General features: G+C 75.2%; 44 protein-coding genes, 1 rRNA gene and 2 pseudogenes. 27 read left to right on the top strand and 20 right to left on the bottom strand.

Translation table 11 applies throughout. The features are described from left to right. Positions 1–261 (bottom strand): annotated as a pseudogene (locus FVA95_RS15210) (IS30 family transposase); the annotation flags it as partial. Between the two features lie 197 nt (positions 262–458). On the opposite strand from FVA95_RS15210, the gene FVA95_RS15205 reads away from it, so the two are divergent. The 9 genes and pseudogenes from FVA95_RS15205 to FVA95_RS15170 all read left to right on the top strand — a co-directional run bounded on the left by FVA95_RS15205 (position 459) and on the right by FVA95_RS15170 (position 8,178). Further along, positions 459–977, top strand: a complete 519-nt coding sequence (locus tag FVA95_RS15205) for an MSMEG_0572/Sll0783 family nitrogen starvation response protein (protein WP_060712873.1) — start codon at positions 459–461, stop codon at positions 975–977. Between the two features lie 187 nt (positions 978–1,164). Beyond that, the gene (locus tag FVA95_RS15200) at positions 1,165–2,349 is read left to right on the top strand and encodes an MSMEG_0568 family radical SAM protein (RefSeq protein WP_149664817.1); all 1,185 of its coding nucleotides are present in this window, start codon (positions 1,165–1,167) and stop codon (positions 2,347–2,349) included. Between the two features lie 2 nt (positions 2,350–2,351). Beyond that, a complete protein-coding gene (locus FVA95_RS15195; protein ID WP_240051508.1) occupies positions 2,352–3,878 on the top strand; it encodes an MSMEG_0567/sll0787 family protein in 1,527 nt (508 codons plus the stop codon). After that, positions 3,875–4,741, top strand: coding sequence for a carbon-nitrogen hydrolase family protein (locus FVA95_RS15190; protein ID WP_149664816.1), 867 nt, complete (start codon positions 3,875–3,877; stop codon positions 4,739–4,741). The genes FVA95_RS15195 and FVA95_RS15190 overlap by 4 nt, the downstream gene beginning before the upstream one ends. Position 4,742: 1 nt before the next feature. Continuing rightward, positions 4,743–5,576, top strand: a complete 834-nt coding sequence (locus tag FVA95_RS15185) for a carbon-nitrogen hydrolase family protein (protein ID WP_149664815.1) — start codon at positions 4,743–4,745, stop codon at positions 5,574–5,576. Between the two features lie 3 nt (positions 5,577–5,579). Then, positions 5,580–6,035, top strand: a pseudogene (locus tag FVA95_RS32940) (glycosyltransferase); the annotation flags it as partial. Positions 6,036–6,213: 178 nt separating this feature from the next. Continuing rightward, a complete protein-coding gene (locus FVA95_RS32935) occupies positions 6,214–6,681 on the top strand; it encodes a glycosyltransferase (RefSeq protein WP_240051507.1) in 468 nt (155 codons plus the stop codon). Positions 6,682–6,746: 65 nt separating this feature from the next. Further along, positions 6,747–6,929: a hypothetical protein gene (locus FVA95_RS15175; protein ID WP_149664814.1), complete on the top strand. Its 183-nt coding sequence runs from the start codon at positions 6,747–6,749 to the stop codon at positions 6,927–6,929. A gap of 343 nt (positions 6,930–7,272) precedes the next feature. Next, complete coding sequence (locus tag FVA95_RS15170; RefSeq protein WP_149664813.1) at positions 7,273–8,178, top strand: hypothetical protein; 906 nt, start codon at positions 7,273–7,275, stop codon at positions 8,176–8,178. A gap of 226 nt (positions 8,179–8,404) precedes the next feature. Here the strand turns inward: FVA95_RS15170 and FVA95_RS15165 are convergent, their stop codons facing one another. From FVA95_RS15165 to FVA95_RS15145, 5 genes are all read right to left on the bottom strand, one after another. Further along, the gene (locus FVA95_RS15165) at positions 8,405–9,619 is read right to left on the bottom strand and encodes a CdaR family transcriptional regulator (RefSeq protein WP_149664812.1); all 1,215 of its coding nucleotides are present in this window, start codon (positions 9,617–9,619) and stop codon (positions 8,405–8,407) included. Positions 9,620–9,690: 71 nt separating this feature from the next. Beyond that, positions 9,691–9,882: a ferredoxin gene (locus FVA95_RS15160; protein WP_020622593.1), complete on the bottom strand. Its 192-nt coding sequence runs from the start codon at positions 9,880–9,882 to the stop codon at positions 9,691–9,693. After that, positions 9,882–11,300 carry a fatty acid desaturase gene (locus FVA95_RS15155; protein WP_149664811.1) on the bottom strand — a complete coding sequence of 473 codons (1,419 nt, stop codon included), beginning with the start codon at positions 11,298–11,300 and terminating at the stop codon, positions 9,882–9,884. Before FVA95_RS15155 ends, FVA95_RS15160 begins: the two co-directional genes overlap by 1 nt. A 131-nt stretch (positions 11,301–11,431) precedes the next feature. Continuing rightward, positions 11,432–12,205, bottom strand: coding sequence for an ABC transporter permease (locus tag FVA95_RS15150; protein ID WP_240051506.1), 774 nt, complete (start codon positions 12,203–12,205; stop codon positions 11,432–11,434). Further along, a complete protein-coding gene (locus tag FVA95_RS15145; protein ID WP_043277435.1) occupies positions 12,202–13,143 on the bottom strand; it encodes an ABC transporter ATP-binding protein in 942 nt (313 codons plus the stop codon). The genes FVA95_RS15150 and FVA95_RS15145 overlap by 4 nt, the downstream gene beginning before the upstream one ends. Before the next feature lie 113 nt (positions 13,144–13,256). Between FVA95_RS15145 and FVA95_RS15140 the strand changes: the two genes are divergently transcribed. From FVA95_RS15140 to FVA95_RS15120, 5 genes are all read left to right on the top strand, one after another. Beyond that, positions 13,257–14,381, top strand: coding sequence for a sensor histidine kinase (locus FVA95_RS15140; RefSeq protein ID WP_149664810.1), 1,125 nt, complete (start codon positions 13,257–13,259; stop codon positions 14,379–14,381). Further along, positions 14,378–15,082: a response regulator transcription factor gene (locus FVA95_RS15135; RefSeq protein WP_240051505.1), complete on the top strand. Its 705-nt coding sequence runs from the start codon at positions 14,378–14,380 to the stop codon at positions 15,080–15,082. The genes FVA95_RS15140 and FVA95_RS15135 overlap by 4 nt, the downstream gene beginning before the upstream one ends. A 228-nt stretch (positions 15,083–15,310) precedes the next feature. Further along, positions 15,311–15,511 (top strand): three-helix bundle dimerization domain-containing protein, encoded by a 201-nt coding sequence (locus FVA95_RS15130; protein ID WP_149664809.1) that lies wholly within the window; start codon positions 15,311–15,313, stop codon positions 15,509–15,511. 48 nt (positions 15,512–15,559) lie between these two features. Beyond that, entirely contained in the window at positions 15,560–15,796 is a 237-nt protein-coding gene (locus tag FVA95_RS15125; protein ID WP_149664808.1) for a hypothetical protein, read from the top strand. A 163-nt stretch (positions 15,797–15,959) separates the two neighbouring features. Then, positions 15,960–17,249, top strand: coding sequence for an aromatic acid/H+ symport family MFS transporter (locus FVA95_RS15120; protein ID WP_240051504.1), 1,290 nt, complete (start codon positions 15,960–15,962; stop codon positions 17,247–17,249). 82 nt (positions 17,250–17,331) lie between these two features. On the opposite strand, the gene FVA95_RS15115 is transcribed toward FVA95_RS15120, so the two are convergent. Further along, complete coding sequence (locus FVA95_RS15115) at positions 17,332–18,561, bottom strand: kynureninase (protein WP_149664807.1); 1,230 nt, start codon at positions 18,559–18,561, stop codon at positions 17,332–17,334. Positions 18,562–18,647: 86 nt separating this feature from the next. Continuing rightward, entirely contained in the window at positions 18,648–19,034 is a 387-nt protein-coding gene (locus FVA95_RS15110) for a DUF5313 family protein (protein WP_149664806.1), read from the bottom strand. 47 nt (positions 19,035–19,081) lie between these two features. Between FVA95_RS15110 and FVA95_RS15105 the strand changes: the two genes are divergently transcribed. Continuing rightward, entirely contained in the window at positions 19,082–19,531 is a 450-nt protein-coding gene (locus tag FVA95_RS15105) for a MarR family winged helix-turn-helix transcriptional regulator (protein WP_149664805.1), read from the top strand. 51 nt (positions 19,532–19,582) lie between these two features. Then, the gene (locus tag FVA95_RS15100; RefSeq protein WP_240051509.1) at positions 19,583–20,098 is read left to right on the top strand and encodes an isochorismatase family protein; all 516 of its coding nucleotides are present in this window, start codon (positions 19,583–19,585) and stop codon (positions 20,096–20,098) included. Between the two features lie 6 nt (positions 20,099–20,104). Here FVA95_RS15100 and FVA95_RS15095 read toward each other — a convergent pair whose 3' ends face one another. Further along, complete coding sequence (locus FVA95_RS15095; RefSeq protein WP_240051503.1) at positions 20,105–22,282, bottom strand: transglycosylase domain-containing protein; 2,178 nt, start codon at positions 22,280–22,282, stop codon at positions 20,105–20,107. Between the two features lie 64 nt (positions 22,283–22,346). After that, complete coding sequence (locus tag FVA95_RS15090; protein ID WP_149664819.1) at positions 22,347–25,805, bottom strand: indolepyruvate ferredoxin oxidoreductase family protein; 3,459 nt, start codon at positions 25,803–25,805, stop codon at positions 22,347–22,349. A gap of 154 nt (positions 25,806–25,959) precedes the next feature. Here FVA95_RS15090 and FVA95_RS15085 point away from each other — a divergent pair, with 154 nt between their 5' ends. Further along, complete coding sequence (locus tag FVA95_RS15085; protein ID WP_149664803.1) at positions 25,960–26,403, top strand: Lrp/AsnC family transcriptional regulator; 444 nt, start codon at positions 25,960–25,962, stop codon at positions 26,401–26,403. A gap of 87 nt (positions 26,404–26,490) precedes the next feature. After that, positions 26,491–27,666, top strand: coding sequence for a glycosyltransferase (locus FVA95_RS15080; RefSeq protein ID WP_240051502.1), 1,176 nt, complete (start codon positions 26,491–26,493; stop codon positions 27,664–27,666). Positions 27,667–27,676: 10 nt separating this feature from the next. Here the strand turns inward: FVA95_RS15080 and FVA95_RS15075 are convergent, their stop codons facing one another. From FVA95_RS15075 to FVA95_RS15055, 5 genes are all read right to left on the bottom strand, one after another. Further along, positions 27,677–28,192, bottom strand: a complete 516-nt coding sequence (locus FVA95_RS15075) for a hypothetical protein (RefSeq protein WP_075307501.1) — start codon at positions 28,190–28,192, stop codon at positions 27,677–27,679. Positions 28,193–28,377: 185 nt separating this feature from the next. Then, positions 28,378–28,779, bottom strand: coding sequence for a zf-HC2 domain-containing protein (locus tag FVA95_RS15070; protein ID WP_161992315.1), 402 nt, complete (start codon positions 28,777–28,779; stop codon positions 28,378–28,380). Between the two features lie 617 nt (positions 28,780–29,396). After that, positions 29,397–29,513: ribosomal RNA gene (gene rrf, locus FVA95_RS15065) — 5S ribosomal RNA — on the bottom strand. Between the two features lie 139 nt (positions 29,514–29,652). Next, positions 29,653–29,883, bottom strand: coding sequence for a hypothetical protein (locus FVA95_RS31720; protein ID WP_304627182.1), 231 nt, complete (start codon positions 29,881–29,883; stop codon positions 29,653–29,655). A gap of 79 nt (positions 29,884–29,962) precedes the next feature. Continuing rightward, positions 29,963–31,087 carry a ferredoxin reductase gene (locus tag FVA95_RS15055; protein ID WP_240051500.1) on the bottom strand — a complete coding sequence of 375 codons (1,125 nt, stop codon included), beginning with the start codon at positions 31,085–31,087 and terminating at the stop codon, positions 29,963–29,965. A 173-nt stretch (positions 31,088–31,260) separates the two neighbouring features. Between FVA95_RS15055 and FVA95_RS15050 the strand changes: the two genes are divergently transcribed. The 6 genes from FVA95_RS15050 to FVA95_RS15025 all read left to right on the top strand — a co-directional run bounded on the left by FVA95_RS15050 (position 31,261) and on the right by FVA95_RS15025 (position 38,379). Beyond that, positions 31,261–32,046, top strand: coding sequence for a MerR family transcriptional regulator (locus FVA95_RS15050; protein WP_161992314.1), 786 nt, complete (start codon positions 31,261–31,263; stop codon positions 32,044–32,046). 21 nt (positions 32,047–32,067) lie between these two features. Then, entirely contained in the window at positions 32,068–33,831 is a 1,764-nt protein-coding gene (locus FVA95_RS15045) for an FAD-dependent monooxygenase (RefSeq protein ID WP_149664798.1), read from the top strand. Beyond that, positions 33,828–35,714: a maleylacetate reductase and hydroxyquinol 1,2-dioxygenase domain-containing protein gene (locus FVA95_RS15040; RefSeq protein ID WP_149664797.1), complete on the top strand. Its 1,887-nt coding sequence runs from the start codon at positions 33,828–33,830 to the stop codon at positions 35,712–35,714. Before FVA95_RS15045 ends, FVA95_RS15040 begins: the two co-directional genes overlap by 4 nt. Before the next feature lie 86 nt (positions 35,715–35,800). Further along, entirely contained in the window at positions 35,801–36,034 is a 234-nt protein-coding gene (locus FVA95_RS15035; protein ID WP_226351697.1) for a hypothetical protein, read from the top strand. Between the two features lie 33 nt (positions 36,035–36,067). Further along, the gene (gene glmS / locus FVA95_RS15030; RefSeq protein WP_149664796.1) at positions 36,068–37,888 is read left to right on the top strand and encodes a glutamine--fructose-6-phosphate transaminase (isomerizing); all 1,821 of its coding nucleotides are present in this window, start codon (positions 36,068–36,070) and stop codon (positions 37,886–37,888) included. Positions 37,889–37,929: 41 nt separating this feature from the next. Further along, positions 37,930–38,379, top strand: a complete 450-nt coding sequence (locus tag FVA95_RS15025) for an MOSC domain-containing protein (protein WP_193564356.1) — start codon at positions 37,930–37,932, stop codon at positions 38,377–38,379. Here FVA95_RS15025 and FVA95_RS15020 read toward each other — a convergent pair. Both FVA95_RS15020 and FVA95_RS15015 read right to left on the bottom strand, forming a co-directional pair. Continuing rightward, positions 38,335–39,759 (bottom strand): DHA2 family efflux MFS transporter permease subunit, encoded by a 1,425-nt coding sequence (locus FVA95_RS15020; protein WP_149664795.1) that lies wholly within the window; start codon positions 39,757–39,759, stop codon positions 38,335–38,337. The two genes, FVA95_RS15025 and FVA95_RS15020, sit on opposite strands and share 45 nt — an antisense overlap. Then, entirely contained in the window at positions 39,756–40,421 is a 666-nt protein-coding gene (locus FVA95_RS15015; RefSeq protein WP_240051499.1) for a TetR/AcrR family transcriptional regulator, read from the bottom strand. The genes FVA95_RS15020 and FVA95_RS15015 overlap by 4 nt, the downstream gene beginning before the upstream one ends. A 127-nt stretch (positions 40,422–40,548) precedes the next feature. Between FVA95_RS15015 and FVA95_RS15010 the strand changes: the two genes are divergently transcribed. After that, positions 40,549–42,366: an NAD(P)/FAD-dependent oxidoreductase gene (locus tag FVA95_RS15010; protein WP_149664794.1), complete on the top strand. Its 1,818-nt coding sequence runs from the start codon at positions 40,549–40,551 to the stop codon at positions 42,364–42,366. Beyond that, positions 42,363–43,967: a hypothetical protein gene (locus FVA95_RS15005; protein ID WP_149664793.1), complete on the top strand. Its 1,605-nt coding sequence runs from the start codon at positions 42,363–42,365 to the stop codon at positions 43,965–43,967. Before FVA95_RS15010 ends, FVA95_RS15005 begins: the two co-directional genes overlap by 4 nt. On the opposite strand, the gene FVA95_RS15000 is transcribed toward FVA95_RS15005, so the two are convergent. Beyond that, entirely contained in the window at positions 43,943–44,572 is a 630-nt protein-coding gene (locus FVA95_RS15000; RefSeq protein ID WP_060711301.1) for a TetR/AcrR family transcriptional regulator, read from the bottom strand. The two genes, FVA95_RS15005 and FVA95_RS15000, sit on opposite strands and share 25 nt — an antisense overlap. Positions 44,573–44,639: 67 nt before the next feature. Beyond that, on the bottom strand, positions 44,640–44,915 hold the full coding sequence (locus FVA95_RS14995) for a hypothetical protein (protein WP_149664792.1): 276 nt from the start codon (positions 44,913–44,915) through the stop codon (positions 44,640–44,642). A gap of 185 nt (positions 44,916–45,100) precedes the next feature. On the opposite strand from FVA95_RS14995, the gene FVA95_RS14990 reads away from it, so the two are divergent. After that, positions 45,101–47,263, top strand: a complete 2,163-nt coding sequence (locus FVA95_RS14990; RefSeq protein ID WP_149664791.1) for a WD40 repeat domain-containing protein — start codon at positions 45,101–45,103, stop codon at positions 47,261–47,263. A 438-nt stretch (positions 47,264–47,701) separates the two neighbouring features. On the opposite strand, the gene FVA95_RS32930 is transcribed toward FVA95_RS14990, so the two are convergent. After that, the gene (locus FVA95_RS32930; RefSeq protein WP_149664790.1) at positions 47,702–48,139 is read right to left on the bottom strand and encodes a GNAT family N-acetyltransferase; all 438 of its coding nucleotides are present in this window, start codon (positions 48,137–48,139) and stop codon (positions 47,702–47,704) included. Positions 48,140–48,256: the final 117 nt, after the last annotated feature.

Raw genomic sequence — 48,256 nt, 5'->3', positions numbered from 1 at the left:
CAGGTAGCGGCCGGTGGGCTCGGCCAGCGAGATCGGTGGCATGCCGCCAGCGTGGCGAAACCAGCGGGCCCCGACCGGCACGGACACGCCAACCTTCAGTGCTGCCTCGGCTGAGGTGATGCCCGTCGCGATCAGACGCCAGAATTGCCGCTGCACCGCCCACGAGGGCTCAGGCCGCCCGGGCGAGCGCATCGGGGGCCGCAACGCCCGATCCGCGCGCCACTGGCGTCGGGCCTCTTCGGGAACCCCGCTCGTCTTCACGCCCCAGTCTTTCGTCGCCACTGCCGAACACCTCCACGATCAGAGGTGTTGCGACGACCAGTTGAATTCGCCCAGAACACTGGTGTCGTAGTGATCGCCGGAAACGGTGGGACCCGATTCCATCGTATTCTCCCTCTCCGGCGCTCCCACGCACACGTTTCCCGGCGTGGATCCGTCACACCACGAGGAGCATCCCCATGACCAGCGCCGAGCTGTCCGACGTCGAGAAGAAGAGCCTCGAGGAGATTCCGCACCCCTCGCTGCCCGAGGGTTCGAGCATCTACGGCGGGACCAAGGTCTTCCCCGACCTCCAGGCCGAGGACGGCGAGACCTACTTCACCCTGGTGCACGGCATCGCGCACGAGTCCTCGGTCAGCTTCGTGGCCGTGCTGCAGGCGACCCGTGCACTGCGCAAGGGCTTCGAGTCGGCCATGTACTTCTACGGCCCCGGCTCGCTGAACTGCCTGGCCACCCGCGGTTTCCCGACCACCGGCACGTCCGCGTTCCCCGGCGAGCACAACATCAACGACCAGCTCAAGACGTTCATGAGCGAGGGCGGCAAGGTCTACTGCTGCCGCTTCGGGCTGTCGCTGCACGGTGCCCGCGAGGAGGACCTGATCGAGGGCGTCATCCCGACGCACCCGCTCGACGTCCAGGACGCCCTCATCTACTACGCCCGCAAGGGCGCGATCATCAACTCGACCTACCAGCTCTGAGGAGACGGCGGGACGCCGTCGCGTACCGGATCCCGCACCGAGATGCAGCACAGGGCGCCCCGTCGCCCGCCACGCCCGCCGTGGGCTGCATCTCGGTGCGGCCGGGCGCACCGGTCGCCCCCGCCGTACCCGGCCCGTCGCATCCGGCCCGTTGCACCCGGCCGTCGCATCCACGGAGGTCCGCCGCATGTCCGCACCGTCCCGTACCGAGCCCGGTCTGCGGGCCCGCGCCGAGCTCGCCGTCCGCGGCGTGGGGCTCGACCCCGACACCGGCTCCGACACCGACACCGGTGCTGACACCGGCGCCGGGCCGGACCGCCCCTCCGGCGTGACCGACCTCGGCTCGGTCATCCCGCTGCGCCGCCCCGGCGGAGCCGGACCGTCCGCGGACGGGCACGTGCTCGTCGACGGGCTGGCGACCACCGTCCCGATCGTCGCCGACTCCCCGTACCGGCTGCGGGACGGACGGCTGCTGCGCCGCGAGCCCGGCGGCGGCGTGACCGACATGGGCGTCGCCGTCGACACCGTCGCCCGGCCGGCGTTCTACGACCTCACCACCGCCGACGGCGTGTCCTACGAGAAGATCGCCCGCCTGCACGGCAACGACGTGCTCGCCTCGACGGTGGTGCAGACCTGCGTGCGCTACGGCGAGGCCGACCGCTGCCGGTTCTGCGCGATCGAGCAGTCCCTGGCCTCCGGCGCGACGACGGCGGTGAAGACCCCCGACCAGCTCGCCGAGGTCGCCGAGGCCGCGGTCCGCCTGGACGGGGTGCGCCAGATGGTGCTGACCACCGGCACCTCGAACGGCCGCGACCGCGGCGCCCGACACCTGCTGCGCTGCGTGCGCGCGATCCGGGAGCGCGTCCCCGCCCTGCCGATCCAGGTCCAGTGCGAGCCGCCCGCCCCCGACGACCTCGGCGTGGTCGCCGAGCTGGCCGCCGCGGGCGCCGACGCGATCGGCATCCACGTCGAGTCCCTCGACGACGGCGTCCGCCGCCGCTGGATGCCCGGCAAGGCCACGGTCCCGCTGTCCCAGTACTGGGCGGCCTGGGACGAGGCCGTGCGGGTGTTCGGCCCGAACTCGGTGTCGACCTACCTGATCGTCGGTCTCGGTGAGGACCCCGACGAGCTCGTCGCCGGCGCCGCGGAGCTGGTCGCGGCCGGGGTGTACCCGTTCGTCGTCCCCTACCGGCCGCTGCCCGGCACCCTCGCGTTCGCCGACGGGGTGCCCGCACCCGACCCGGACCTGCTCGCCGACGTCACCGACCGGGTCGCCGCGGTGCTCCGCGCCGCCGGGATGCGCGGCGCCGACCAGGCCGCGGGCTGTGCGGCCTGCGGGGCGTGCAGCGCCCTGTCGGCGGCGGGGGGCTGAGCGTGAGCACCACCGACCCGCGCCCCCGCTTCGTGACCGGGGCGCCCCGTCACCTGACCCCGGCACCGCGCTGGATCGCCGACGAGCTGCTCGGCGGCCGCCCGACCCACGCGGGCGGTCCGCCCGCGGTCACGATCCGTGAGGCCCGTGCCGACGATGCACGCGACCCCGGCGTCACCGCGTACCGGGCGCTGCGCCGCGCGGTGTTCTGCGTCGAACAGGGCCTGTTCCCCGACCGACCCACCGCCGACCTCGACGACCACGACGCCGACGGCCGCGTCGTCGTCCTGCTCGCCCACGACGCCGACGGGACCCTGCTCGGCGGGGTACGCCTCGGCCCGGCCAGGGCGACCCACCCCGACATCGGGTGGTGGACCGGCAGCAGGCTGGTGGTGGCCCCCGCCGCACGCCGTCGCGCCGGTGTCCGCGTCGGCGCCGCGCTGGTCCGCGCCGCGTGCGCGCGCGCCGAGGCCGCGGGTGTCCTGCGCTTCGACGCCGACGTGCAGGCCGCGGGCGCGGTCCTGTTCGAGCGGCTCGGCTGGACCCGGGTGCGCGACAGCGTGGTCGCCGGGGCCCCGCACGTCACGATGCGGTGGCCGGTGACCCGCGTCCAGGATCTCGTCGTCGCCACCAAGGCCCCGCTGGGGGCGCTGCTCGGCGGGCTCGGCCCGGCCGGGTTCGTCGGCGACGACGGCGCCCCCGTCCCGGGCAGCGACCTGATCGCCTGCTGCGACGCGATCGTGCCCGCCATGGTCGAGCGCGACCCGGAATGGGCGGGCTGGGCCGGGGTGCTGGTCAACGTCAACGACCTCGCGGCGATGGGCGCCGCCCCGGTCGGGCTGCTCGACGCCGTCGGCGCCCGGGACGCCTCCTTCGCCCACCGCGTGCTGAGCGGCGTGCGCGACGCGGCCACCGCCTACGGCGTCCCGCTGCTCGGCGGGCACACCCAGCTCGACGTGCCCGCGTCGCTGTCGCTGACCGCGCTCGGGCGCACCGACCGGCCCGTCCCCGCCGGTGGCGGGCGTGCCGGGCACCGGGTGCGGCTCACCACCGACCTCGGCGGCGGCTGGCGACCCGGCTACGCCGGACGCCAGTGGGACTCGACGACCTCGCGCACCCGCGCCGAGCTCGCCGCGACCGTCGGCGCCATCGGCCCCGACGCACCGCACCGCCCGGCCGCCGCGAAGGACGTGTCGATGGCCGGGCTCGCCGGGACCCTCGGCATGCTCGCCGAGGCCTCCGGGGTCGGCGTCGTGCTCGACGTCGCCGCCGTCCCCCGCCCCGACGGTGCCACCGCCGGCGACTGGTTCACCTGCTTCCCCGGGTTCGGTCTGCTCACCGCCGACGATCCCGGCGCCCCCGCCCCCGACGCCGGTCCCGCGGTCTCCGCCGAGTGCGGCGAGCTCGTCCCCGGTGCCGGGGTCCGGCTGCGCTGGCCGGACGGCGAGGAGACCGAGGCCGTCGCCGCGGGTGTCACCGGCATGGGCCGCGCCGGCACCCCCGCCCCCCACCCTGAGGAGACCCGATGACGCCCACGACCTTCGGCGCCGCCGCGCAGGGCTTCGTCCGTGACCTCGACGAGGACTTCGACCGGATCGCCGCCACGATCGCCCGCGCCCGCGCCGCCGGGGTGCAGGTGCTCGCGCTGCCCGAGGCGGCGATGGGCGGCTACCTGTCGTCGCTGCACGACGTGCCCGGCACCCCGGCCGACCGGCCCCCGCAGCTGGACCCGGACGGGCCGGAGATCCGGCGGCTGGCCTCGCTGGCCGGGGACATGGTCGTCGCGGCCGGGTACTGCGAGATCGGGGACGACGCGTCCGGCGGGCTGCCCTACAACTCCTGCGTCGCCGTCACCGGTGACGGGGTGCTCGGCCGGCACCGCAAGGTGCACCAGCCGATCAACGAGAACTCCAGCTACGCCGCCGGTGACCGGTTCGCCGCGTTCGACACGCCGTACGGCCGCACCGGCATGATGATCTGCTACGACAAGGCGTTCCCGGAGGCGGCCCGCGCATTGGCCGACGACGGCGCCCGGACCGTGCTGTGCCTGTCGGCGTGGCCGACGTCGCGGACGAACCGGGCCCCGGTGCTCGCCGACGACCGGTGGGCCCGCCGCTTCGACCTGCACGACCGCTCCCGGGCGCTGGAGAACCAGATCGTCTGGGTCTCGGCGAACCAGGCCGGTACCTTCGGCGACATGCAGCTGGTGGCGAGCGCGAAGATCGTCGACCCGGGAGGCGAGGTGCTGGCGACGACCGGCAGCGAGGCCGGTCTGGCCGTCGCGACCGTCGACGTCGACCAGGCCGTGGACGCCGCCCGCCGCGTGATGGGGCACCTGCGTGACCGCCGTCCGGCGGCCTACGGACCGGGTCCGGTCCGCGCGGGGGTGTGAGGTGCGTGTCGCCGCGGCGGGCGCGAACTTCACCCGGGACGTCGCGTTCGACCTGGAGCGGATCGGCGTGATCGTCGCGCACGCCCGGGAGCAGGGCGTGAGCGTGCTGGTGCTGCCCGACGGTGCGCTCGGCGGCTACGTGCACGACCTGCGCAGCCCCGACCCGGCCGACGACGCGGTGCTGCCGCCCGAGCTCGACCCGGACGGCCCCGAGGTGCGCGCGGTCGCCGCGCTCGCCAGGGAGATGGTGGTGTGCGTCGGGTTCTGCGAGGCCGGACCCGAGCCGGGGGTCCGCTGGAACTCCGCGGTCTGCCTGACCGGCGACGGCGTGCTCGGCAGGCACCGGAAGGTGCACCAGCCCGCGGGTGTGGCCGGGCTGTTCGCCGCCGGGGACGGGTTCACCGCGTTCGACACCCCCGCCGGCCGGATGGGGATGCTGATCGACCACGACAAGACCTTCCCCGAGTCGGCCCGCTCCCTGGCGCTCGACGGCGCGCAGCTGCTGGCCTGCCTGTCGGCCTGGCCGACCTCGCTGACCAACCGGGCGCCCCGGATGGCGCAGGACCGCCAGGCCCGGCTGTTCGACCTGTACGACCAGTCCCGCGCCGCGGAGAACCAGGTGCTGCTGCTCTCGGCGAACCAGAGCGGGCGCAACGGCTCGCTGCACTTCCTGGGCCGGGCGAAGGTCGTCGGGCCGGGCGGGGACATCCTGGCCCGCACCTGGTCCAAGGGCGGGCTCGCCGTCGCCGACGTCGAACCCGCCGAGATGATCGGCTCCGCCCGCGCGGTGCTGCACCACCTCAAGGAACGCCGACCCGACCTCTACCGGGGCTGAGCGGTGCGGATCCGGCTGTCCACCTACTCCACCAAGCCGCGCGGCGGGGTCGTGCACACCCTCGCGCTGGCCGAGGCGCTCGCCGCCGCCGGGCACGACGTCGCGGTGTTCTCACTGGCCCGGGGCGGGGACGCCGGCTTCTTCCGGGCCGTCGACCCCCGCGTCGCGGTGCACCTGGTCGAGGTGCCCGAGATCGACGGCGAGACCGTCGGCGCCCGCATCCTCCGCTCGATCGACCTGCTGGCCGCCGGGTTGGCCGAGGCCCCGCCCGTGGACGTGCGGCACGCCCAGGACTGCCTGTCCGCCAACGCCGAGGGTCGCGCGCACGGCTACGGCTCGCTGCTGCGCACCGTGCACCACCTCGACGAGTTCAGCACCCCCGAGCTGGCCGCCTGCCACGAACGCGCCCTGGTCGGACCGGCGGCGCTGGTGTGCGTCTCCCGGGCCGACGCCGCCGAGGTGCGCGCCGGCTGGGGCCGGGAGGCGACCGTGATCGGCAACGGTGTCGACGCCGCCCGCTTCGCCCGGGCCGCCGACACCGGTGCCGGCTCGCCGTGGCGGGACCGGTTCGGTCGCTACGTGCTCTACGGTCGGCGGGATCGAACCGCGCAAGGGCACCGCCGACCTGGTCGAGGCGATGGCGCTGCTCGGCCCGGGGACCCGCCTGGTGATCGGCGGCGGCGAGACGCTGTTCGACTACCGCGACTACCGGTCCCGGGTGCTCGCCCGGGCCGAGGAGCTGGGCGTCGTCCCGGAGATCCTCGGCCCCGTCGACGACGACGCGCTCCCCGGTCTCATGGCCGGCGCGGCGGCGTTCGCGTTCCCGTCGGCCAAGGAGGGCTTCGGCCTGGCCGCGATGGAGGCACTGGCCGCCGGTGTCCCGCTGGTGACCCGGGACCTGCCGGTGCTGCGCGAGGTCTTCGGCGACGCGGCACGGTTCGCCCGCGACCCGGCCGGGTTCGCCGCGGCACTCACCGACGCGCTGGCCGTCCCCGACCCGCGGCGCGCGGCCGCCGGGCGTGCGCTGGCCGCCGCACACACCTGGTCGACGGCGGCGGACCGACACGCGGACCTCGACCGCGCCCGCCTCGCCACCGTGGGGTGACGGAGGACACACCGACTGCGCTAGCCTGGGGCGACCACACGACGTCGACGTCCGGGGGTACGCCGATGCCTGCTCACGAGGCACCCGCTGCGGCCATCGTCGTGCCCCTGTGCCGCGCCGCCCGCCACGGCGACGCCGCCGGGGCCCGCTGCCCGCACTGCGCCCGCCCCACCCGCGACGACCGCGACGCCGTCGTGCTGCGGCTGCCCCGGCTGCGCGGCCACGAGGTGCTCGCCGGCGAGCTCTGACCACCGGTCGCACATCGGTCGCACACCGGTCGCGCACCGCTCCGCCCACCCGCGGCGGTCCGCCTGTACCCGCGCTGATCGCCCTGTACCTGCGCTGATCCGTCGCCGCGCGGGCATCCTCGTTCGCGCGGTGATCCCCTGTTCGCGCAGTGACCCGCCGCGCGCGGTGATCCGCCGGGCGCGCGGTGATCCGCCGCGCGCGCGTGTCCGGATGCGCGCACCGAGCGGATCAGCGCGCGCACCGGGGATCACCGGTACCGGTGCTCGTCCACAATCGTGGGATTGCTCCACAGGAGGCGAACCCGTCCCGGTGTGGTGGCCGGATCCGGGCAGGGTCGGGACCGTGGACGAACCGCTGCTGCGCCGCGACCTGCTGAGACTCGGGACGACCGAGGCCGAGATCCGTACCGCCCTGCGCACCGGTCGCTGGGTCGGTCTGCGTCCGGGTGTGTACCTGGAGACCGGCGACGAGCGTCTGCGGTTCGCGTCCACACGGCACGCGACCCTGGTGGAGGCGACGTTCCCCGCCCTCGCCCCCGGGGCCGTGGTCAGCGGTCCCTCCGCCGCCGTGCGGCACGGCCTGCCGGTCTGGGGCGTCCCCCTGACCACGGTGCACGTCACCCGGGACCGCGCGTCCGGCGGGCGCGGCGGGCCACGGCTGCGCGTGCACGCCTCGCCCCTGGCCGACGGCGAGGTCGTCGACGTCGACGGCATCCCGACGACGTCGGTGGCCCGCACCGTCGTCGACGTCGCCCGCACCGCGCCGTTCGAGACCGCCGTGGCCGTCGCCGACGCGGCACTGCACCGACATCTGGTCACGCCCGACCGTCTGCGCGACGCGGTGCTCGCCGCCTGCGGACGCCACGGGATCGGCCGGGCCCGGGCCGTCGTCGCCTTCGCCGACGCCCGCGCGGACGGGCCGGGCGAGTCGCGCAGCCGCGTCCGGATGGCGCGCCTGAACGTGGCGACCCCCGTACTGCAGCACCCCGTGCTCGACGACCGCGGTCACCGGATCGGCGTCATCGACTTCTGGTGGCCGGACCACGGGGTGATCGGGGAGTTCGACGGCCTGGGCAAGTACGGGCGGTCGGTGCGTCCGGGAGAGGGCGCGGCGGACGCCGTCGTCCGGGAGAAGCGGCGCGAGGACGCCCTGCGGGCCCGACCCGAGGTGCGCACGGTCGTGCGCTGGACCTGGGACGACCTGGACGACTTCGCCGCCGTCGCGCACCACCTCCCCCGGGCAGCATGATCCGCACCCCGCGCGGTGATTCGCGGCCCGCGCGTGCCTCGACGCGCGCGCGGAGCGGATCACCGCGCGGCAAAGGGATCACCAGGCGGGCGGGGGATCGCCGGAGCAAGCGGGGGATCACCGCGGCGGGCTGCGCGGATCGGCGCGGTGCCGGTAGGCCGGCGCGGCAGCGGACCGGCGCGGCGGCGGATCGGCGGCCGGCGGCGGACCGGCGTCGGGACCCCGGTCAGTCGGGCGGGCGCAGGACCGTCGGTCCGAGTACGCGGCAGGCCAGCAGCGCCACCTCGACGTCGAGCCGGTCGTCGCCGAGGGGCCGGCCCCGCACCTCCTCGGCGCGACGCAGCCGGTACTGCACGGTGTTCTTGTGCAGGTGCAGCTCGCCCGCCGCGGCGGCGAGGCTGCCGCCGCCGCGCAGGTAGGCCGCGAGGGTGTCGCGGAGCCGGGCGTGCTGCTCGTCGTCGATCGCGAGGTCGCCGAGGATCTCGGCGACCCGGTCGGCGAGCAGGTCGGTGCCCGCGTCGAGCAGCAGCAGCGGACCGAGGTCGTCGGCGGTGGTGACCGGGAGCCGGGCGGCGGGAGCGGCGGCGGTGACCACCTCCTGCACCCGGCGGGCCCGGCGGTGCGCGCCGCGGAACCCGTCGAGGCCGCGGCCGGGACCGCCGAGCGCGACCCACACCGGGCCGGGCGGCAGGGTGACCGGGCCACCCCCGCCCTGGTACCAGGCCCAGGAGGTGACCGCGTCCGGGGCGACGACCAGCGGGGCGCGTGAGCAGCCCAGGGCGACGCCGAGGTCGACGACGGCGCGTTCCAGGGCCCGGCCGGGATCGGGGGCGTCCGGGTCGACCCAGAGCACCGCGGCCACGTGCTCCCCCGCGACCGGGTGACCGAGCGCCGCCTCGACCTCGGTGACGGTCCCGCCGCGCCCGGCGAGCACGGCGTCGACCATCGCGAGCCGGGCCGCGTCGCGGCGGCGGACCCAGCCGTCGCGTTCGGCCTGGTGGACCGCGACCATCTCCTCGGAGACCCGGTCGACGTAGCCGAAGGCGACCGCCGTGAGCGCCCCGACGGCGTCGCCGACCTCGGCGGTCCCCAGCCCGGACCCGGCGATGCGGCCGATGAGCTCCTGCTGGAACACCGACTGCCCCAGCCGGTAGGCCCGCAGGACGACCGTGACCGGAACCCCCTGCTGGGCGAGGCGGCGGGCGATCTCCCCGGCGACCGGGGGCAGTGGCACCTCGCCCGGCGGTCGGCCGGTCAGCACGACCAGCGCCCCCTCCAGCGACCCCTGCACGGTGGCGACCAGCAGCTCGCGCACGCGGGGGTCGCGGCCGAGCTCGGGCAACCCGGCGTCGATCTCGGCGAGCACCCGGGCGCCGAGCGCCTCGACGTCGTCACGGACCTCGGCCGCGAGGCGGGCGAGCAGGTCGGTCACCGTCGACACGGGACCGACCGTAGCGCGACGCCCGCCCGGCTCCGGGGATCCGGTGCGGGGCGGGCGTCGTGCGGAGGTGCTCAGCTCTCCAGGGCCAGTGCGCGGGCGGGGCAGGCGCGGACGGCGGCGTCCACGTGCGACCGCTCGGACTCGGGCGGGTGCTCGTCGCGGACGACGACCACGTCGTCCTCCCCCACCTCGAACCAGCCGTCGGCCATCGCCTCGCACATCCCGATGCCCTGGCAGGCGTCGAGGTCGGCGACGATGCGCATCAGACCTCCTCGGTGGTGAGGGCGACGAAGTCGACCTTCTCGCGGACCTCGCAGTCCGGGCAGCACCAGTCGTCGGGGATCTGCGACCACGGGGTGCCCGCCGGGAAGCCCTCGGCCTCGTTGCCCACGGCGACCTCGTAGGTGTGGCCGCAGCCGGGGCAGCGGGCGGCGGTGACGGCGTCACTCTGGGCCCGCCGGGTGACGTCGGCCGCGGTCTCCGCGGCCGGGGCCGGGTCGGCGGGCGGCGGGTACGCGCCGAGCAGCTTCTCGCGCTTGCCGGGCTGCAGGTTGGCATGGCGCAGGTCGCCGTCGTAGTGGGCCACCACCAGCGGGTCCATCAGCCGGCGGAACACCGGCGGGACGGTCGCGGCCAGCATCATCCCGGTGTAGCCGGTCGGCAGGACCGGGGCCTCCGGGAAGTCGCGCAGCGTCTGGAACCGGCGGACCGGGTTCGCGTGGTGGTCGGAGTGGCGCTGCAGGTGGTAGAGCAGCACGTTGGTGGCGATGTTGTTGGAGTTCCAGGAGTGCTCGGGCAGCACGCGCTCGTAGCGGCGGCGGTCCGGCGGGCCGACCTTCTGGCGCAGCATCCCGTAGTGCTCCATGTAGTTCACCAGCTCGAGCAGGGTGAACCCGAAGACGGCCTGGATCAGCAGGTAGGGCAGCACGCCCCAGCCGAACAGCGCGATGATCGCGCCCCAGAGGACCAGCGACATCAGCCAGGCGTTCAGCACGTCGTTGCCGATCCGGAACGGGTGCCGGTCGCGGCGGGCGTAGCGCTTGCGCTCCAGGCGCCAGGCGCTGGTCAGCGAGCCCAGGACGGTGCGCGGCCAGAAGCGGTAGAAGCTCTCGCCCATCCGGGCCGAGGCCGGGTCCTCCGGGGTGGAGACGCGCACGTGGTGGCCACGGTTGTGCTCGACGTAGAAGTGGCCGTAGAAGCTCGGGGCGAGCGCGATCTTCGCGGCCCAGCGCTCGACGTCCTCGCGCTTGTGGCCCAGCTCGTGGGCGGTGTTGATCGCGACGCCGGCGACGGTGCCGAGCGTGACCGCGAGTCCGATGTTGCCGATCACCGGGGCGCCCGCGGTGGCGATGTACCACATGCCCGCGAACAGGCCCGCGTACTGCAGCGGGAGGTAGGCGTAGGTGACCCAGCGGTAGTACCGGTCCTCCTCCAGCTCCTCCATGATCTCGTCCGGAGGGTTCGTCGGGTCCTTGCCCGCGAACAGGTCGATCACCGGGACGATCACGAGGACGACGATCGGGCCCAGCCACAGCGCCACCGACCAGCCGGTGGCCAGGTGCAGCCCGATCGCGAGGAACGGCAGCACCGGCACCAGCAGGCCGAGCAGCCAGGCGTAGCGCTTGCCGTCCTGCCAGGTGTGTTCACCGTTCACCGGTTCGGACAGTGCATAGGTCCGCATCGGGTTCCTCCTCGCGTCGGCTCTGACGGAACGTTGCGAGCAGACGTTAGGGAGATCGGTCCGCGATTCCTCGGTCGTCGGGACCGAAGATCGGCGCCCCGTTCGGTCCCGCGGACCGAACGGGGCCCTGTTCAGCGGTCCCAGCGGAACAGCCGGACCGCGCCCACCGCACCGACCAGCACCGCGACGACCAGCCCGACGACCGCCCCGGTGTCCGGCGGGACCCCGCGCCACGCCGTCCCGAGCAGCTCCGACGTCGCGCCGTAGGGCAGGGTCCGGCCGATCTCGGCGAGCGGACCGGGCAGCGTCCGCGGGTCGCCGAACATGCCGCCCAGGAGCCCGGTGGCGAAGAACAGCAGCACCCCGCCCGCGACGGCCGCGTTCGCCGTCGGCGCCAGCGCCGCGACCAGCGCCCCCACCGCGAAGAACGCCGCCGCGCCCAGGACGAGCCCGCCCAGCGCCGCCCACGGCGCGGCGGGCATCCGCGCGCCGAACACCGGCACCGCGACCGCCAGCGCGACGCCGACACCGGCCGCGACCTGCCCGACCCCGACCACCGCCTGCGCGACCAGCACCGGGGCCGCGCCCGCGGGGGTGACCCCGAGCCGGCGCAGGACCCCGCCGCGGCGGTAGGACGCGACGAAGCTCGGCACGTTCACCATGCCGACCAGTGCGAGCACCGTGGCGACCGCGATCGGGAGCCCGACGACCTCCACCACCGAACGGCCGCCGAGCACGTCCGGGGTCAGCTCAGGCACCGTCGCGCCGACCATCACCAGGATCAGCAGCGGCAGCACCAGCGGGACCACCAGTCCCGCGGTGTCCCGGGCGACCATTCTGGACTCCGCGGCGACGAGTGCCCGCCACCCGGCGAGCGGCAGCCCGGACCGGACCGGGGCGCTCACGCCGCCACCTCCCCCGCCGTCGCCGGGCGGTCGGCGCGGACCCGGTGCCCGGTCAGCGCCAGGAACGCCTCGTCGAGGCCGGGACGCTCGGCACGCAGCCCGGTGGCGACGACACCCTGCCGGACGAGCTCCGCGCCGACCGGGCCGAGCAGCTCGCCCTCGCCGGTCACGGTGACGTCGTGCCCGACCCGGCAGACCTCCGCGACGCCGGGCAGGGCGAGCAGCGCAGCCCGGTCGAAGGCGGCGTCGGTCCGGAACCGGACGCGGTCCGCGAGCCCGGCCGCCGCGACGAGCCCGGCCGGGGCGGCGTCGGCGACGACCCGGCCGGCGTCGAGCAGCAGGACCCGGTCGCAGAGCCGCTCGACCTCGTCCATCCGGTGGCTGACCAGCAGCACCGCGACCCCGTCGGCGGTGAGGTCGCGCACCAGGTCGAGCACGGTCTCCCGGGACGCCGGGTCCAGACCGGTGGTCAGCTCGTCGAGGATCACCACCCGGGGTGCCCCGACCAGCGCGAGCGCCACCGACAGGCGCTGGGCCTGGCCGCCGGAGAGCCGGTCGAACCGGGTCCCGGCCTGCGCGGACAGCCCGACCGCCTCGAGCAGCTCCACCGGGTCGCGCCCGGTGCGGTGCAGGGACCGGTGCAGGTGCACCAGCTCGGCGGCGGTGAGCATGTCGTGCAGGGCGGCCTCCTGCAGCTGCACCCCCAGGACCGCGCGGACGGCGCGCCGGTCCCGGCGCGGGTCCAGCCCGAGCACCCGCACCGTGCCGGAGTCGGGGGCGCGCAGCCCCGCGACACACTCGACGGTCGTCGTCTTGCCGGCCCCGTTGGGTCCGAGCAGCCCGACGACCGACCCCGCGGGCACCGACAGGTCGACCCCGTCGGCGGCCACCGTCTCGCCGTAGCGCTTGTGCAGCCGGTGCACCTCGATCGCATCCATGCCGGTCACGGTGGCGGCCGGACGGGGGCCGGGGTCAGTGCCGGACGTCGTGAACCCGGGCCATGACTTCCGGCACTGGGGACCCCGCCGCGCCGTGCCCTACCGTGTCCGACGTGCGCCGGATCGACCCGAACGTCGTGGCCGGACTCATCATGAGCGTGCTGTGCGGGGTCCTCGCCGTCCCGGTGGCGCTGGAGCAGGCCGCCGGGGTCGCGAGCCCCCTCGGCCCGCCGTGGCTGTGGTGGGTCGCCTACGCCGCGTTCCTCGTCGCGCTGGTGGTGGGGGGCTGGCTGGACGAGGTCGTCGGCGTGACCGCGACCCGGGCGCTGCTCGCGCTGATGGTGCTCGCCGCGGCGGCGCTGGTCCTGATCGGCGCGTCGTTCGGCTGGCTGCCGATCTTCCTCGTCGTGACCGCGGCCATCTCCACCTACCACCTGCCGGGCCGGGTCACCGCCGCGATCATCGTGGTCAACGTCGGGGTGGCCGCGGTGGCGACGCTGATCGCGGGGGAGTCGGTGCAGGTCGCGGCGGTGACCGGCGCGATCTACCTGCTGCTGCAGAGCGCCTCGGTGCTGCTCCTCGTGACGCTGCACCGCGAGGAGGCGTCGCGACGGCGGCTGGCCGCCGCGCACGCCGAGCTCGCGGCCGCGGGCGCCGCGCTCGCCGAGACCAGCCGGACACAGGAGCGGCTGCGGATCTCCCGCGAGCTGCACGACCTCGTCGGGCACCAGCTCACCGCGCTCGCCCTGGAGCTGGAGATCGCCACGCACACCGGCGCCGACCCGGGCGGGCACGTCGCGCGGGCCCGCGCGCTGGCCGGTGACCTGCTCACCGACGTCCGCACGACCGTCGGGCAGCTGCGCGGCCGCGCACCCGACCTGGCGGCCGCCCTGGAGCGGATCGCCGAGCAGCTGCCCCGCCCGGTGGTGCACGTGCACGTCGCCGACGGGGTCGCCGCCGACGAGGAGCGGACCCTCGCGGTGGTCCGCTGCGTGCAGGAGATCCTCACCAACGCCATCCGGCACGGCGACGCGGACACCGTGTGGATCGACCTGTCCCCCGTACCCGGCGGCGGCCTGCGGCTGTCCGCCCGCGACGACGGCCGCGGCCCCGCCGCCGACGTGGTCCCCGGGAACGGGCTGCGCGGCCTCGACGAACGGGCCGGGGCGTTCGGCGGGTCGGTCGACTGGGGCCCCGCCACACCGCGCGGGTTCGTCGTCACGGCGGTGCTGCCGTGACCGGGCCGACGACGCCCGGTGGCCGGCCGGTGCGTGTGGTGCTCGTCGACGACCAGACCCTGGTCCGGCACGGCATCCGCGGGCTGCTCGGCCTGGCCGACGGGGTCGAGGTCGTCGCCGAGGCCGGGGACGGCGCGGAGGGGGTGGCCGCCGTCGTCGAGCACGACCCGGACGTGCTGCTGCTGGACCTGCGCATGCCCCGTCGCGACGGGCTGTGGGCGCTGACCGAGCTGCGCTCGCGCGGGCTCGACGTGCCGGTGCTCGTCCTCACCACCTTCGACGACGACGAGCTGGTCCTGTCCGCGCTGCGCGCCGGGGCCCGCGGATACCTGCTCAAGGACGTGACCCTCGACCAGCTCGTCGGCGCGGTGCGGACCCTCGCCGACGGCGGCACCCTGATCAGCCCGGCCGTCACCGACCGGTTGCTGCGCGCGGTGCGCGACGGCCCGCCCCCGGCCGACGACGTCTCCGGCGTCGCCCCGCAGGACCTCTCGGCCCGCGAGGTCGAGGTGCTGCGGCTGCTCGCCGCCGGGCACAGCAACCGTGAGATCGCGCAGGCCCTCGTGCTGGCGGAGGGCACGGTGAAGAACCACGTGTCCAGCGTGCTGCTGAAACTGGGCACGCGGGACCGGACCCGCGCCGTGCTGCGGGCCCTGCACCACGGTCTGCTCGACCCGCCACGGGGCCGGGACGGGGTCTGACCCGACCGTCCGACGGTGACGCGGCGGCGGGTCACGATCGCGCTCCGTGGTCACCGGTGTCACCCGTTCCGACGCGATTGAGCTGTCCGTTCCCGGGTAACCCTCACTCGGCCGAGTGAGGATCGACGGAAGGCTCGTCATGACCGACACACAGAGGGACCTCCGTTCCGGACTCCGTCGGTGTCGTCGTCGGACGGGCGCCTGCCGCCGATCCGCCGGCGGCCTCCGGTGACGCAGGACCTCGCCCGGGCCACCGACGCCGTCAGCAGGCTGATCGACGAGCTCGGTCCGACCGTCAGCCGGGACGCCGTGGTCGCCGCCGTCGCGCAGGCCTGCGACGATCTGCGCGGCAGCCCGGTGGGTGCGCTGCCCGAGCTGGTCGAGCGGCTGGCCCGGGCCCGCCTGGAGCAGTCGACCGCCGGCCTCTGAGCCACCCGCCCCGGCATGGGGAGCCGGGCGTCCGGGTACCCCCGCCCGGTGAGCGACGACGAGAACGACACCGGACGCGCGAGTCCCCCGATCGACCCGGCACGTGCGCTCGACGAACTCGAGGAACGCGTGCTCGGCAAGCGGGTCGACGCCGGCGACACCGAGGCCGACCGCGAGGAGTCGTCCGAGGACACGACGTCCGAGGGCGCGGCCGAGCCGGAACCCGTCGAGGGTGCCGGCGAGCCGGACGACGCCGGAACCGGGGTGGACGCCCCCACCGACTGAGGCGATCCCGCCCCCCGGGCGCCCCTCGCGGGCCCGGCGCGGTCGTCCGGGTCCGGACGCAGCCCGACCGGACCCGGACGCACTGTGTCACGCCCCGATGGTGACGTGCGGGACACAAGCGACATACGTTGCCTTCTCGACAGTGCCGTCCGAGGAGGTACGCATGACCGACGTGTCCGACCGTTCCGCACCACCGGGTACCGGGACCCGTTCCCGCGCCCGGGTCATCGCCCTGTGCTGGACGGCGATCGTCGTCGACGGCTACGACCTCATCGTCTACGGCACCGTGCTGCCCACCCTGATCTCCGGCGAGTGGGCGCTCGACGCGGGCACCGCGGGTTGGATCGGGTCGCTGGCACTGGTCGGCATGCTCGTCGGCGCGCTGCTGGCCGGGACCGTCACCGACCGCCTCGGCCGGCGCCGGCTGATGATCATCTGCATCGCCTGGTTCTCGGTCGCGATGGCGCTGTGTGCCCTCGCGCCGTCGCCGGAGGTGTTCGGCCTGCTGCGGTTCGTCGCGGGCGTCGGGCTGGGCGGGGTGGTGCCGACCGCGATCGCGCTGACCGTCGAGTACGCCCCGGCCGGGCGGCGCAACGCGGCGAACGCCCTGATGTTCTCCGGCTACTCCGTCGGCGGCGTCGTCGCGGCGCTGTCCGGGATCGTGCTGCTGGAGCAGCTGGGCTGGCGGGCGCTGTTCTGGATCGGCGCCGGGGTCGGCGCGGTGCTGCTCGTCGTCGTCGCGGTGGCGTTGCCGGAGTCGGTGGCCTACCTGGTCGGGCGCGGTCGCCGCGCGGAGGCGGCCGCACTGGCCGCCCGCTACGGGATGCCGGTCCCCGACGACGCCCCACCCGGTGCCGGCCGCGCCGGGCTGCGTGCGCTGCTCGACCGCCACCACCTGCGCGGCACGCTGCTGTTCTGGGTCGGCACCGGGTTCGGGCTGCTGCTGGTCTACGGCCTCAACACCTGGCTCGCCCAGATCATGCGCCAGGCCGGCTACCCGCTGGGCGGGGCACTGGCGTTCCTGCTGGCGCTCAACCTCGGCGCGATCGTCGGGGCGCCGCTGCTCGGGGCGCTCGCCGACCGGGTCGGGCCACGCCCGGTGGTGACCGGGATGTTCCTCACCGCGGCGGCGTCGATCCTGCTGCTGATGAACCGCTTCCCGACGCCGGTGCTGCTCGGCCTGATCGCCGTCGCCGGGGCCTGCACGATCGGTACGACGATCATCGTGAACTCCTACACCGCCACCTTCTACCCCGAGCACCTGCGCGCCGCCGGGCTCGGCTGGTCGCTGGGGATCGGCCGGATCGGGGCCATCGCGGGTCCGCTCTACGGCGGCGTCGTGATGGCGACCGGGGCCGGGTTCGCCGCGAACTTCCTCGCCTTCGCGATCCCCGCCGTGCTGGGCGCGATCGTCATGGTGCTGGTGCCCCGGGGCGCCGCCACGCACTCGTGACGGGGTCGGGCGGGACGATGGAGCCGCGACGGGCGAGCAGCGCACGACGCCGTCCTCGACGGCGCGTGTCGTCCCTCCGCGCTCATCGCGCGACCTCCTCAGCCAGCGCGGTCATGCCCGCCGCGACCTCGGCGAACGACGTCGACAGCGGCGCGAGCCCGATCCGGATGCCGTCCGGGGCGCGGAAGTCGCCGATCACGCCGCGCTCCCAGAGCCGGGCGTTGACCTCGGCGAAGTCGGACCGGCGCAGCGTGACGTGCCCGCCGCGGCGCTCGGGGTCGCGCGGTGAGGCGACCTGCACACCGTGCCGGGCGAGCAGGGTGTCGGCCAGGTCGAGGGCGAACGTCGTCAACCGCAGCGACTTCGCCCGGACCGCGTCGATCCCGGCCTCGGCGAGCAGCTCCACGCCGCACTCCAGCGGCACCGAGGCCAGCACCGGCGGGGTACCGGACAGCAGCGCCCGCACGTCGGGCGCCGGCTCGTGGCCGGGGCCCATCGCGAACGGGGCGCGGTGGCCGAACCAGCCGGTGATCGGCTGGCGCAGCGCGCCGGTGTGCCGGGCGGCGAGGTAGCCGAACGCGGGCGCCCCCGGCCCGCCGTTCAGGTACTTGTAGCCGCAGCCGACCGCGAGGTCGGCGCCCCAGGCATCGAGCTCGACCGGGACCGAGCCGACCGAGTGCGACAGGTCCCAGAGCACCAGGGCACCGGCGTCGTGCGCGACCCGGGTGATCGCGGGGCCGTCGGCGAGGAACCCGGACCGGTAGGCGACGTGGGACAGCAGCACCAGCGCGGTGCGCGGCCCGACGGCCGCCGCGACCTGCTCCGGGGTCACCCCGGCGGCCGGGTCGGACTCGATCCAGCGCAGCGACGCGCCGCGCTCGGCGGCGATGCCCTCGACCACGTAGCGGTCGGTCGGGAAGTTGTCGGTGTCGACGACGATCTCGTCCCGGCCGTGCGCCGCGCGCTCGTCGAGGGCGGCACGGGCCAGCTTGTAGAGCAGCACCGTGGTGGAGTCGGCGACGACGACCTGCCCCGGCGCCGCCCCGAGCGCGGCGGCGCCGATCCGGTCGCCGAGGGTGCGCGGACGATCGATCCAGCCCTCGTCCCAGCCGCGGATCAGCCGGGTGCCCCAGTCCGCGCGGACGAAGCGCTCCATGCGTTCGGCGGCCGCACGCAGCGGGCGGCCCAGGGAGTTGCCGTCGAGGTAGGCGACGACGCCGTCGGCGGGCAGGAACCGCTCCCGGAGGGCGGCGAGCGGGTCCTCGGCGTCGAGGCGGGCGGCGACGGCCGCCGGGTCGGGGTGGACGGTCATGGGTGTCCCTCCGGTCGACGTGTGCCCGGGCGGCGCGGCCCCGGTGCGAGCCGCGGCTCCGGGCCCATCCTGCCGGGTTCCGGCTCCTAGCCGCGCCAGCGACGCTCGTAGCGTTCCCGCGCGGCCTCGCGGGTCCCCTCGTCGGCCTTCTCGCGCACCGCGGCGGCGTGCCCCACCGGGTACCCCGCCTTGGCGACGCGGTGCTCGGCGGACTCGTACATGTAGGCGAGCGAGTAGAAGTAGCCGAGGATCGCCCCGGCCAGCACCGACAGCGCCCGGACGTACACCGGGCCGGGGATCAGCAGGTAGAGCAGCACCCCGATCGGCAGCAGCTGCACGGTGGTGCGCACCAGGTGACGCAGCTGCCAGGTCCGGGTGGTGACGTCGTGCAGGACCCAGCCCCGGAGCCGGGAGGGCAGCCCGGCGCCGTAGGCGTAGGCCACCCACTGGACGGGGTTCGGCCGCTGATCCATTGTTGGTCCCCCAATTCTTGGTGCACCAACAATGTACGATGGGCGCCATGCCGAGCGCATCCCCGGGTGACGGCGACCTCCTCCGGCTCGACCGTCAGGTCTGTTTCGCCCTCGCCGTCGCGGCCCGCAACGTCATCGCGCTGTACCGGCCGCTGCTGGAGCCGATGGGGCTGACCCACCCGCAGTACCTGGTGCTGCTCGCGCTGTGGGAGCGGTCCCCGCGCTCGCTCGGCGACCTGGCCCGGGAGCTGGCGCTCGACCCCGGCACGCTGTCACCGCTGCTCAAGCGGCTCGAGGCCGCCGGTCTGGTCGACCGGCGCCGGGTCCCGGGTGACGAGCGGACGATGGCGGTGTCGCTCACCGACGCCGGGTGGGCGCTGCGGGCGCGGGCCGAGGCGATCCCGGCGGCGATCGTGGACCGGCTCGGGATGCCGCTGCCGGAGTTGGAGGAGCTGCGGACGGTGCTGGACCGGGTGATCGCCGCGTCGCGCGGCTGACCGGGGCGGTGGTGCGGGCCGGTCGCCGGCCGTACCGTCTCCGCCGTGCTGATGACCGCAGGCAAGGCCGTCCTGCTCCTGGTCGACCTGCAGGAGCGCCTGGTCCCCGCGATGCACGACGGCGATCGCGTCGTCGAGCGCGCCGCCCGGCTCGCCGAGGCCGCGACCCTGCTGGAGGTCCCGGTGCTGGCCACCGAGCAGGTCCCGGAGAAGCTCGGCCCGACCGTCGAGCGGCTCGCCGGCCTGCCACACCTGGTGATGCCCAAGACCCGCTTCGCCGCAGACGACGGCGTGCTGCTCCCGCCCGGCCGCACCGAGATCGTCGTCGCCGGGGTGGAGGCGCACGTCTGCGTGCTGCAGACCGTGCTGGAGCTGCGCGCCGAGGACCGCCGGGTGGTGGTCGTCGCCGACGCCGTCGGGTCCCGGTTCCCGCAGGACGAGCAGCTGGCGCTGGAGCGGGCGCGCGCGGCCGGGGCGGAGATCGTCACCTCGGAGATGGTGCTGTTCGAGTGGCTGCGCGACGCCGCGCATCCGCGCTTCCGCGAAGTCCAGAAGCTGCTGAAGTAGGCCCGGTCACCCGTTGCGGGGCTGCAGGTAGGCCGGGTCCGGGTCGGGCAGCGGCACGTCGGCCCGCCCGGCGACCAGCGGGTCGACGGCGGCGAAGAACGGCGGCGCCGCGACGGTCCCGCCGAACGCGCCGTGCCCGCAGTCGCCCAGGTGCACGGGGTCGCCGGGGCAGATCTCCGACGGGTTCGGGCCGTCGGCGAACACCATCGAGGACCCCGCCACGCCGTCGATGCCGCCGGTGGCCCCGACGAACGCGACCGACTCCGAGGAGTTCGTCGTGCCGGTCTTGCCGATCGTGGGGTGCGTCCAGCCCGCGGCCCGCGCCGCGGCCGCCGAGGTGCCGGTCACGGTGTCGCCACCGAGGCCGGCGGCCAGGGTGTGCGCGACGCCGGGGGCGACGGCCTGCTCGCAGGCGGGCCGGTTCACCGGCACCGCCGCACCGTCGCGGCCGGTCACCGACAGCACCGCGTCCGGGGCGCACCAGACGCCGTCGCTCTGGATCGTCGCAGCGACGTTCGCCTCCTCCAGCGTGGACACCGGGCTGACCCCGAGGGTGAACGACGGGAGGTTCGCGAAGAACTGCGACTGCGGCTGGGAGATCCGGGCGTCCGGCGACGAGGGGTCCGGCGTCCCGCCTGCCGCGTTCGACGCCAGGGTGTCGCGCAGCCCGAGCCGGCGCGCCATGTCCACCACCCGGGGGATCCCGGTGCGTTCCTCGAGGTCGACGAACGCGGTGTTCGGCGAGGTCGCGAGCGCGACGGGCAGCGGGATCGGGTCCGGGTAGTTCGGTGTGTCGTTGCTGACGGGGTAGCAGCTGCTCCCCGCGCCGGGGAAGCACGCCGAGGCCGGGTCGGGCAGCGTGCTGTCGTAGCCGACGGTGCCCGCCTCCAGAGCCGCGGCGGTGGTGAAGATCTTGAAGGTGGACCCGGCGCCGAAGACGTTCGACGGCGCGGCGACGAGGTCGCGCGTGGTGTCGCCGGCCGCGGCGTCGGTGCCGGGCCGGCGGTTGGCGACCATGGCGAGGATCTGGTGGTCGCCGGTGGCGGCGTCGCCGTGGCCGGGCCGGATCAGCGCCAGGGTGTTGGCGACGCCGTCCTGGGTGCGCGGCACGTTCGCGTCGACCGCCTGCTGCGCCGATGCCGTCGCGGCCGGGTCGAGGGTGGTGCGGATCGTGTAGCCGCCGGTGTCGAGCTGCTGCTCGGTGAACCCCGCCTTCTCCAGCTCGGACACCGCGTACTCGCAGAGGAACCCGGCGCCGTCGGTGGCGCCGTAGCAGTTGTGCCCGGGGACCTGCGGCCCGCCGGGGCGCACCCCGAGCGGCGCGGCCGTGGCCTCGGCCGGGGTGAGCGATCCGGCGTCGCGCATCGCCGCGATCACGGTGTTGCGCCGGTCGGTCGCGGCCTGCGGGTGGCGGAACGGGTCGAACAGGGTGGGGTTGTTGACCGCGCCCGCGAGCAGCGCGGCCTGCGGGACCGTCAGGTGCGCGGCGTCGGTGCCGAACCAGGCACGCGCGGCGGCCTCGACGCCGTAGACGTTGCCGGTGAACTCGACGGTGTTGAGGTACCCGGCGAGCACGTCCTGCTTGGACGTGCTGTGCGCCAGGCGCTGGGCGAGCACCGCCTCGCGGATCTTGCGGGTCGGGGTGTCGGCGTGGTCGGCCCGCTGGGCGGCGGGGTCGTCGCGGTCGACGACGTCGATCAGCCAGTTCTTCACGTACTGCTGGGTGATGGTGGAGCCGCCCTGCACGGCGCCGCCCGCGGCGTCGGTGACCAGCGCGCGCAGGGTGCCGACCGGGTCCACCCCGGACTCGTCGAAGAACCGGCGGTCCTCGACGTCGACGATCGCGGCGACCATCGACGGGGAGATCCGGTCGTAGGAGACGGGGATCCGGTACTGCTCGTCGAGGTAGGCGATGGGGGTGCCGTCGCGGTCGGTGAGGACCGTCGCCGCGGGCAGCGCCGCCGCGTTCGGCAGGTCGCCGGTCGTCCCCGGCGGCACGACCGAGGCGACGGCGGCGACGCCGGCCGCGGCGGGGGCCGCGCACCCGGCGAGGACGAGCCCGCCGGCCAGGATCCCGATCCCGAGCCGCCGCAGCACCGACGGGTCCGGGCGGCGCCACCGTCGCCCGGTGCGGGTCTCCCGGAGACGGTCGTTCCAGTGCTGTGCGATCAGGCGTTCCCCCACGCGGGCGATTGTGCGCCGCAACGCTGAGGGACGCCTGAGGCGCGCCCGCGCGAGTCGCTGAGAGTCAGCCGGTCAGGGTGGCGAGCGCGGTCCGGGCCTGCTCCCGGAACCGCTCGACGTTGCCGAGCTTGACGTCCTCGTAGCCACGCACCAGGTCCGCGGTCTCGGCGACGGCGACCACACCGTCGACGGTGTCGTGCGTGAGCCGGTCCAGCGCGGCGCGGACCAGCGTCTGGTACTCCCCCACCAGCTCGCGCTCCACCCGGCGGACCCCGGCGCGGCCGAACACGTCCAGCGGGGTGCCGCGCAGCCGCCGGGCCGCGCGCAGCGCGCGGAACGCGGGGCCGGCCAGCCGGCCGTCGAGGGCGATCTTGCGGTTCATCCCCAGCGCGCGCAGCACCGGCGGGTGCAGCATCACCGAGACCCGGGCGTCGGGACCGAACGCGGCGTCACGGCGGGCGGTCTCGACCGGGTCCAGGTGCAGGCGGGCGACCTCGTACTCGTCCTTGTAGGCCATGAGCCGGTGCAGGCCGCGGGCGTAGGCGGCGCCGACGCGCTCGCCGGCCGCGTCACCGGCCCGCGCGGCGGCGATGGCCGCCACCCGGCGGACCTCCTCGGCGTAGCGGTGGGCGTAGGCGGCGTCCTGGTAGCCGGTGAGGTCGGCGATGCGGGTGGCGAGCGCCTCGGTGAGCTCGGGGCCCGTGGCGGCCGAGCGGGCCAGCGCGGCGGACGCCTCGTCGACGGCGACCGGGGCCGGCTGCGGCGCGAGGAGCGCCCGGCGCACGGCGGCGGCGTCGATCGCGGCGGCCCGGCCCCAGCGGAACGCGGTCAGCGTGGTCTCCACGGCCGCGCCGTTGACCCGGATCGCCTCCTCCAGCGCCTCGACCGACACCGGGAGCACCCCGTGCTGGTAGGCGGCACCGAGCAGCAGCATGTTGGTGGGCAGGTGGCCGTCGAACAGCGCCTCGGACAGCGTCTGGGCGTCGACGGCGAGCAGGTCGCGAGTGACCGCGCCGATCCGCTCGACGGCGTCGCCGGTGGAGCCGGGCAGCACGACGCGTCCGGTGACCATGGCCGCGGTCGGCACGAGCGAGGTGTTGACGACGGCGACGGTGTGCCCGGGCCGGGCGACCGCGAGCGTCGCGTCGGAGGCGGTGCCGACGAGGTCCATCCCGATCAGCACGTCCGCGGTGCCGCGGGAGGCGCGCAGGATCCCGTGGTGGGGCTGCTTGGCGATCCGGACGTCGGAGACGACCGGGCCGCCCTTCTGCGCGAGCCCGACCTGCTCCAGCCCGGCGGCGAACAGTCCGTCGAGGTGGGCGGCCATCTGCAGGATCGCCGAGGCGGTGACGACGCCGGTGCCGCCGATGCCGGGCATCCGGATCAGGGTCGCGTCCGGGTCGACCCGCGGCTCGGGGGCGACGAGCGTGACCGGCAGCGCCGGGATCTCCCGGCGCGGCCGGGTGCCGGGTACCACCGTGAGGAACGACGGGCAGTCGCCCTTGAGGCAGGAGTAGTCGGTGTTGCAGGACGACTGGTGGATGGTGGTCTTGCGGCCGAACTCGGTCTCCACCGGCAGTACCGACAGGCAGGTCGACTGGTCGCCGCAGTCGCCGCAGCCCTCGCAGACCCGCTCGTTGATGAGCACCTTCTCCGCCGGGGCGGGCAGCTTCCCGCGCTTGCGCAGCCGGCGCTCCTCGGCGGCGCAGCGGTCGTCGTGGATCAGGACCGTGACGCCGTCGAGGGCCGCGAGCTCCTGCTCGACCACGGCCAGCTCGTCGCGGTGGCGGACGCTCGCGATCGGGTCGAGGGCGACGCCGCGGTAGTCGCGCGGGGCGTCGGTGGTGACGACGATGCGACGCACACCCTCCAGGGCGAGCGAGCGGGTGATGTCGGGGACGTTCATCCGCCCCTCGGCGCGCTGCCCGCCGGTCATGGCGACGGCGTCGTTGTAGAGCAGCTTGTAGGTCATGGTGACCCCGGCGGCGACGGCGGCGCGGATCGCGAGCGAGCCGGAGTGGTGGAAGGTGCCGTCGCCGAGGTTCTGCACGAGGGTGCGGTCGTCGGTGAACGGGGCCAGGCCGATCCACTGGGCGCCCTCGCCGCCCATCTGGGTGAGCCCGATCTGGCGGCCGCGGTGCTCGCCGTCGAGGGCGATCATCGCGTGGCAGCCGATCCCGACCCCGACGAGCGTGTCGTCGCCGGTGCGGGTGGAGGTGTTGTGCGGGCAGCCGGAGCAGAAGTACGGCGTCCGGTTCCCGAGCAGGTCCAGACCGATCCGCGACGGCTTCGGCGGCGCGAGGCGCTCCAGGTGCGCGCTCGCCGTGGCGGGCAGCGTCCGTCCGGCGGCGGTGAGCCGGGCGGCCAGGGCGCGGGCGACGTCCTCGGCGCCGAGCTGGCCACGGGCGGACAGCAGCGGGCGGCCGCGCTCGTCGCGGCGGCCGGTGACCGTGGGCCGGTGGTCGCGCCCGTAGAGGGCGTCGCGCAGGTGGCCCTCCAGGAACGGCACCTTGTCCTCGACCACCAGCACCTCGGCACAGCCCTCGACGAGTCCGGCGAGCGCGTCGGCGTCGACCGGGAACGGCATGGCGAGGCGGATCAGGCGCACGCCGAGTGCGTCGAGCTCGGCCTCGCCCAGACCGAGGTCCTCGCACGCCCGCAGCACGGTGGCGTACCCGGTGCCGGAGGCGAGCACGGCGAGGTGCGGGTCGCGGGAGGTGAAGGTGACGCGGTTGAGTCCGGTCTCGCGCGCGTACTGGCGGGCCAGGTCGAGCCTGCGGGTGAGCTGGTCGTGCTCGGCCTCGACGGCGGCGGGCCCGACGAGCGGGCCGGACTGCGCGCGGTCGGTGGCCGGCGGGGCGGGGACGCCGATCAGCTCCGGGCGCAGCGCGCCGAGGTCGACGGTGCAGGACGCGTCGGCGACATCGGCGATGATCTTCAGGCCGGTCCAGAGCCCGGTGGCCCGCGACAGCGCGACCGCGTGCAGCCCGAACTCGATCACCTCGGCCACCGAGCCGGGCGCGAGCAGCGGCATCGTCAGGGACTGCGCCATCGGCTCGCAGGAGCTGGGCACGGTGGAGGACTTGCAGGACGGGTCGTCGCCGATGATCGCGACGGCGCCGCCGAGCCGGGCGGTGCCGGCCAGGCTGCCGTGCCGGATGGCGTCGGCGGCCCGGTCGAGGCCGGGGTTCTTGCCGTACCACCAGCCGACGACGCCGTCGTGGCGGCGACCGGGGACGGCGTCGAGCAGCTGGGTGCCCGCGACGGCGGTGGCGGCGAGTTCCTCGTTGAGCCCGGGACGGAAGACCACGCGCTCGGCGTCCAGATGGGTCCGGGCGCGACCGAGCTCGGCGTCGAAGGTGCCGAGCGGGGAGCCCTGGTAGCCCGAGACGAACGAGGCGGTGTCGAAGCCGCGCGCGGTGTCGAGGCGGGCCTGTTCGAGCACGAGCCGCACCAGCGCCTGGATCCCGGTCATCGGAGCCCGCCCGTGGGTGGCGAGGTACTTGTCGTCCAGCACGGTCATCGGTGACAGCTCCTCGTCGGGGTGGGCGGCGCGGTCCGCCCAGGACAGCGTGACCAGCGCCACGACGCAACAGCCGATGGGGCTCTGACCGAGAGAACGCAACGGATAACGTGTGACGACCACACAGACGTGAATCCGTTGCGCCGGAGGTGCCGTGCCCGAGACCGACGTCGACGAGCTGGACCACGCGATCCTGCGGTTGCTGCACGAGGACGCGCGCCGCACCTACGCCGACATGGGCGCACGGGTCGGGCTGTCCACCGCGGCGACCAAGCGCCGGGTCGACCGGCTGCGCGAGTCCGGGGTGATCACCGGCTTCACCGTGCAGGTCGACCACGCCAAGCTGGGCTGGGCGGTCGAGGCGTTCAGCGAGATCCGCTACGCCGGCACCGCCAGCGTCTCGGAGATCGTCGACACGGCGTCGCGCCAGCCGGAGGTGCAGGCGGTCTACACCCTCGCCGGTGACCTCGACGCCCTGGTGCAGGTCCGAGTGCGCGATCTGACGCACCTGCAGGAGGTCATCGACCGGCTGCGGCGCAACGGCACCGTCACCGGGACCCGGACGCTGATGGTGCTGGGGCGCTGGACCCGCACGTGATCAGTTGCCTATCGCAACGATTCGACCGATCATGATCGGGTGCTCGTTCTCTGCAGTGTCACCGGTTCACCCTCGCACGGCCGGGCCGTGCTCCCCTTCGCCCGGGCGCTGGGCGACGCCGGTCACCGGGTCGTGGTGGCGTGCCCGCCCGACGTCGCGGGGGTGTTCGACGGTGCGCCCGTGGTGGTCGAGCCGGTGCTCCCGACGATGGCCGACGCCGCCGGACACCTCGGCCCGGTCCTCGCCCGGCTCGGCGGGCCCGCCGCACTGGCGACGCTGACCGCGACCGAGGTGACGACGGCGCTGCTGCCGACCCTGTTCGCGGGTCCGCAGGTGACGGGCTCGGCGCGGGCGCTGCTCGCACTCGTGCGGACCCACGGGGTCCCGGACCTGGTGCTGCGCGACGGAGGCGAGACCGCGGGCTTCCTGGTGGCCGAGCACCTGGGGGTGCCGTGCGTGGCGGCACCGTCGGGTGCGGGCAACGTCCTCGCCCCGCACCTCGTCGCCGAGGCGTTGACCGAGCGTCGCGAGGAGCTCGGCTTCGCCGTCCCGGACGACCCGGCTGCGCTGCACCGGTGGGGGCGGCTGGACTGCATGCCGCAGCAGTTCTCACTGGCCGGGCCGCAGATGGTGCCGGCGCGGGCGTTCCGACAGGACGACCAGGTCACCCGCGGCGAGACGGTGCCCGGCTGGGTCGCCGCACTGCCCGGGAACCGGCCGCTCGTCCTCGCGGGGCTGGGGACGGCGATGCCGGCGATGGCCGGTCGCGACGAGCACCGCGCCCCCGTCGACCCGCACGCGGCGCTGCGCACCGTGGCGGAGGCGGCCTCCCGGCTCGACGCCGAGGTGGTGCTGTCCACCGGCGGCCTGCCGGTCGACGACCTGGACCTGCCCCCGCACGTGCATCCCGCCTCGTGGGTGCCGCAGCCGCTGCTGCTCCAGGTCGCGGACCTGTTCCTCACCCACGGCGGCTACAACGGCATCCGCGAGGCCGTGCGGCACGGCGTCCCGCTGGCGGTGCTGCCGCAGTTCGGGGACCAGGAGCACAACGCCGGGCGGGTAGCCGAGCTCGGGCTGGGCGCGCACTGCGCTCCCGACGCCGCCGAGATCGCCGCGACCTGCACGCGTCTCCTGACCGACGACGACGTCCACGCGCGGATCCGCTCGGCCCAGCGCGCGATGCTGGCGCTGCCGCCGGTGGAGGACGCGGTCGGGGTCCTGGAGGAACTGGCCGCACGCCGGGTGGCCGTGCTGGCGGCCTGAACCGCAGAGATCAGGCGGGCGGGCCGTGCGGGGCGCGGGGCCCGCAGGCGACGACGGTCCGTGCCCAGGTGCCGAACAGCACGAGCACCCCGAGCACGGTGACGACCAGCCCCGGTCCGATGTCATCGGTGCCGGCGACGGCGGTCTGGCGCGACCACACCGCCCAGAGCCCGGTGACCGCGCCGACGCCGGTGACGGTGGCCGCGGTCCAGGCCAGCGGCCAGAAGCGGGTCAGCAGGGCGAGCACCGACACCCCCACCGCGACGACGGCGACCACGGTGAACAGCCACGGCAACGGCCCCATGGCGGCCCGGCCGGTGAGGACCTCCCAGCCGGCGCCGTGGGTCGACCAGGGCATGAGCAGGGCGGCGACGACGGCGGCGACCCCCGCCCCCGCGACGACCGACGCCGGGCCGGGGTCGATCCAACGGTCGACCCGCCACGCGATGCGGGTGAGCTCGTCGGCGAGCTCGGGTGTCGCCTGCGGGGACAGCGCGCCCGGGCCGGGCGTGCGCGGTGCACTCATGCGGCTCCCTCGTCGTCACTGCGGTGTCGGGGTGTCGGGGTGTCGGGACAGCCATTGCATCACGCCGGTACCGGTCGCGGCGCCACCGACGGGGTGGCTCCGGGGGCCGGTCGGCGAGCCCGCCGTGCGCACCGCCCGGCGGTCGCGGTGGTAACGGAGCGGCCGTCGCGGTCGGCATCGCTCGCCTAGGCGGCGCGCACTGCGCAGCGGCAGGGTACGCCCTGCTGGCAGCCGCAGCCACAGGTGCTCGCGCACCCGCAGGCCGAGGTCGCCGCACCCACCGAGGGCGGGGCCGCCGACCCGCCGCAGCAGCCGCCGTCGAGGCAGCTCAGCCGCGGGACGGCCGCGGGCGGTGGTGCCGGAGCCGGAGCGGTGACGCCGAGCGCGGCGAGCACCCGGTCGGTGAGATCGGGGACCGGGTCCGCCGGACCGACGCGTGCGAGCCGGCCGAGCCGGTCGGCGCCATCGGTGAAGGCACGGCAGGACGCACAGCCGGCGAGGTGGTCCTCGGCCATCGCGCGCTCGTCGTCGGCCGCCTCGCCGTCGAGCCGGGCGGACAGCGCCTCGCGGTAGCCCTGACAGTCCATACCATCACTGTCGTACACGGGGCCCGTCCGGTTCCACCCGACCCCCGTCCGTGTTCCGCGGTCCGTACGACGCGTTCGTCGGTGACACCGGAACCTGACGTCCCGCCGACAGCCCCGCGGGCCCTCGGAGAACCCTGACCCTTGCACTTCCCGCGCGCAGCAGAACGACGTCACTGACGTCCGTCGCCCCGCTCCCACCGCTCGCATCGGTGCAGCAGCGTGGTCGGTGGCCCGGCGTTGTCGGTGGCCCGGGGGTCACCGTGGCCCGGGCTCCCGGGCCGGGTCCCCGCCCACTCCCGCCCCGCGTCGCCGCGCCTTACCGTGCCTGTCGTCCCGGTCCGGGTGCGTTCGACCTCGCACACCGTCCTACGACCTCGCAGACCCTGCAGCAGATGCGAGGTCGCAGAAACCTGTGCGACAACCTGTGCGACGTGCCCCGCCCGGCCCACCACCGGCACAGAACAGAACAGCACTCCATGACCGGAAGCGGGCGCCGAGCACAAACACACGACACGCCGCACCCCGCCGGCGCACCTACAACGCACCGGAACAAAAGACCCCGGAAACAAGTGATGCCCCGGACAATAAAGTCCGGGGCATCACCTGATCATGTTGAATGTCGGCGGCGACCTACTCTCCCACACCCTGGCGAGTGCAGTACCATCGGCGCTGGAAGGCTTAGCTACCGGGTTCGGAATGGGACCGGGCGTTTCCCTACCGCAATGACCACCGACAACACTATTCAACAAACCCCACACACAACAACAGGTGGGGGGACCTTCGAACACACAACCCGCACAGGGTTGTGGGCTCAGGGTCACACAGTGGATGCGAACAACTCGTTGTGGCAAGCCCTCGGCCTATTAGTACCGGTCAACTCCACCCCTCACAGCGCCAGAGCGGCGGGATCCGGCTGCCGAACAGCGTCACCCGCGCGGCGACGTTCAGCCGCCGCTGCCAGGTGATCATCGTGCGGATGTAGTCGGCGTCGTACTGGCCGCGACGCTCCTCGACGTCGGCGCGGATCGCGTCGAGCTCACGCCCGATCGCCTCCACGTCGGCGTCGGTGAGGTGGGCGAACTCCTTGACGTCGGCGATGGCCACGACGTTCCTCCAGGGTGTGGGCGGTGCCGGACTCTCGGGGTCGGATCTCGGGGTCAGATCACGGGGGTCAGATCACGGGTCAGATCTCCAGGACGCAGTCGCCGGCGGCGGCGGTGATGCAGGTCTGGATCCTCTCGGCGGGGGTGTCCGGGTCGCCGCGGCGTTCGGTGCCGTCGCGCAGGTCGCGGACCGCTCCGGACCGCAGGCCGACGGTGCAGGTGTGGCAGATGCCCATCCGGCAGCCGTAGGGCAGGTCGAGACCGGCCTGCTCGCCGGCGTCGAGCAGGGTGGTGGCGCCGTCGATCTCGACGGTGGCGTCAACGTCGTCGGAGGAGCGGGCGGCGGAGCCGCGGCGGACGAAGGTGACCGTGCCGCCCTCCGCCTCGCCCCCGCGCAACGACGCGGAGAAGCGCTCGACGTGCAGTGCGTCGCCCCGGCCCGCGGACTCCCACAGCTCCTCGGCCTCGTCGAGCATCGCCTCCGGCCCGCACGCCCAGGTACTGCGCTCGCGCCAGTCCGGGCAGTACTCGGCCAGCCCGGCGGGGGTGAGCCTGCCGCGCTCCCCGGTGAGGTGCAGCTGCACCCGCAGCGACGGGTGTCGCGCGGACAGTGCGTCGAGCTCGGCGGCGAAGATGACGTCGCCGTCGCGCGGGGCCGAGTGCACGAGCACCACGTCGGTCACGGTGTCGCGACGGTCCAGGGTGCGCAGCATCGCCATGATCGGGGTGATGCCGCTGCCCGCGGTGAGGAACAGCAGCCGCTCCGGTGGCGGGTCGGGCAGCACGAACTCGCCCTGCGGAAGCGCGAGGCGCACCACCGTGCCGGGCCCGACGCCGTCGACCAGGTGGCGGGACAGGAAGCCCTCCGGCATTGCCTTCACGGTGATCGAGATGTGCCTGCGGTCGCGGCGCGGCTCGGAGGTCAGCGAGTAGGAGCGCCAGTGGAAGCGGCCGTCGACCTCGACGCCGATGCCGACGTACTGGCCGGCGCGGTGGTCGAACGACCAGCCCAGGCCGGGCCGGATGACCAGGGTGACGGCGTCGGCCGTCTCGGGCACGACCTTCACCACCCGCCCGCGCAGCTCCCGCACCGACCACAGCGGGTTGAGCAGCAGCAGGTAGTCGTCCGGCAGCAGGGGCGTGGTGAAACGGGCGGCCGCCTTCCGTGCGCGGCGCAGTCCCCTCGGCAGTACGGCGTCGGTCATGACCCACCTCGTCGTCGCGGTCGGGCCCATCGGACCCGATCTCGATGTCGACGGCAAGTTGGGATGGCGACACCCTCGCCACCAGTGAGGACGAGGTCGGCCTCCGACCTGCGGGAACGTTACATCGGTTTCGTCGGAAACGATGTCGAGATCGGCTGTCTAGGATCGTCGGGGTGGCGGACTTCCCGATCGAGGAGCTGGCCCGCCGGGCGGGGATGACCGTGCGGACGGTGCGCTCCTACATCACGCGCGGGCTGCTGCCACCGAGCGGACGGGCCGGGCGGGCCGCCCGCTACACCGAGGCCCACCTCGACCGGCTGGACCTGGTCAACGGGCTGCGGCGACGTGGCTTCTCCCTCGGGGCGATCGAGGTGCTCGTCGCCCAGGACCCCGGACGGACCGCCGAGGAGGCGCTGCGCCTCTACCGCGGGATGCTCGCCCCGTGGCAGCCGGAGGAACCCGTCGAGCTGGACGGGGCGGAGCTGCCCGGGCATCTCGGGCTCACCCCGGACTTGGTGTCCGCCGACGAGCTGGTCCGGCACCTGCGCGCGACCGGCGTCGTCGAGACCACCGAGGACGCACGGCTGCGCATCCTGCGCCCGGACCTCGCCCGGGCCGCGGCCGAGGCCGTGCGGCTGGGCATCCCGCCCGCCGCGCTGGTGGGACTGCGCCGCAGGCTCGACGACCACACCGGCGCCGTCGCCGAGATGTTCGTCGAGCTGTTCGCCCGGCAGGTGTGGGACGGCTACGTCGAGGCCGGGCTGCCCGCCGGCGACGCACCCCGGATCCAGCAGACCGTCGAACAGCTGCAGCCGGTCGCCACGCTGGCGCTGCTGTCGTCGTTCCGCTCGCGCATGCAGGACGCGATGGACGCCTTCATCACCCGGATCTCCGACGACATCTCCGCCGATGCCGGGCGCGCCATGGGGATCCGGACGACGGACCTGGACGATCGTTGACTCTTCAACGATGATGCGACGGTGAGCACCGTGACAACCGACGTCCTCGTGATCGGCAGCGGGCCCGCGGGCTCGTCGGCGGCCCTGTTCCTCGCCGGTCTCGGCGTGGACCACCTCGTGATCACCAAGTACCGGTGGACGGCCGACACCCCGCGCGCGCACATCACCAACCAACGCACCGTGGAGATCCTGCGCGACCAGGGGGTGGAGGCCGACGTCGTCGCGGAGGGGACGCCCTCGCACCTCATGGGCGACACGGTGTTCTGCACCGCGCTGGCCGGCGACGAGCTCGGCCGGGTGCGGACCTGGGGCACCCACCCGGCGCGGCGCGGCGACTACACCCTGGCCAGCCCGTCCGCGCACTGCGACCTCCCGCAGAACATCCTCGAGCCGATCCTGGTGGGCCGGGCCGCCGAGCGCGGCAGCCGGATCCGTTTCGACACCGAGTACCTCCACCACGTCCAGGACGACGACGGCGTCACCGTCACCGCGCGGGACCGCATCACCGGCGCCGAGCTCACCATCCGGGCCCGCTACCTGATCGGCGCCGACGGTGGGCGCAGCGCCGTCGCCCGGGACGCGGGGCTGCCCTTCGACGGCCGCGGCGAGCTCGCGGGCAGCATGAACATCGTCTTCGACGCCGACCTCACCGCGTTGGTCGAGCACCGGCCGAGCGTCCTGTACTGGGTGCTGCAGCCGGGCGCCGACGTCGGTGGCATCGGGATGGGCCTGCTGCGCATGGTGCGGCCGTGGACCCGCTGGATGGCGATCTGGGGCTACGACCTCGCCGGACCCCCGCCGGAGCTCGACGACGCCGCGGCCACCTCGATCGTGCACGACCTGATCGGTGACGACTCCGTGCCGGTGACGATCCGCTCCACCTCGGTGTGGAGGGTCAACGAGCAGTGGGCCACCCGCTACCGGTCGGGGCGGGTGTTCTGCGCCGGTGACGCCGTGCACCGCCACCCGCCGTCGAACGGGCTGGGCTCCAACACCTCGATCCAGGACTCCTACAACCTGTGCTGGAAGCTCGCGATGGTGCTGCGCGGTACCGCCGGGCCCGGGCTGCTGGACTCCTACGACGCCGAGCGCGCCCCCGTCGGCGAGCAGATCGTGCGTCGCGCCAACCGCTCGGTGGAGGAGTTCGGCGCGATCTTCGCCGCGCTCGGGCTGGAGGCCGGCGCGGACCCGGCGGCGATGCGTGCCTCGATGGCCACCCGCGCCGACGACACCCCCGCCGGGGCCGCGACCCGCGCGGCGCTGAGGGCGGCGCTGGAGCACAAGGACTACGAGTTCAACGCGCACGGCGTCGAGATGGGACAGCGCTACGCGTCCGGCGCGGTGGTGCCCGACGGCACCCCGGAGCCCGCCCACGACCGCGACCCCGAGCTGTACTACCACCCGACGACCTGGCCGGGGGCGCGGCTGCCGCACTGCTGGCTGGGCCGCGACGGGCACCGCGTCTCCACCCACGACCTCGCCGGCAAGGGCCGGTTCGCGCTGCTCACCGGCATCGCGGGCGGAGCGTGGGCCGCGGCCGCGCGGACCGTCGCGGCCGAGCTGGGGATCGAGCTGGCCGCACACGTGATCGGCCCCGGCCGCGAGGTCACCGATCTCTACGACGACTGGGCCCGGCTGCGCGAGGTCGGCGAGGACGGCTGTGTGCTCGTCCGCCCGGACGCCCACGTCGCCTGGCGTGCCGACGCGCTCGCCGACGACCCCGCGGATGCACTGCGCCGGGTGCTGGGGCGCATCCTGGACCGGATCCCGGAGGTGACCGCATGACCAGCTTCGTCCACGAGCCCTCCCACGCGCGGGTGGTGTTCGGTCCCGGCACGCTCGACGACCTCGCGGCGGAGGTGACGCGGCTCGGAGGGTCGCGGGTGTTCCTCGTCGCCGGCCGCCACCCCGACGGCGCGGCGGACCGGGCGCAGGCCGCGCTCGGGTCACTGCTCGCCGGTCGGTTCGACCGGGCCGCCGTGCACACCCCGGTGACCGTGACCGACGAGGCGCTGGCGGCGTTCACCGCGGCCGGGGCGGACTGCGTCGTCGCGATCGGGGGCGGCTCGCAGATCGGGCTGTCGAAGGCGCTCGCGGTGCGGACCGGTGCCGACCAGGTCGTCGTCCCCACGACGTACTCCGGTTCGGAGTGCACCGCGGTGCTCGGCGAGCTGAGGGTGGACACACCGGGGGTGAAGACCACCCGGACCGACCCGGCGATCCGGCCGGAGACCGTCGTCTACGACCCGACGCTCGTCGCCGACCTGCCGTCGCAGGTGGGGGTGCCGAGCGCGGTGAACGCGCTCGCGCACGCCGTCGAGGCGCTGTGGAGCGTCGACCGCGACCCGCTGACCGACGCCGCCGCACTGGAGTCGGTGCGGCTGCTCACCGCGGGGCTGCGCGACGGCGACACCGACGCACTGCTGCGCGGGGCGTGGCTGGCCGGGACCTGCCTGGACCGGGCCGGGATGGCGTTGCAGCACAAGCTCGCCCACACCGTCGGCGGCGCGCTGGACCTGCCGCACGCGCCGACCCACGCGGTGCTGCTGCCCCACGTGATCGCCCACAACGCGGCCGCCGCTCCGCGGATCGCCGAGGCGCTCGGGCCGGATCCGGCCGGCGCGGTGTACGACCTGCTCGTCGCCGCGGGCGGGCCGACGTCGCTGGCCGCGCTGGGTGTCGACGAGGCCGACCTGGACCGGCTCGCCGAGCAGGCCGTCGCGCGGCCGTACCCGAACCCGGTGCCGGTGACCCGTGACGGCGTCCGCGCCCTGCTCGGGCGGGCCTGGGCGGGCGAGCGGCCCGGCGACCCGGTGCGCGCCACCCTGGACGCGCTGACCGCGCAGGTCACCGCGTCGTTCGGTGGGCCCGACGAACGGCTGCGGACCCTGCTGGCCGGGCTCGCCGCGACCCTGCACGGCTACGCGCGCGAGTACGACCTCACGCAGGACGAGTGGCAGACCGCGATCGACTTCCTGACCCGCACCGGGCACGTCACCGACGAGCGGCGCCAGGAGTTCGTGCTGCTGTCGGACACCCTCGGGCTGTCCAGCGTGGTGGACGTGCTGACCAACTCCCGCACCCCGGACACGACGTCCTCGGCGGTGCTCGGGCCGTTCTACACCGACGGGCCGCCCGAGCTCGACCAGGGAACCGACGTCTCCGCGGGGAAGAAGGGCACCCCGCTGTGGGTGGACGTCGTCGTCACCGACACCGACGACGAGCCGGTGACCGGGGCGGTCGTCGACATCTGGCAGTCCGACGAGGACGGCTTCTACGACCTGCAGCTGCCCGAGACCGAGGGCCCCGTCCTGCGCGGCCGGTTCCGCACCGACGACGCGGGCCGGCTGCGGTTCCGCTCGATCCTGCCCGCCGCCTACCCGATCCCCGCCGACGGACCGGTCGGGGAGATGTTGGACGCCACCGGACGGCACCCCTTCCGGGCCCCGCACCTGCACTTCCTCATCGAGGCGCCGGGCCACCGCCGGCTGATCACGCAGCTGTTCGTCGCCGGTGGGGAGCACCTCGACTCGGACACCGTGTTCGGGGTGAAGGACGACCTGGTCGTGGAGTTCGCCCCACGCACCGGCCCGATGCCCGACGGCGGTGAGCCCGACGGGGAGTGGCGACTGCTGGAGTTCACCTTCCGGATCGCCCGCGATCGCTGATCCCTGCCCGATTCCGGGCAGAGTTCTGGCCCTTCGTCCCCCACCCGGTCAGGATCGACGGCGTGGACCCGGATCTCGTGCGACACGTGGCCGCCACCACCGGGCTCACCGAGCCGGTGGCGGCCCGCGTGGTCGCCGACGTCGTCGCCTACTTCGGCGAGACCACCGAGGAGTTCGTCCGCCGCCGGCACCGCGAGCTCCAGGCCCGCGACCGGCGCAACGACGAGATCTGGCCGCGGATCGCGGCCGAGCTCGCCGCGCGGGTGGTCGCCCCCGGGGACGTCTCCCAGCGGCGGCTGCGCCGGATCGTCTACGGCTGACACGACGACGGACACGATGACAGAGGGACGTGCATGTGCGGGATCGTGGGTTACGTGGGGCCGCGGGAGGCTGCGGGCGTGCTGCTCGACGGGCTGTCCCGGCTGGAGTACCGGGGCTACGACTCGGCGGGTCTGGCGGTGGCGCACCGCCGGAAGGTGACGGTGCGGCGCACCGCCGGACGGGTGGAGGACCTGCGCGCACTGCTGGGTGAGGCCCCTCCCCCGGGCCGGTCGGGCGTTGCGCACACCCGATGGGCGACCCACGGCGAGCCGAGCGAGGCCAACGCGCACCCGCACACCGACGCGTCCGGGCGGGTCGCGATCGTGCACAACGGCATCGTCGAGAACGCCGACGCGCTGCGTGTGGCGCTCACCGCCCGCGGGGTCGTGCTGCGCAGCGACACCGACTCCGAGGCGCTCGCCCACCTGGTCGGCGAGGCGCTCCAGGGTGGTGCCACCACCCTCGCCGACGCGGTGCGCACGGCGCTCGCCGGCGTCGAGGGCACCTACGGGCTCGCGGTGCTCGACGCCCGCACCCCCGACGAGATCGTCGTGGCGCGCAACGGCAGCCCGATCGTGCTCGGCATCGGCGACGGGGAGATGGTCGTCGCGTCCGACCTCGCCGCGGTCGTGCGGCACACCCAGAAGGTCGTGTTCCTCGACGACGGCGAGATCGTCACCGTGCGCGCCGACGGCATCGAGGGCTCCACCCGGATCAGCCCGACCACCGTCGACACCGGGTCCGAGGACTACGCGCTCGGCGGGCACCCCGACTTCCTGGCCAAGGAGATCGCCGAGCAGCCCGACGCCGTCCGCCGCGCGCTGGCCGGGCGGCTCGACACCCGGTTCGCCACCGCCCGGCTCGGCGGGCTCGGGATGGACCCCCGCGAGCTGCGCGGGGTGCGTCGGGTGCTGTTCCTGGGCTGCGGCTCGGCCTACTACGCCGGGGAGATCGGTGCCGGGTTGGTCGAGCAGCTGGCCCGCATCCCGGCGGCGGCCGAACCGGCCGGCGAGTTCCGCCACCGCAACCCGGTCGTCGACCCGGACTGCCTCTACGTCGCGGGCAGCCAGTCCGGCGAGACCGCCGACACCCTCGCCGCGGTGCAGGAGCTGCGCCGCAAGGGCGGACGGGTGATCGGTGCCGTGAACGTGATCGGCTCGGCGATCTCCCGCGAGTGCGGGGCCGGGGTGTTCCTGCACTCCGGGCCGGAGGTGTCGGTCGCCTCGACCAAGGCCGTCACGACGATGAGCGTGACGTTCGCGATGCTCGCGGTGCTGCTGGGCCGGGTGCGGGACCTGTCGGTGGCCGACGGGCGGCGGCTGCTCGACGGGCTGGCCGCGCTGCCCCGCCACGTCGAGGCCGTCCTCTCCGACGACGCCGCCCACGGCACGGTCGCCGCGGTCGCACGGCGGTGGGCGCACGCGTCGTCGATGTTCTTCGTCGGACGCACCCGGGCCAGCCCGGTCGCGCGGGAGGGTGCGCAGAAGCTCAAGGAGATCTCCTACTGCCACGCCGAGGCCTACCCCGCCTCCGAGCTCAAGCACGGCCCGCTGGCGCTGGTCACCCCGGACATGCCCAGCGTCGTCGTGGTGCCCGACGACGAGCTGCTCGCGAAGAACGTCGGCACGATCGAGCAGATCAGGGCCCGGGGCGGGCCGGTGATCGCGGTGACCGACGCCGAGCTGCCCGCCGGGCTCGCCGACGCCGTGCTGCGGGTCCCGCGCACCGAGCCGGAGCTGGCCCCGATCCTGTTCGGGATCCCGCTCCAGCTGCTGGCCCGGCACACCGCGGTCGCGCTCGGACGCGACGTGGACAGGCCGCGGAACCTCGCGAAGTCGGTGACGGTGGAGTGAAGGTCCTCGGGTTGCACGTCGCCGCGGAGCGGGGTGGACCGATGCACGACGTCGAGCGGGTCGAGGTGCTCGCAGGCAGCGGCGTCGTCGGCGACCGGTACTTCGGCACCCGGCACCGGCACGTGTCGGTGCAGAGCCGCACCCAGCTCGACGCCGCGGCCGCCGAGCTGGGTGCGCCGGTCCCCTCGGGCCGCACCCGACGCACCGTCACCCTCGACCACGGCTCCGTCCCCACGACGCCCGGGACCCGGCTGCGGCTCGGCGGGATCGCGCTGGAGGTGGTGCGCAGGGCCGCGCCCTGCCGGGTGATGGAGACCACCGTCGGACCGGGGGCGCGCCGCGCGCTGCACGACCGCGGCGGCGCGGTGTGCCGGGTGCTGAGCTCCGGCACGATCGCCGTCGGGGACGCGGCGGCCGTGGTCGCCGCCGCGGTGGCGGCCCCGCCCTCAGCCGACCGGGGTCTCCGCCGCGGCGCGGCGCCGGACCAGTAGCGACAGCAGGACGGCCAGCACCCCGACCCCACCGGCGACGGCGAACGCGGCGTGCAGCCCGCTCGCGTCCGGGGAGGCACCGGCGTCGGCCGAGCCCAGCGCGGCGACGGTGACGAACAACGCCGTCCCGAGCGCTCCCGCGACCTGCTGCAGCGTGGAGAGGATCGCGCTGCCGTGGGAGTACAGCTCGTCGGGCAGCGAGCCCAGCGCCTCGGTCATCAGCGGCGTCATCATCAGCGCGAGCCCACCCATCAGGACCAGGTGGAAGGCCACGACCACGGCGAGCGGGGTGCCCGGGCCGAGGGTGGAGAACAGCAGCAGGCCGGCCGCCATCAGCACCGCGCCCGGGATCACCAACGGCCGGGCGCCGACGCGGTCGAACAGCGCGCCGACCGGACGGCCGAGCAGCCCGAGCAGCAGCCCACCGGGCAGCACCACGAGCCCGGAGACCAGCGTGCTCGTGCCGAGCACGGTCTGCAGGTAGAGCGGCAGCAGCACCGCCGCGACGCCGATCAGCGACAGCAGCACCAGCGCGGTGAGCACCAGCGCCACGACGAACTGGCGTCGCCGGAACGGGCGCAGGTCCAGCAGGGCACGGCCGTCGCGCATCAGCCGCAGCTGGCGCAGCACGAACACGGCCAACGCGACCAGCCCGACGACGACCGGCACCCACGGCGGGAGCCCCCCGCCGCCGTGGCCGCCCAGCGAGGACAGCCCGTAGACCAGCCCGCCGAACCCGACGGCGGACAGCAGCACCGAGACCACGTCGAGCGGGACCGGGCGGCCGCCGCCGTCGAGGCGCAGCCACCGGGCGCCGGCCGCCATCGCGAGCACGGCCAGCGGCAGGACCAGCCAGAACATCCAGCGCCAGCCGAGACCGGACAGGATCGCGCCGCCGATCGTCGGACCGATCGCGGGCGCGACGGCGATGACGATCGTGATCGTGCCCATCGTCGCGCCGCGCCGCTCGGCGGGCACCAGGCGCAGGATCGTGGTCATCAGCAGCGGGAGCATCATCGCCGTACCGCCCGCCTGCACGATGCGGCCGACGAGCAGCATCGCGAAGCCGGGCGCGAACCCGGCGACGGCGGTGCCCACGGTGAACAGCCCGAGCGACGCGAGGAAGACCTGCCGCGGGGTGAAGCGCTCGAGCAGGTAGCCGGTGGTGGGGATGACCACGGCCATCGTCAGCAGGAATCCGCTGGTCAGCCACTGGGTGGTGGTGGCAGGGACGCCGAGGTCGACGCTCAGGTCGCGCAGCGCGACGCTCAACACGGTTTCGTTGAGGATCATCACGAACGCGGCGCCGACGAGGACGGCGATCAGCGCTCCGGTCCGGCTCGCCGGTACCTGCTCGGTACGGGGCGGGGTGGTGGTCACGCGGGGTCTCCTGCCTGGGGAAGGGTCGTGGTGGCCGCGCGCAGGGCACGGCCGAGCCGGTCGACGGGGTCGGCGCACCGGACGCCCGCGGCGAGATCGGCGGCGAGGTCCTCGCCGTTGATCCGCAGGGCGGCGGCGACGGCGGCGGCGTGCACCCGGACGTCGAGGTCTCCGGGTTCGCGGCCGGCCCGGGCCGCGATCACCTCGGCGAGCACCGGCTCGGCTCGCTCGTGCACCGCCAGCCACACGGCCCGCAGACCGGGCTCGGTCCGCGACAGCGCGATGACGGCCAACGCGGCGTCGGCGTCGGCGGCGTCGCGCGGGTCCTCCGGCGGGCGGTGCTCGGCGATCAGGTGCTCGTCGAGGCTCACCCCCGCAGGCCAGCGGCGCAGCGTCGCGACGATGGACTCGATGCTGCGTGCGAGCACGGGCTCGACACAGCTCTCCTTGGTCCGGAACCAGCGCCACAGGGTGCGGCCGGACAGTCCGACCTCCTCGGCGATCCGCTCGCCGCTGGTGGCGTGCACGCCGTGCTCGCGGAACAACGCCACGGCCGCGCGGGAGATCTCGAGGCGTTGCAGCTCGCGCCGGCGGTCGCTCATCGGCGCCCGCCCGCGTCTGCTGTCGTCGAGTGTCGTCATGTCGTCGTTGAGTGTCTTCATGTCACTGCCAGACAGTAATGGGAACGATCGAGGACGACTACGAGATGCTCGTCTCACAGTGCCTTTTTGACAGTTCGTGTCACCCTGGTGTGGCCGCTGATCATGCGATGCCGAGGGAGCCACCAGCGTGACGACGACCGGGACGACCGGGACCACCGACCCCACCGCGGCCGACCTGGACCGGCTGCGGGAGCGCTACCGCGCCGAGCGCGACCGCAGGCTGCGACCCGACGGCGTCGCCCAGTACCGGTCCTCGACCGGGGAGTTCGGTTTCTACGCCGTGGACCCGTGGTGCGAACCCACCGACCGCGACCCGGTCCGTGACGAGGTGGACGTGCTGGTCGTCGGCGGCGGCTTCGGCGGGCTGGTCGCCGCGGCCCGGCTGCGGCAGGCCGGCCACGAGCGGATCCGGATCGTCGACATCGCCGGGGATCTCGGCGGGACCTGGTACTGGAACCGCTACCCCGGGATCGCCTGCGACATCGAGAGCTCGATCTACCTGCCGCTGCTGGAGGAGCTGGGCGGGATGCCCAGCCGTCGCTACCCGCCGGGCGGGGAAATCCGGGCGCACGCCCGTGCGATCGGCGAGCACTTCGACCTCTACCGCGACGCCCTGTTCGGCACCGAGGTCACCACCCTGGTCTGGGACGACGACGCGTCGGCCTGGCAGGTCGGCACCGACCGCGGCGACACGGTCACCGCCCGGTTCGTGGTGATCTCCTCCGGGCCGTTCAACCGGCCCAAGCTGCCGGGGATCCCCGGGATCGCCGACTTCGCCGGGCACACCTTCCACACCAGCCGGTGGGACTACGACTGGACCGGCGGCGACGAGCGGGGCGGCCCGCTCGACCGGCTCGGCGACCGCACGGTCGCCGTGGTCGGCACCGGGGCGACGGCGATCCAGTGCGTCCCGCACCTGGCCGGGGCCGCGCGGCACCTCTACGTCGTGCAGCGGACGCCGTCGTCGGTCGACACCCGCGACGACGCCCCCTACGACGAGGCCTGGTGGCGGTCGCTGGCCCCGGGCTGGCAGCGCCGCCGTCGCGAGGACTTCCTGGCCCTGATGGACATGCGTCCGGCGCCGCACGGCTCGTTCGGCCCCGACGGCGTCGCGGACAAGTGGACCGACACCGCCCCGATCCGGGGCGCGCAGCGGCTCGCCCGGACCCGCGGCATCGAGGAGCCGGCCGAGGCGCTGGAGATCGCCGACGCCGAGAAGATGGACGAGATCCGGGCCCGGGTCGACGCGGTCGTCGCCGACCCGGCGACGGCCGCGGCGCTCAAGCCCTGGTACCGCCAGATGTGCAAGCGCCCGACCTTCAGCGACACCTACCTGCAGACCTTCAACCGGGACGACGTGACGCTGCTCGACACCGGCGGACAGGGCGTCGAGCGGATCACCCGCGACGGCCTGGTGGTCGACGGCGTCGAGTACCCGGTGGACGCGATCGTGTTCGCCACCGGGTTCGAGCTCGGCGCCGACCCCGCCACCCGGGCCGGGGCCGACATCCGCGGCCGCGACGGCGTCACCCTCGCCGAGCACTGGGCGGACGGGCTGTCCACCCTGCACGGCTGGGTCAGCCGCGGCTTCCCCAACCTGTTCCACGTCGGGGCCGGGCAGAACTCGGCGTCGCCGAACTTCGCGCACGTGCTGGAGGAGCAGGCCGGGCACATCGCGACGGTCTGTGCCGAGGCCGCCCGGCGTGGGGTGCGGATCGTCGAACCGACCGCGGAGGCGGAGGCCGCGTGGGTCGCGACGATCCGCGAGCGGGCCCGCGACCAGCAGGGTTTCCTCGCCGAGTGCACGCCCGGCTACTACAACTCCGAGGGCCGCCCGCGACGGCGCACCGAGCAGTTCGGCGGCGGTCCGGTCGAGTTCCACCAGATCCTGCGCGACTGGCGCGCCGGCGGGATGGACGACGTGCTCTCCGGCGGCGCCCCGTGAGCGTGCGCCCGGTCGCCGGGCCGGACCGGGGACCCGTGCGGCCCGCGCCCGGGCTGCGTGCCGAGCCGCTGTGCCCGCCGAACCCGCTGTGGGCGTCCAACGGGATCGTGGCCGGTCCGGACGGCCGGCTCTGGATCGCGCAGTTCCTCGGCGGCACCGTGTCCGCGTTCGACCCGGCGACCGGCGGGCTCGAGACGGTGCTCGGGCCGGACGGGCCGCTCACCGCGCCCGACGACCTCGTGTTCGGCGCCGACGGCGAGCTGTTCGTCGTCGACCTGCCCGCCGGGCTGGTGTGGCGCCGGGCGCCCGGCGGGGCCATGACCGTCGTCGCCGACGGGATCACCGCCCCGGACGGGATCGCGTGGCACCGCGGACGACTGTTCGTCAACGAGCTGTGCCCGGACGGCCGGCTGCTGGAGATCGACCTGACCGGCGGGCCGCCGCGGGTGCTCGCGACCGGGCTCGCGCTCGGCAACGCGATGGAGGTCGGCCCGGGCGGGCTCCTGTACTACCCGCACCTGCTCTCCGGCGAGGTCTGGCGGATCGACCCGGACGGCGGCACCCCCGAGCGACTGCTCGCCGGGCTGGACCGGCCGGTGGCCGTACGCTTCGACCCGAGGGGCGGGCTTCGCGTCCTGTCCAACGGCGGCGGCGCCCTCTGGACCGCGGAGGACGGGCGGGTCACCGCCACCCTGGACACCGGCGTCGGCGGCGCGGACAACGTCGTGTTCACCGCCGACGGGTCGGCCTGGGTGACCGGTGCCTTCCACGGCGGGCTCGTCCGGGTCGGCGTCGACGGCACGGCGACCACGGTGCTGCCGCCCGGCCTCTGTGGCCCCTGGGGCGTGGCCGCCGACGGGACGGACGCGCTCGTCGCCGACCACTTCTCCCTGGCCCGGGTGGGCGGCGGCGCCGTCACCGCACTCGGCGACGTCGTCACCGAGGTCCGCGGCGGGATCCGCGGACTCACCCGGCACCACGGCGACACGGTGGTGACCACCGGGACCGGGGTGTGGCGTGGCCGTCCCGGCGCCTGGACCCGGGTGGCCGACGGGCTGGCCGGGGCGCCCGGCGTCGCCTCCTGCCCGGACGGGCTGCTGGTCGCCGAGACCGGCGCCGGGCGGGTCCTGCACCTCGGCGACGACGGCAGCGTGACCGTGCTCGCCACGGGACTCGACGGGCCGGTGGACGTGGCCGTCGACCCGACCGGCGCCGCGTACGCCACGCTGACCGGAGGCGGGCAGGTCGTGCGGTTCGACCGCGACCCCGCCGGCGACCGGGGCGGCGACCGGCGCGACGACCGCTGCACCGTCCTCGCCGCGGGGCTGCACCGGCCGGAGGGACTCGCCGTGGCCGGGGGCGCGCTGTGGTGCGCCGAGGCCGCCGCGGGACGCCTGCTGCGGATCGACCCGGTGGGCCGCACGGTCACCGTCGCGGCGTCGGGGCTGGCCTTCGACGTCCGGCCGCCGCACGTCCCCACCGACTGCCGCAGCGGCGCGGCCACCCGGCCCGCCCCGTTCGCCGGGGTCGCCGCGGCCGGGGACGGCTCGGTGCTCGTCGCGGTGAACGGCGAGGGTCACGTGCTGCGGGTCGGCCCCTGACCGGCCGCCCGCTCGCCGTCGACCCCGTGGATCGCGGCGTCGACGGCCGCCGACAGCCGCGCGCGCAGCTGGGCGGCCGGTGGGCGGCGCCCGTCGGCGGTGGCGGCGGCGATGTCCTCGGTCGCGACCCGCAGCGCCCCGTTGAGCGCCGCGGCATGCACCCGCACGGCGACGTCGCCCGCGTCGCGGCCGAACCGGCCGGCGAGGATCCCGGCCAGGACCGGCTCCGCACGCTCCTGCACGACCAGCCAGATCGCGCGCAGCGCGGGCTCGGAACGGCTCATCCGGATCACCTCGAAGACGAGGTCACCGTCGTCGGGGCCCGCATCGGGGTGCTCGGCGTAGTCCCGTGCGAGGTGCTCGGCGAGCGGGGTGTCGTCGGGCCAGCGGGCCAGGCTCGCGGTGAACGCGTCGGTGGCCAGGCTCAGCACCGGCTCGACGCAGCTCTCCTTGGTGCGGAACCAGCGCCAGAACGTGCGGGCCGAGAGCCCCACCGCCTCGGCGATCTGTTCCCCGCCGGTCGCGGCGACGCCGTGCTCGCCGAACAGCCGGATCGCGGCCCGGGAGATCTCCAGGCGCTGCAGGGTGCGGCGGCGGTCGCTCATCGGCCGCCGTCCGCGCCGGACCGCCGTCCCCTCCGTCACACCGCACCCCCGAGTGCTCGCCGGGCGGTCAGCCTAGTCGGCGCGCGTTGGCACGCACCCGGGTGCGGATCGGCTCCAGCGCACGCCCGAGGGTCGCCGGCCCCGGCGGCGAGGTGGCCAGGACGACGGCGGCCCGGGAGAACCCGTCGACCTTCTCCGCCCACATCCGGTGGAACTCCCGGACCTCGCGTGCCGGGGGCGGGAAGCCCGAGGTGAGCATCCGGGCGGTGCGGCGTGCGACGACCAGCGGCGCGAACACCGCGATCTCGGTGAGCGAACGGGCGGCACGAGTGGTGGCGGACACGAGACGGACGGTAGCCCCACCTCCGACACCGGCCCCCGCCTCCGACGCCGAGAGTCCGCGCGCCGGTCACCGAGGGCTCGCCGCCGGTCACCGCCGGTTCGGTGGCGACACCCCCTCCCGCGTTAACGATGGAGTGCGGGGCCACGACAGGTAACCGAACGCGACCCCGGGGAGGGCTCACACGCATGGCCGTCGAGACGTTCTGGGACGGGCTGGAACGGCGCATCGCCGCCGGCGAACCGCCGTACGGGGAGCACCCGGGCGTCGCGCCGGACGGGGTGACGCCCGAGGCGCTGCGCCGCGTCCTGGACCTCGAGGCGCACCACCTGCGCCGCTCCGGCACCGCACCGGTCGCCCAGCACCTGCTCGCCGGGGCCGTCCTGGCCGGGGAAGCCGCACTGGCCGGAGCGGCCCGGGCCCGGCTCGCCGCCCAGGGTGTCCCCGCGCTGACCACCCGCTGGCGCACCCGGCCGCCGTCGGCGGCGCTGAGCCGGGTCCTGGAGGGCCACGGCGACGCGGTCGTCGCGCTGCTCGCCGGGCCGGACGGCCTGCTGCTGTCGCTCGATGCCTCCGGCGAGAGCGGCGCCTGGGACACCGCGACCGGACACGCGGTCCCGGACCCGCTCGCCGGGCCCGACGGTCCGCAGCCGCAGACGTCCGCGGCCCGCGCCCGGACGGTCGCCCTGTCCCCCGACGGCGGTCTGCTCGCCCTCGCCGGGGACGTCCCCGGCGTGCGGGTGCTCGCCACCGACGGCCCGGCCCGCGGTACCGAGGTCACGGCCCTGGCCGGGCCGTCCGGCCCGGTGACAGCGCTCGCGGTGACCGGGGCCTCCCCGACCCGGGTGCTCGCGGGCGGCGCCGACGGCGCGGTGCGGGTGTGGGACGTGACCAGCGGCGCGGCCGTCTCGGTCGCCCACGGCCACGTCGGCCCGGTCACCGCGCTGACCGCGACCGGCCGGGGCACCGTCGTGTCCGGCGGGGTGGACGGCACGCTCCGGTCCTGGGACCCGGCCAGCGGGGCCCCGCTGGGGCTGCTGGAGGGCGGGCCCGCCGTGGTCGCCGTGGTCGTGCCGACGGCAGGACAGCTGCTCGCGGCCACCGCCGACGGTGCCCTGCACGTGTTCGCGCTGGTCGACGGGGTGCCGCGGGACGCGGTGCGGCTCGACGTCCCCGGCGACGAGGTCGCGGTCACCGCGGCCGCGCGGGCCGGCGAGGGCCGGGTCGTCGTCGGACGGGTGGACGGAACCGTGCAGCTCGTCCCGACCACCGGCTCCGGCCCGGTCACCGAGCTCGCCGGGCACGGCGCCGCGGTCCGTGCGGTCGTCGCCGACCCGGCGGGCACCGTCGTCGCGTCCGGGGACGACCACGGCCGCGTCCTGGTCTGGGACCCCGCACGGGCCCGGCCGGGCACCGGCGGACCCGCCGGGGTCTCCCCCGCGGTCGGTGCGGTCGCCGCGACCGGGAGCCTGGTCGTCTCGGCCGGTCGCCGCTCCGACGGGGTGCTCGCCCACGACCCGGCCACCGGCACGCGTCGCTGGAGCGTCCCGGCCGGCGCGGGCCCGCTGTGGTTCGACCCCTCCGGCACCCGGCTGTTCGCCGTCACCGGGGCCTCGACCGTCGAGGAGCGCTATGCGACGACCGGGGTGCGGGCCGGTGCGGTGTCGCTGCCCGGCCGGGTACTGGCCGGGCGGGGCGCGCTGGTGGTGACCGGTGAGCCGGACGGCACGGTCGCGGTGCGCGACGCGCGCAGCGGGCGCGCCTTCCGCAGCACCCGGCTGCCGTCGGCACCGCGGGTGGCCGCGCCGACCCCCGGCGGGGCGACGGTGCTGCTCGCCGCGGACGGTCTGCTGGTCTGCTGGCGGCCCGCCTCCGCGAAGGTGTCCATCGTGGCGCTGCCGGCCGGGCTGGTCACGGCCGTGGCCGTCGACGACGACGGCTGCCACGGCGTGGTCTGCGACGCCGACGGCCGGGTGCACGTCTGGCGGGCCGGGTCGGCCAGGGTGACCACGGTGCGCGCCGACGCGGCGCACCTGACCGCGGCCGCCGGCGCGGGCCGGTGCCGCGCGGTGACCGCGGGCTCGGACGGCTCCGCGGTGCTGTGGGACCTGGCCTCGGCGACCGCGCTCGGCCGGGTTCCGTTGGACGCGCCGCTGACCGCGGTCGCGGTCGGGGGCGGGACGGTGGTCGTCGGCGACGGGTGCGGCGAGGTGCACTGCCTCGACCTGCTCTCCGGGGCCACCGTGGCCGTCGCGGACGGTGTCATCCCCGAGCAGGGCGGCTCGGCCGTGGTCCCGGCGCCACGTGCCGGGACCACGGACCGCGAGACGGCCGGTCAGCTCAGCGAGTAGCCCTCGAACTTCTCTCGGAGCGTCTTCTTCGAGCGCTGGGAGAAGCGACAGGATCCGGCGGCTGAGCTGGGAGAACGGGCGCCCGTTCGTGCGTGAGCAGGAAGCTCGTTCCGTCGGGGTTCCGTGCAGTGGGGCGACGGATCTACAGAGAGCTGTCATTACACCTCTGACCTGCGACGGAACAACAGGCTCGGCCACTGCGTCCGTGCATCGTCCGTGACGGCCGTCCTACGCCCTCACACGTCGGGACCTGGTGGTGATCTCCTCGCGGCGCGGGCTCGTCCCTGCCGGGCCGAGGGGTGGGGTGCAAGGTACTCAGTCCCGCCTTGTGCCCCACCCCTCGGGCTGGCAGCCGTCTCGGCGCGCCGTGAGGAGATCACCATCCCCGCCGCACTCCCCCATCTCCGAGCGGTGTCGGGTTCGGGCGGAGCCCGAGGGTTACAAGATCTTCCGGTAGTAGACGGCGCTCTCGTCGTAGCCGATGGACGAGTAGAAATCGGCGGCGCGTCGTGTCGCCAGGGAGACAACGCGTGCGCCCATGTCGAGTGAGCGGTGTTCGAACTCCGTCATCAGCATCGCGCCGATGTGCTGACGTCGAAGCTCCTGCGCGACAGCGATCTCCTCGACCGCGGCGACACTCCCGTTGGCGGGGCCTGTGCAACGAACGGTGGTTCCGGCCCGACACGCCGGACCTCGGCGTCCGGCGGGATGGGCACTGTGAGTGATGACATCAGACCCTATGGGCTCTGCTGAGAACGAGACGGGTTCGGGTCGGCGGTTCTCGCCCGAGCAGGCCGCCGCAGCGGCGATGGTGGCCGACGCCCGAGCGCGGGGGCTGGAACTGACCGGCCCGGACGGCTTGTTGAAGCTGTTCACTGAAGCTGTTCACTGAAGCTGTTCACTGAAGCTGTTCACTGAAGCTGTTCACCAAGAACGTGCTGGAGACCGCACTCGGCGAGGAGATGACCGAACACCTCGGGCATACCAAGAACC

The organism is Pseudonocardia sp. EV170527-09 (assembly GCF_008369905.1).
In the GTDB taxonomy this organism is placed as follows: Bacteria; Actinomycetota; Actinomycetes; order Mycobacteriales; family Pseudonocardiaceae; genus Pseudonocardia.
Note: the sequence above shows the minus strand (reverse complement) of the source record. Positions and strands in the feature narration are given on the sequence as shown.

Excerpts from the sequence above, each read along its gene's own strand:
- FVA95_RS15205 (WP_060712873.1), top strand. The coding sequence starts at position 459 with ATGACCAGCGCCGAGCTGTCCGACGTCGAGAAGAAGAGCCTCGAGGAG.
- FVA95_RS15200 (WP_149664817.1), top strand. The coding sequence starts at position 1,165 with ATGTCCGCACCGTCCCGTACCGAGCCCGGTCTGCGGGCCCGCGCCGAG.
- FVA95_RS15190 (WP_149664816.1), top strand. The coding sequence starts at position 3,875 with ATGACGCCCACGACCTTCGGCGCCGCCGCGCAGGGCTTCGTCCGTGAC.
- FVA95_RS32935 (WP_240051507.1), top strand. The coding sequence starts at position 6,214 with ATGGCGCTGCTCGGCCCGGGGACCCGCCTGGTGATCGGCGGCGGCGAG.
- FVA95_RS15175 (WP_149664814.1), top strand. The coding sequence starts at position 6,747 with ATGCCTGCTCACGAGGCACCCGCTGCGGCCATCGTCGTGCCCCTGTGC.
- FVA95_RS15160 (WP_020622593.1), bottom strand. The coding sequence starts at position 9,882 with ATGCGCATCGTCGCCGACCTCGACGCCTGCCAGGGCATCGGGATGTGC.
- FVA95_RS15155 (WP_149664811.1), bottom strand. The coding sequence starts at position 11,300 with ATGCGGACCTATGCACTGTCCGAACCGGTGAACGGTGAACACACCTGG.
- FVA95_RS15145 (WP_043277435.1), bottom strand. The coding sequence starts at position 13,143 with ATGGATGCGATCGAGGTGCACCGGCTGCACAAGCGCTACGGCGAGACG.
- FVA95_RS15120 (WP_240051504.1), top strand. The coding sequence starts at position 15,960 with ATGACCGACGTGTCCGACCGTTCCGCACCACCGGGTACCGGGACCCGT.
- FVA95_RS15115 (WP_149664807.1), bottom strand. The coding sequence starts at position 18,561 with ATGACCGTCCACCCCGACCCGGCGGCCGTCGCCGCCCGCCTCGACGCC.
- FVA95_RS15110 (WP_149664806.1), bottom strand. The coding sequence starts at position 19,034 with ATGGATCAGCGGCCGAACCCCGTCCAGTGGGTGGCCTACGCCTACGGC.
- FVA95_RS15105 (WP_149664805.1), top strand. The coding sequence starts at position 19,082 with ATGCCGAGCGCATCCCCGGGTGACGGCGACCTCCTCCGGCTCGACCGT.
- FVA95_RS15100 (WP_240051509.1), top strand. The coding sequence starts at position 19,583 with ATGACCGCAGGCAAGGCCGTCCTGCTCCTGGTCGACCTGCAGGAGCGC.
- FVA95_RS15090 (WP_149664819.1), bottom strand. The coding sequence starts at position 25,805 with ATGACCGTGCTGGACGACAAGTACCTCGCCACCCACGGGCGGGCTCCG.
- FVA95_RS15075 (WP_075307501.1), bottom strand. The coding sequence starts at position 28,192 with ATGAGTGCACCGCGCACGCCCGGCCCGGGCGCGCTGTCCCCGCAGGCG.
- FVA95_RS15070 (WP_161992315.1), bottom strand. The coding sequence starts at position 28,779 with ATGGACTGTCAGGGCTACCGCGAGGCGCTGTCCGCCCGGCTCGACGGC.
- FVA95_RS15055 (WP_240051500.1), bottom strand. The coding sequence starts at position 31,087 with ATGACCGACGCCGTACTGCCGAGGGGACTGCGCCGCGCACGGAAGGCG.
- FVA95_RS15040 (WP_149664797.1), top strand. The coding sequence starts at position 33,828 with ATGACCAGCTTCGTCCACGAGCCCTCCCACGCGCGGGTGGTGTTCGGT.
- glmS (WP_149664796.1), top strand. The coding sequence starts at position 36,068 with ATGTGCGGGATCGTGGGTTACGTGGGGCCGCGGGAGGCTGCGGGCGTG.
- FVA95_RS15025 (WP_193564356.1), top strand. The coding sequence starts at position 37,930 with ATGCACGACGTCGAGCGGGTCGAGGTGCTCGCAGGCAGCGGCGTCGTC.
- FVA95_RS15015 (WP_240051499.1), bottom strand. The coding sequence starts at position 40,421 with ATGAAGACACTCAACGACGACATGACGACACTCGACGACAGCAGACGC.
- FVA95_RS15000 (WP_060711301.1), bottom strand. The coding sequence starts at position 44,572 with ATGAGCGACCGCCGCCGCACCCTGCAGCGCCTGGAGATCTCCCGGGCC.
- FVA95_RS14990 (WP_149664791.1), top strand. The coding sequence starts at position 45,101 with ATGGCCGTCGAGACGTTCTGGGACGGGCTGGAACGGCGCATCGCCGCC.